Annotated in this window: 41 protein-coding genes, 2 tRNA genes and 3 rRNA genes (2 of these 46 running past the window's edge); 15 read left to right on the plus strand and 31 right to left on the minus strand. The window is 37.3% G+C overall.

Translation table 11 applies throughout. The annotated features are described in order from the left end of the window. From CLU97_RS19345 to CLU97_RS19375, 7 genes are all read right to left on the minus strand, one after another. Positions 1–640 carry the 5' portion of a hypothetical protein gene (locus CLU97_RS19345; protein ID WP_121489379.1) on the minus strand. 65 nt of this gene lie to the left of the window's left edge, so the window shows 640 of its 705 coding nt (coding positions 1–640); the start codon lies at positions 638–640; its stop codon lies off the left edge, out of view. Positions 641–664: 24 nt separating this feature from the next. Beyond that, entirely contained in the window at positions 665–1,168 is a 504-nt protein-coding gene (locus CLU97_RS19350; protein ID WP_121489380.1) for a DUF4252 domain-containing protein, read from the minus strand. 12 nt (positions 1,169–1,180) lie between these two features. Then, positions 1,181–2,467, minus strand: a complete 1,287-nt coding sequence (locus tag CLU97_RS19355; RefSeq protein ID WP_228437807.1) for a DUF4252 domain-containing protein — start codon at positions 2,465–2,467, stop codon at positions 1,181–1,183. Positions 2,468–2,483: 16 nt separating this feature from the next. Further along, positions 2,484–3,173, minus strand: a complete 690-nt coding sequence (locus CLU97_RS19360) for a hypothetical protein (protein ID WP_121489381.1) — start codon at positions 3,171–3,173, stop codon at positions 2,484–2,486. Beyond that, entirely contained in the window at positions 3,148–3,657 is a 510-nt protein-coding gene (locus tag CLU97_RS19365) for an RNA polymerase sigma factor (RefSeq protein WP_121489382.1), read from the minus strand. Before CLU97_RS19365 ends, CLU97_RS19360 begins: the two co-directional genes overlap by 26 nt. Before the next feature lie 99 nt (positions 3,658–3,756). Then, on the minus strand, positions 3,757–4,917 hold the full coding sequence (locus tag CLU97_RS19370) for a GlmU family protein (protein ID WP_183084642.1): 1,161 nt from the start codon (positions 4,915–4,917) through the stop codon (positions 3,757–3,759). A gap of 106 nt (positions 4,918–5,023) precedes the next feature. After that, the gene (locus tag CLU97_RS19375; RefSeq protein ID WP_002976190.1) at positions 5,024–5,275 is read right to left on the minus strand and encodes a type B 50S ribosomal protein L31; all 252 of its coding nucleotides are present in this window, start codon (positions 5,273–5,275) and stop codon (positions 5,024–5,026) included. 184 nt (positions 5,276–5,459) lie between these two features. Between CLU97_RS19375 and CLU97_RS19380 the strand changes: the two genes are divergently transcribed. The 5 genes from CLU97_RS19380 (at position 5,460) to CLU97_RS19400 (ending at position 10,743) form a co-directional block, all read left to right on the plus strand. Further along, the gene (locus CLU97_RS19380) at positions 5,460–6,869 is read left to right on the plus strand and encodes a hypothetical protein (RefSeq protein ID WP_121489384.1); all 1,410 of its coding nucleotides are present in this window, start codon (positions 5,460–5,462) and stop codon (positions 6,867–6,869) included. Further along, positions 6,869–7,195 carry a nucleotide pyrophosphohydrolase gene (locus CLU97_RS19385; RefSeq protein WP_121489385.1) on the plus strand — a complete coding sequence of 109 codons (327 nt, stop codon included), beginning with the start codon at positions 6,869–6,871 and terminating at the stop codon, positions 7,193–7,195. Before CLU97_RS19380 ends, CLU97_RS19385 begins: the two co-directional genes overlap by 1 nt. A 70-nt stretch (positions 7,196–7,265) precedes the next feature. Further along, complete coding sequence (locus CLU97_RS19390) at positions 7,266–8,486, plus strand: 3-phosphoshikimate 1-carboxyvinyltransferase (protein ID WP_121489386.1); 1,221 nt, start codon at positions 7,266–7,268, stop codon at positions 8,484–8,486. Between the two features lie 253 nt (positions 8,487–8,739). Beyond that, the gene (locus CLU97_RS19395) at positions 8,740–9,423 is read left to right on the plus strand and encodes a hypothetical protein (protein ID WP_121489387.1); all 684 of its coding nucleotides are present in this window, start codon (positions 8,740–8,742) and stop codon (positions 9,421–9,423) included. A gap of 336 nt (positions 9,424–9,759) precedes the next feature. Then, positions 9,760–10,743: a phosphatidylinositol-specific phospholipase C gene (locus CLU97_RS19400; protein ID WP_228437809.1), complete on the plus strand. Its 984-nt coding sequence runs from the start codon at positions 9,760–9,762 to the stop codon at positions 10,741–10,743. 141 nt (positions 10,744–10,884) lie between these two features. On the opposite strand, the gene CLU97_RS19405 is transcribed toward CLU97_RS19400, so the two are convergent. From CLU97_RS19405 to CLU97_RS19415, 3 genes are all read right to left on the minus strand, one after another. Continuing rightward, entirely contained in the window at positions 10,885–12,711 is a 1,827-nt protein-coding gene (locus CLU97_RS19405) for an alkaline phosphatase (protein ID WP_121489389.1), read from the minus strand. Between the two features lie 114 nt (positions 12,712–12,825). Next, complete coding sequence (locus CLU97_RS19410; RefSeq protein ID WP_121489390.1) at positions 12,826–14,334, minus strand: RagB/SusD family nutrient uptake outer membrane protein; 1,509 nt, start codon at positions 14,332–14,334, stop codon at positions 12,826–12,828. A 25-nt stretch (positions 14,335–14,359) separates the two neighbouring features. Further along, complete coding sequence (locus CLU97_RS19415) at positions 14,360–17,248, minus strand: SusC/RagA family TonB-linked outer membrane protein (RefSeq protein ID WP_121489391.1); 2,889 nt, start codon at positions 17,246–17,248, stop codon at positions 14,360–14,362. A 399-nt stretch (positions 17,249–17,647) separates the two neighbouring features. Here CLU97_RS19415 and CLU97_RS19420 point away from each other — a divergent pair, with 399 nt between their 5' ends. The 10 genes from CLU97_RS19420 to CLU97_RS19465 all read left to right on the plus strand — a co-directional run bounded on the left by CLU97_RS19420 (position 17,648) and on the right by CLU97_RS19465 (position 33,138). Then, positions 17,648–18,436 carry an SDR family oxidoreductase gene (locus CLU97_RS19420; protein ID WP_121489797.1) on the plus strand — a complete coding sequence of 263 codons (789 nt, stop codon included), beginning with the start codon at positions 17,648–17,650 and terminating at the stop codon, positions 18,434–18,436. Positions 18,437–18,585: 149 nt separating this feature from the next. Next, a complete protein-coding gene (locus CLU97_RS19425; RefSeq protein WP_228437811.1) occupies positions 18,586–20,190 on the plus strand; it encodes a hypothetical protein in 1,605 nt (534 codons plus the stop codon). A gap of 335 nt (positions 20,191–20,525) precedes the next feature. Beyond that, on the plus strand, positions 20,526–23,666 hold the full coding sequence (locus CLU97_RS19430) for a SusC/RagA family TonB-linked outer membrane protein (RefSeq protein WP_121489393.1): 3,141 nt from the start codon (positions 20,526–20,528) through the stop codon (positions 23,664–23,666). A 20-nt stretch (positions 23,667–23,686) separates the two neighbouring features. Next, positions 23,687–25,198, plus strand: a complete 1,512-nt coding sequence (locus CLU97_RS19435) for a SusD/RagB family nutrient-binding outer membrane lipoprotein (RefSeq protein WP_228437812.1) — start codon at positions 23,687–23,689, stop codon at positions 25,196–25,198. 82 nt (positions 25,199–25,280) lie between these two features. Beyond that, positions 25,281–27,629, plus strand: a complete 2,349-nt coding sequence (locus CLU97_RS19440) for a phosphocholine-specific phospholipase C (protein ID WP_121489394.1) — start codon at positions 25,281–25,283, stop codon at positions 27,627–27,629. A gap of 185 nt (positions 27,630–27,814) precedes the next feature. Beyond that, a complete protein-coding gene (locus tag CLU97_RS19445; protein ID WP_121489395.1) occupies positions 27,815–28,393 on the plus strand; it encodes a hypothetical protein in 579 nt (192 codons plus the stop codon). 101 nt (positions 28,394–28,494) lie between these two features. Continuing rightward, the gene (locus CLU97_RS19450) at positions 28,495–29,298 is read left to right on the plus strand and encodes a WxL protein host-binding domain-containing protein (RefSeq protein WP_228437814.1); all 804 of its coding nucleotides are present in this window, start codon (positions 28,495–28,497) and stop codon (positions 29,296–29,298) included. Further along, positions 29,291–32,038 (plus strand): hypothetical protein, encoded by a 2,748-nt coding sequence (locus CLU97_RS19455; protein WP_121489397.1) that lies wholly within the window; start codon positions 29,291–29,293, stop codon positions 32,036–32,038. Before CLU97_RS19450 ends, CLU97_RS19455 begins: the two co-directional genes overlap by 8 nt. Continuing rightward, a complete protein-coding gene (locus CLU97_RS19460) occupies positions 32,035–32,559 on the plus strand; it encodes a hypothetical protein (RefSeq protein ID WP_121489398.1) in 525 nt (174 codons plus the stop codon). Before CLU97_RS19455 ends, CLU97_RS19460 begins: the two co-directional genes overlap by 4 nt. Positions 32,560–32,649: 90 nt before the next feature. Then, the gene (locus CLU97_RS19465) at positions 32,650–33,138 is read left to right on the plus strand and encodes a hypothetical protein (RefSeq protein WP_121489399.1); all 489 of its coding nucleotides are present in this window, start codon (positions 32,650–32,652) and stop codon (positions 33,136–33,138) included. Between the two features lie 372 nt (positions 33,139–33,510). Here CLU97_RS19465 and rrf read toward each other — a convergent pair. The 21 genes from rrf to CLU97_RS19575 form a co-directional block, all read right to left on the minus strand. Continuing rightward, a 5S ribosomal RNA gene (rrf, locus tag CLU97_RS19470) occupies positions 33,511–33,618 on the minus strand. Between the two features lie 172 nt (positions 33,619–33,790). Continuing rightward, positions 33,791–36,547 (minus strand): 23S ribosomal RNA (locus tag CLU97_RS19475). A 153-nt stretch (positions 36,548–36,700) separates the two neighbouring features. Continuing rightward, a tRNA-Ala gene (locus CLU97_RS19480) sits at positions 36,701–36,774 on the minus strand. A gap of 96 nt (positions 36,775–36,870) precedes the next feature. Beyond that, positions 36,871–36,944: transfer RNA gene (locus CLU97_RS19485), tRNA-Ile, on the minus strand. A 287-nt stretch (positions 36,945–37,231) separates the two neighbouring features. Beyond that, positions 37,232–38,748 (minus strand): 16S ribosomal RNA (locus CLU97_RS19490). Together the 16S, 23S and 5S rRNA genes with 2 tRNA genes alongside form the textbook arrangement of a ribosomal RNA operon. Before the next feature lie 583 nt (positions 38,749–39,331). Continuing rightward, positions 39,332–40,012: a hypothetical protein gene (locus tag CLU97_RS19500; protein ID WP_121489401.1), complete on the minus strand. Its 681-nt coding sequence runs from the start codon at positions 40,010–40,012 to the stop codon at positions 39,332–39,334. A 7-nt stretch (positions 40,013–40,019) separates the two neighbouring features. Further along, positions 40,020–40,883, minus strand: a complete 864-nt coding sequence (gene rfbD / locus CLU97_RS19505) for a dTDP-4-dehydrorhamnose reductase (RefSeq protein WP_121489402.1) — start codon at positions 40,881–40,883, stop codon at positions 40,020–40,022. 48 nt (positions 40,884–40,931) lie between these two features. Then, positions 40,932–41,417, minus strand: coding sequence for an acyl-CoA thioesterase (locus CLU97_RS19510; RefSeq protein ID WP_121489403.1), 486 nt, complete (start codon positions 41,415–41,417; stop codon positions 40,932–40,934). Between the two features lie 70 nt (positions 41,418–41,487). Further along, on the minus strand, positions 41,488–41,958 hold the full coding sequence (locus tag CLU97_RS19515; RefSeq protein WP_121489404.1) for an OmpH family outer membrane protein: 471 nt from the start codon (positions 41,956–41,958) through the stop codon (positions 41,488–41,490). Between the two features lie 98 nt (positions 41,959–42,056). Continuing rightward, on the minus strand, positions 42,057–42,611 hold the full coding sequence (locus tag CLU97_RS19520) for an OmpH family outer membrane protein (protein WP_121489799.1): 555 nt from the start codon (positions 42,609–42,611) through the stop codon (positions 42,057–42,059). A gap of 8 nt (positions 42,612–42,619) precedes the next feature. Next, on the minus strand, positions 42,620–45,154 hold the full coding sequence (gene bamA / locus CLU97_RS19525) for an outer membrane protein assembly factor BamA (RefSeq protein WP_121489405.1): 2,535 nt from the start codon (positions 45,152–45,154) through the stop codon (positions 42,620–42,622). Between the two features lie 28 nt (positions 45,155–45,182). Then, positions 45,183–45,932, minus strand: a complete 750-nt coding sequence (locus CLU97_RS19530) for an isoprenyl transferase (protein WP_121489406.1) — start codon at positions 45,930–45,932, stop codon at positions 45,183–45,185. A gap of 1 nt (position 45,933) precedes the next feature. Further along, a complete protein-coding gene (locus CLU97_RS19535; RefSeq protein ID WP_121489407.1) occupies positions 45,934–46,824 on the minus strand; it encodes a DUF6089 family protein in 891 nt (296 codons plus the stop codon). 213 nt (positions 46,825–47,037) lie between these two features. Then, a complete protein-coding gene (locus CLU97_RS19540) occupies positions 47,038–49,539 on the minus strand; it encodes an exopolysaccharide transport family protein (RefSeq protein ID WP_121489408.1) in 2,502 nt (833 codons plus the stop codon). A 2-nt stretch (positions 49,540–49,541) separates the two neighbouring features. Beyond that, positions 49,542–50,405, minus strand: a complete 864-nt coding sequence (locus CLU97_RS19545) for a polysaccharide biosynthesis/export family protein (protein WP_121489409.1) — start codon at positions 50,403–50,405, stop codon at positions 49,542–49,544. Between the two features lie 29 nt (positions 50,406–50,434). After that, entirely contained in the window at positions 50,435–51,559 is a 1,125-nt protein-coding gene (locus tag CLU97_RS19550; protein ID WP_121489410.1) for a glycosyltransferase family 4 protein, read from the minus strand. A gap of 115 nt (positions 51,560–51,674) precedes the next feature. Next, the gene (locus CLU97_RS19555; protein ID WP_121489411.1) at positions 51,675–52,676 is read right to left on the minus strand and encodes a glycosyltransferase family 2 protein; all 1,002 of its coding nucleotides are present in this window, start codon (positions 52,674–52,676) and stop codon (positions 51,675–51,677) included. 3 nt (positions 52,677–52,679) lie between these two features. Further along, on the minus strand, positions 52,680–53,750 hold the full coding sequence (locus tag CLU97_RS19560; RefSeq protein WP_121489412.1) for a formimidoylglutamase: 1,071 nt from the start codon (positions 53,748–53,750) through the stop codon (positions 52,680–52,682). A gap of 198 nt (positions 53,751–53,948) precedes the next feature. After that, positions 53,949–54,323: a hypothetical protein gene (locus CLU97_RS19565; protein ID WP_121489413.1), complete on the minus strand. Its 375-nt coding sequence runs from the start codon at positions 54,321–54,323 to the stop codon at positions 53,949–53,951. 323 nt (positions 54,324–54,646) lie between these two features. Next, positions 54,647–57,220: a type I DNA topoisomerase gene (gene topA / locus CLU97_RS19570; RefSeq protein ID WP_121489414.1), complete on the minus strand. Its 2,574-nt coding sequence runs from the start codon at positions 57,218–57,220 to the stop codon at positions 54,647–54,649. Between the two features lie 55 nt (positions 57,221–57,275). Further along, positions 57,276–57,671, minus strand: partial view of a hypothetical protein gene (locus CLU97_RS19575; RefSeq protein ID WP_121489415.1) — the 3' end only. 753 nt of this gene lie beyond the right edge of the window; the window shows 396 of its 1,149 coding nt (coding positions 754–1,149); its start codon lies beyond the right edge, outside the window; it ends in the stop codon at positions 57,276–57,278.

The raw sequence follows: 57,671 nt of genomic DNA on the forward strand, positions 1-57,671 counted from the left end.
ATAATTTTAATCTTACTTTCCCTTTGGCATCACGGATAAAGATCCCAACATCCCCAGTGGCAGTCTTACCAGCAAAGAAACGCTCATTGGTAAGCTTTCCTTGTTCTCTAAGTTGTGCATACGCCTTTTTACTGGCAGCCGGATCATTTAATTTTTTCAGAGAGTCTTCAAACTTAATAATATCTTCCAGCGGAAAATCATCTGGGCGGTCCCAAAGTTTTAGACCATACACTCTGTTTTTATCTTTTCCGGATCCTTCAAAATACTGAAGCTGCATAATCTGGTCTGTATTTCTCTGATCTACAGAATATACCATTCCGGATTCTTTTTCATTGCCATCGTATACAAGACCTCCGCATTCGTCACCCATAGAATTGAAAAAAATAAGTCCTGCTTCTCTCTCCCTTGGTTTCAACTCTTTATGATTCACCAAACCAGGGTGCTGACGTTCTTTGTTGCTGATGACCATCTTTAGTGTTCCGTCTTTCTCAATGATATTAATACGTTCTACATCTATTTCTTTAAAACGTTCGTTGGAAGACTGATTTTTGAATGCAAGGAAGAAAAACATCGCACACAGTACAGTAAGTACAACGGCATAGATTTTAAGGATACGGACTTCTCTTATCAATTTTTCCATGCTCTAAATATTTAAGGTTGTAAATTATTTATCAGAAACAGAATTGATCATTTTTGAGATATCATTCGCCGTAAAATTTCCTTTCACATCTACAAATACCATTTCATTTTTGCTTGAACCCACCGTGATCAGCATGTTTTTAATGGTCTCTCCATCCTGTTTTACGCGGATATTGATATCGTCCCCTTCATGTTTTATGCTTGCCCATTCTTCATAATGGTTATTATTCAAAAACTGGGCGTAATCATTTAGCATTTCTTGGCTTCCGTTGGTTACAGTAAGTACTTTTATTTTGGAAGCCTTCTTAACCAGATCTATGGTCTCTTCATTGTCTCCATCTTCTCTCAGGGCTTTCTTAATATAAGATTTAGCCAAAACCATAGGTACATTAATACTGGCAAACTGTGCTCCTTTGAAATCATATTTAGAATTCTGGAAAAAGTCTATATTCGGTTTTTCAGAAACAATACACGACTGCATCAGCCCGATTGTCAGAATAATGAGAAAAATGTTTTTAAGAGTCTTCATAGGTTAGTTTTTTTATTTGATTTGCCTGAAACTTCCTCCAGAAACTTTATCTACTTTAGCATCCAATTCAGGATTTCCTCTCAATTTTACAGCTGCCCCTGATGAAACGCTTACTTTCAGCTTATCTGTTACCAGCAGAGAAAGACTTGCCCCTGAAGTAGATTCCACTACTGCTGTACCGATCTTAAGATCATCGGCTTTACAAGATGCTCCACTACTGATATCAATTACTGCTGAAGCAGCCTCTCCGGATAAACTGATACTTGCACCACTGGAAGTATCCAATGTCAGTTTAGGTGTTTTAATATCAACATCAAGCACCGATCCGGAACTTACAGCTATTGCTGTTGACTGATTCATACTGAATTTTCCTTTAATAATAGATCCGGACTCTGCTTCAATTGCCAGACTGTTTTCTGTAACAGGATTCACTGCCGTAAAGATACTGCCTGATGATGTTTTTATAGCATTAATATTAGGGGCAGAAACATTCACATTCAGATTTTTAAATCTTAAATTTCTAACGCCTTTGTTGTCTACATATATTTTTAATACTCCGTTTTCCACTTTTGTGATCACGTATTGAAGTTTGTCTGCATCTGCAATTACTTTTACGCTTCTGGTATTTTCCTGTTTGAAGGTAACATTTACTCCTACGCTGGCATCGATTTTTGAAAATTCGCCTACATTCCTATTATCTCCATTCAGATAAGAAGAAGTGTTATCTGATGTAAGGCTGCTTCTCATAGTGCTTGTCATTGTAGAAGTACTTGTTTCTCCGGAATTAATGATCTTATTCACATCTGAAAGTTTCATTTTTCCGTTAAGGATGAAAATAATATTCTCTTCTTTGGAATCTACGTTGAAAACCAGATTTTCCAGATAGTTGTCTCTTTCATCTTCAGCCAGGAATTTCATGGAAGTTCCGTCACTGCTCATAGACATCAGCTCATTGAAATTAAGAGAATTTAAAGCTTTGTTAATTCTCTCCGTTTTTTCTTCATTCATTTTTATATTCGCAAGATTCTCATCTTTTAAACGATCTGGGAATGTAATTTTAGGAATAATCAGAATTTTAAGCCCTTCTACCTCATTCAGAATAGGTTTTATTTTTCCGATATAGGCATCATCAACATCAATGGTATTCAATAGTTTGAACATTGGTTTTTTGATATTGATAGAGGTTACTCTTCCATTTTTTTCAAAATCCTGAAAAAGCTTGTCTAGTTTCTCAGTCTGTGCAGACGAAGTTGCAAAGCTGCTTAGCATTATGGCTATTATAAAAAATATTTTTTTCATGGGATTGTTCTGATTTTTAATATTCGCTGTCAAGATTTTCATTTTTTTGAGAAGATGCTACTGTTTTTTTAAACTCACTTCCTAGTTTCATAAAGGAGTATCTTGTAACATCTAAGGCTTCTTTTTCACTGCTGATTCTTTTTCCGTTTACAATTACATAAGAGTCATTGTACGCTGTAGCAGAATCATTTAAATTTTTACTTGGGAAGGAAGAATTATCCACATATCTAGGTTTTCGTTCTTTTTTAAGCCTTCCTCTTTTGGGCAGGATTTCATCCATTACATCTTTTTCTGCCACCTGGTTATCCTGAAAAACAGAATCTTTCTTTACTCCGGAAATAGAATCTGTATGATTCACGGCAACCTGTTCCTGATGATCACTGTTTTCTTCAATGAATCCGGACTTCTGTTTTAAGATCTCATCTTTTACCAGTTTTTCTCTGTCCTGTACATCTACTGCACCGGAATTATTATAATTGAGAAATACCCCGAAACCGAAAATCAGCATTACACTGGCGGCCATCCAGAACCATTTAGGAAAAGAGGGCTTTTTCTTTTCTCCCAATGGAATAATTGGAGCAGTATTCTGTTCAGGCTCCGCACCTTCTGTGGTCTGAAGAAAGTCTTCAAAGCTCCAGTCCATTTTTTCTTCCTTGATATCCCGGAAGATTTCGTTGTATTTATCTTGTAATTGATCTTTTTTCATAGCTCATCAGTTGTGAGATTTGTTCTTTTACTTTTTGTCTCGCACGCATAAGGTTTACCCTTACTGCATTTTCCTCCATTTCCAGCATTTCAGAAATTTCGGACACTTCGTATTCTTCTACATCTTTCAAGTGGATGACCATCTTTTGTTTTTCCGGGAGCTGATTGATAAATCCTACAATATATTCCTTAAGGTTATCAACTTCCATACTGTAAAGCTCCGAGCGATGAAGCTGCATATCCGCAAAGCCAATCTTTACATCGTGATGCTTCAACCTGTTCAGGCATTCGTTCCGGACAGACTTGAGCGCATAGGATTTAAAATTCCCGAACTGCCCCAGCTCATCCCTTTTCTGCCAAAACTTCATCATGAGATCCTGTACTACATCTTCTGCTTCATCACTGCTCATGACAAACCGCTTCGCAAAACGATACATCTCGTCTTTGAGAATAAACACCGTATTCTTGAAAGTTTCTTGGGTCATGAGTTTTGTTTCTTATAGGTAAGACAATTGCCGTTACATATCTATTACATCAAAAATAAAAAAACTTCAAAAAAATTGAAGTTTTTTATTATAATTGTATTAATACGTATCAAAAATATGTTTCATAATCGCTTTATCTTCTTCTGTTAAAGCAACTTTTCTTCTTGCCATGGCTCTTTCTGCTACTTCATATGCTTTATCAAGCTTAAATCTTTCATCGTCTTTCAATCCGCCCCAAGAGAAATTTTCTACAAGGTTTGGTGGAAAGCCTGGCTTAAATATGTTAGATGCTACTCCAATTACCGTCCCTGTATTCAACTGAGTATTGATGGCTGTTTTGGAATGATCTCCCATAATCAGACCCGCAAATTGTAAGCCTGTATCTTCAAATGCTTTTGTTCTGTAATTCCAAAGTTTTACGTGGCTGTAATTATTTTTCAGATTGGAAGAATTGGTATCAGCACCAAAGTTGCACCACTCTCCTATTACCGAGTTCCCTACAAAACCTTCGTGCCCTTTACTCGTATATCCGAAAATGATAATGTTATTCACTTCCCCCCCTACTTTACAGTGAGGCCCTATAGTGGTAGCTCCATAAATTTTAGCCCCAAGATTAAATTTGGAATCTTCTCCTAATGTGATAGGTCCACGCAGGTGGCAGCCCTCCATTACTTCAGCATTTCTTCCAATATAAATTTTTCCGGTTTTGGTATTCAGCGTAGAAAATTCAATTTCGGCACCTTCTTCAATGAACAGATCTTTCTTATCTCCTAAAAAACCGTTTGTAGATGACAATTCTTGTGAGACTCTTCCTTTGGTAAGCAGTTCAAAATCGAAATCAATGGCATGGTGATTATAAGAAAACAGATCTTTCGGTCTTTTGAAGAAAACAAGTTCTTCTTTAATATCCGTCATTTTTTCAATCTGATTCAGAGAAAAACCTTTCATATTAATTTTAGCCGCAATCAATTCGTCTTCATAAACCAATGCCTCGCCTTGCTTAAGATCTTTAATCTGCTGAATTACGGTTTCTGTAGGAAGGAAATTCGGAACTAAAAAGAGACTTTCTTTTTCCTCCGGACTTTTAAATTTATCCTGAAGATACATTTCTGTGAAGTATGAAACCTCAGTATTATCAAGAATTTTCTGCCATCTTTCGGAGAATGTAAGAATTCCGCATCGCATCGCAGCAACTGGGCGGGTAAAAGTAAGCGGAAGAAAGTCTTCCCAATATTGTGCATCTGAAAATACCAATTGCATCATTCAGTTTTTGGTTTAAAGTTTAAAATTCAAGGTTAACAAATTTACAATAAAAAAAGTCTTCCAAAAAATTGGAAGACTTCTATATTTTATAAGTATACAAAAATTACTTAGCGAATTTTTTGTATTTGTTCATGAACTTATCAACTCTACCTGCAGTGTCAACTAGTTTTACTTTACCAGTGTAGAAAGGGTGAGAAGTTGAAGAGATTTCCATTTTGATTAGAGGGTACTCTTGTCCTTCGTACTCGATAGTGTCTTTTGTTTCTGCAGTAGACTTGCAAAGAAACACCTCGTCGTTACTCATATCTTTGAAAACAACAAGTCTATAATTTTCTGGGTGGATTCCGTTTTTCATAATACTATTTTTAAAAAAATTAAGTTTGCTTTCGAAATAGTAATGGATATTTCTCTGCTAAATTTTAGGTTGCAAAAATACAACATTTTTTCTAAATTCCAAATACTGTATTCAATATTTTTTTAGAGATAAGAAATTCAAAGTATTTTCGTTAAATTTGGAACTTACTTAAACTTTAATTTCAATGAAATTCAAATTATTACTGGCTTTTTCCTTCTGGATGTTACTTGCAGCTGTATCATGTAATAAGGATGACATAACGTTTGACAGCCCTACACAACAACTAAGGTTCTCAAGTGACACGGTTTTCTGTGACACAGTATATCATCAGGTACGTTCAGAAACCTATGTTGTAAAGGTATATAATAATGAAGATAAAGATATCCTGATCCCAAGAGTAAACCTTGAAAATGGTGCGGCATCGTTATATAGAATCAATGTGGATGGAAAACCGGGCTATGATTTTCAAAACGTCCCTTTAAGAAAGAAAGACAGTCTTTATATATTTGTTGAAATTGCCCCTGAAGCTACCGGACCTGAAGCTATTGCCGAAGATAAGGTACTTTTCACCGGTCCTGCCGGACAGCAGCATGTGACATTATTTTCTGTGGTACAGGATGCTGAATTCTTTATCCAGACCCCCGGCAATCCGAATATCATTACCAGTTCTACCACATGGAATAACAATAAAGCCAAGATCATCTACGGAAATCTTACTATCAACCCTAGTGTAACACTGGATATCAATGCCGGAACTAAGGTTTACTTCCATAAAAACAGCGGAATGAAAGTTTCTTCCGGAGCGGTTTTAAATATTAACGGAACCCAGACTGATCAGGTTATTCTGCGTGGTGACAGAAATGATCCTCGTTATGATACAATTCCTAAAAACTGGAATTCTATCAGAATGGAAGCCAATTCCACCCTTAATATGAATCATGCAAGACTTTTTGGAGGAACGAGAGGTCTTGATATGAGACAAACCAACGCTACGATTACCAACTCATTCATCCATACTTTCTTTGAATATGGAATATATGCGGTAGGATCTACCGTGAATGCCAATAACCTGGTGATGAACAATTGTGGCTTATCATGTATCGGAATCGTATTGGGTGGCAAACATAGTTATACCCACGCCACTATTGCGAACTATTCTAAAACAATGAGTTCTTACGACAGAACAGGAATTTTTGCAGCCAATGAATGGAAGAATGATGCCGGGCAAACACAGCAGGGAGCTTTGCAGCAGCTTGATATCAAAAACAGTATTGTATATTCTGACAGGGATGATGCCGTTCATTTCGAACAAACCCCGGGGCAGCAGTTTGAATTCTTACTTCAAAATTCATTAATCAAATATACCAGCGCAACGGGTGCAGGCTTCACTTTTGATAATAATCCACGTGTAGTGCAAACCACTAAGAATACCGATCCTCAGTTTGTCAATTATTTCATGGCTAAAATGAATTTAAGAGTAAAACCTGGTTCACCAGCCCTTGGAAAAGGAAATACAACGGTAGCAGCAACGGTTCCTTTTGATATTGTGGGAGTTTCCAGAACTACAAATCCAACGTTAGGAGCTTATCAATAATGGAGATTACACAATTACAGCAGCAGGTAGATGAATGGATCAAAACCATTGGAGTGAGATACTTTAATGAACTTACTAACATGGCAATGCTGACAGAAGAAGTAGGCGAAGTAGCAAGAATTATTGCCAGAAGATATGGTGAACAAAGCGAAAAGGAAAGCGACAAGACTAAAGATCTTGGCGAAGAACTGGCAGATGTGCTTTTTGTAACGTTGTGCCTGGCCAATCAAACTGGGGTGAATCTGCAGGATGCCTTCGACAGAAAAATGAAAATAAAAACTGACCGCGATAAAGTCCGGCATCAGAATAACGAAAAATTGAAATAATGATACATGATGAGTTATGAATTACAAATGAATTTTTAACTCATCATTTTTAAAGATAATGTAGATCATAATGAAGCTAGAAAAATCAAAATTAATAGGTGATACAATAGTACAGATCAGCGGTTCGAAAAGTATTTCGAATCGTTTATTGATTCTGGAAAGTTTGTTTAGCAATATAAAAATCGGAAATCTCTCCAATTCTCAGGATACTCAGCTGCTGAAAAAAGCATTATCCGAGAATACAGACGTGGTAGACATTCATCATGCAGGAACGGCAATGCGTTTTCTTACATCTTATTATTCTATTCAGGAAGGAAAAACAACTATTCTTACGGGTTCCGGACGAATGAAAGAAAGACCTATCAAAAATCTGGTAACGGCTTTGAGAGATCTTGGAGTAGAAATTGAATATATGGAAAATGAAGGATTTCCTCCTTTAAAAATTACCGGAAGAAAGATCACTCAGACTTCTGTGAATGTTCCGGCCAATATTTCAAGCCAATTCATTACATCTCTTCTTCTTATTGCAGGAAAACTTGAAAACGGATTGGTGATTAACCTTGTAGGTGATGTTACTTCAAGATCTTATATTGAAATGACACTTGATATCCTGACCAGATTTGGCATCCAAAGCAGTTTTGAAGGAAATACAATTAAAGTAGAACCTTTCGTTCCTAATGATTCTGCTGTAGTGCATTATGAAGTGGAAAGCGACTGGAGTTCGGCTTCTTACTTCTACTCTATTTGTGCGCTGGGAAGAAAAACCATTCACCTGAAAAGCTTTTACAAAGAATCAACGCAAGGAGATTCCGCCATTGCTGATATCTACGAGAAGTTCTTCGGAATCAAAACTACATTCTCAGAAGATAAGCATCAACTCACCCTGGAACCTCAGCCAGATTTTTCTTTCCCGGAAAAAATTGTTCTGGATATGAATGACTGTCCGGATATTGCACAAACCCTTTGTGTAACTGCGGCAGCTTTAAAAACCCCTTTTGAGATTTCCGGATTGGGGACCTTAAGAGTAAAGGAAACCGACAGGCTTCTTGCTTTATATAATGAGCTTAAAAAACTGGGTACTGAAACAGAAATTACAGATTTAACCATTCAATCCATCCGTTTCGGAGAGCCACAAGATGATATTTCAGTCAAAACCTATCAGGATCACAGAATGGCGATGAGCTTTGCTCCGTTCTGCCTGATTAAAGAACTGAATATTGAAGATGAAGATGTGGTAGAAAAGTCTTATCCAATGTTTTGGAAAGATCTTGGAAGCATACTGACTCATTAATGTGACACAAAAATGTGGTAATTTGAAAATGATTTTTATTTCAGATTACCACATTTTCATAATGAAGCTGTTTAAACGTATGAAAAAAACTGACTATATACTAAAATCATTAAGAAGGATTTAAGAAATAAAGTATAGTTAAGATGAATCATTCTGATTTTAAGCTTATAGCGAAGCTTACCTTAATACTCTTAAAGCTTTAATACAATCTTAATGTTTCAAAAACAAAAGTTTAAGCAAATTAAATATAATAATGATGAAACCTTTCTTTTCCATTTTGTTTGTTTTATCTGTTTGTGGTTTATCTGCTCAGACTCTGAAAAACTTTGCGGTTCCGAAAGGATATACCCAAATTGCAGAAGCCACAGGTGATCTGGACAAAGATGGAACAGATGAATTGGTACTGATCTTTAATACCAACATAAAAGCATCTGACGACCGAAACCTGGAGGGCACCACAGACTATAAAAGAGTTTTCTATATTCTGAAAAAAGAAAATAATGGGCTAAAGATATGGAAAGAAAATTCCGACATTCTTTTTTCAAGCGGAACCGGCTTCTATCCTTCTGACAATACGCTTGAAGTCACCATAAAAAATAACAGCTTTCGTATCAACCAATCATTTTTTACCAATTCCAGGCATACTCAGCAATACAAACATACTTTCAGGTTTCAAAACGGAGATTTCTATCTGATAGGATCACTTGATCATTTTGAAGACACCTGTGATTTCAGTTTCACCAATGAAATTAATTTTTCTACGGGAAAAGTAATTGTAGACAAGAACTATTCTTCCTGTGATGATAATGCGAAAATACCTCAGGATTTTCACAAGGAGTTTACTCACAAACTTCAGAACCTCATCAAAATGGATAATTTCAAAATCGGGGAACACAAGTTTAAGCTTCCCGGGTTGAAGGAGGATTTTATTTTTTAGGATGGAAATCTTATTACTCAATTTTTCAAACGCAAAGGTTTAATGATTCCTATTTGTTATTTCAGAAGGCAAAGAATTCCGACTTTGTCGTTGATGAAGCTTTGTGGAAATATTTTCGCTTAGAAAGAATCAATGTAATTGATTCCATTCTTTGCTTCCTTCATATCTCCGAAACTAAAAATAAACTTTGCGTCAAGAAAATCAGACTTCTATCTTCAAGTTCCCTGGCTTTATACCAACTTAATCATCTCTTAAAGTTAAATTAACTCCTTATACTTTGATATATTCTTACTTTTAAGCTACCTTAAAAAATAAAAAACTATGTTCAAACAAAGCATGAAACGTATAACAGCCATTACTCTTGGAGTGTTTACTGCATCTATCTTTTTCTCCTGTTCCAATGACAGTCTTATTGAAAGGGATTCTAATGAAAACAATTTAGCTTCTTTTGCAAAATCGAGCAACAGAGCTTCATTAGCTCCTATTGAGATGAACAGCTGGATGTCTGGTCTTCAGGACAATATTTCGATTTCAAAAATCTCCATTCCCGGAACTCATGATTCCGGAGCACGTGTAGATGCTCCTGTAGTATCAGGCACGGCTAAAACTCAAGACCTCAGCATTGCAGAACAACTGAATGCAGGAGTTCGTTTTCTGGATATCCGTTGCAGACATATTGACAATGCTTTCGCTATTCATCACGGAGCGATTTACCAGAATCTGAATTTTGATGATGTATTGAATGCGTGTTATGCATTCCTTAACAGTCATCCATCTGAAACAATCATTATGTCTGTAAAAGAGGAATATGATGCTTCGAATACAACCAGAAGTTTTGAACAGACATTTGATTCTTATGTACAGAAAAACCCTTCAAAATGGGATCTTGGTGCAAACATTCCTACATTAGGTGCTGTAAGAGGAAAGATCAAATTGTTAAGAAGATTCTCTTCAGGAACAACTAAAGGGATCAATGCTTCACCATGGGCGGATAATACCACTTTTGATATCAACAATTCCGGGGTACAGTTAAAAGTACAGGATTATTATAAAGTAACCAACAATGATGATAAGTGGAATGGGATTTCCAGCCTTCTTAATGAAGCTAAAAATGATACGAATGGGAAACTTTTCGTGAATTTCACCAGCGGTTATAAACCTGGAATCTTCGGAATTCCTAGTATTCCTACCGTATCCAATGCTATTAATCCAAAGCTTAAAACATTCTTCCAGACGAATACTAAAGGATCTTTCGGGGTAATGCCGATTGACTTTGTGAATGCTGAATTGTCTGAATTAATCGTTAAAACAAATTTCTAAATTATTATTTGTTAGATATACTCAAAGGCTGTCTCTCTTTTTTGGGGCAGTCTTTTTATTTTTAAATAAATTAATAACAAAAAAGACTGTCTCAAATATGAAACAGTCTCTCTTTGTAAAAGTAAAAGTATCAATTAAAAGTTATTTCTGAATTCCGTAAGCAGCCAATATTTTATTAAAGATCTCAGTGTTTTCAAACAATCCCGTGAATTCTTTTGAATTTGGTCCGTAAGCAAAAACACTTGATGGAATAGAGGTATGATCATTCGTACTGAAATTTCCAAATACCCAGCCCTCTTTCAGACTCCCGTCTAAAAGGGTTAATCCTCCTGTTTCATGATCTCCCACAACAATTACTAAGGTTTCTTTATTTTCATCAGCAAATTTCATGGCCTTTCCTACTACATGATCAAAATCCAGTAATTCTGTAACAAGCTGTTCTATATTATTGCTATGGCCTCCGCCATCTGTCTGGGAAGCTTCAATCATCATGAAGAATCCTTTTTTATTGTTTTTTAGATCATTTAAAGTAAGATCAAAGGCATCTGCCAGCCAGTTTCCTCTTCCATTGGTTATTCTTTGTGAAGCCAGAGGATCAATAACCAGGGTACGGTTATTTATTTTAGTTACTGATTTTAAATCCTTATAGAGATCTATTTTAGCATCTTTAAATTTCTGAATATTCTCCTGAGATAGTCCGCTTGTAGGACCACCTATCAGGATTTTTGTTTTTGAAGCTGCAAAATCTTTCAGAATAGGTTCAGAACTGTTTCTGTTATCCGAATGTGCATAGAAATCTGCAGGCGTAGCATCTGTAACATCTCCTGTGGAAATCAATCCGGAAGTCATTCCTTTTTCAGCAATAATATCAGGGATTTGTGCTAATGCTTTTCCCATATTATCAACTCCCACAAAAGTATTTTTGGTTTTCACACCAGTCGCAAATGCTGTAGAGCCCGGTGCAGAATCTGTGATGTAAGCATTGGAAGAATTGGTTTTGGAAAGTCCTGTGGATTTCATGTTGAAAACATTCAGCTTACCTTTATTTGCGGTAAAGGCAGCATAATATTGTGGTAAAGAAGTTCCGTCCGGAATAAGAAGAATCACATTCTTTACTTTTTTCTCCACACCATCTGATTGGTAAGTTGGCGAGTAAGTGGTGTATTCTTTTGTATTTTTATAAAAGTTTTTGGGAATCGTATTCATGAATTTTTTGAGGTCTGGAATATGATCGGTATTGATATAATCCACTCCCAAATCCATCAGATTTACCCATGCATTAGGAAAATCCGGAGCTCCGTAAAAACGAACGGGTTTCTGCTGAGCATGTGCTTTGTCTACTGCTGTTTTGATTTTTTGCGTTTCTTCATCCCTTGGAATTCCTTTTCCATTCCATTTTACCAATCCCGGAAGATCTGCACTGAACATTCCTATTCTTTTCAGCTGATCTGCAGAATAGTTTTTGTCAAGATCTCCGTCGAAATAAAAATAGCCTGGATAGTTTTTAAAATCTTCAGGCTGAGGTCTTCCTCCGGTAATAACAATTTTAATTCCCGAATTTCCTGTGATCTCCGGATATTTCTTTAATGTACTGACCAAAGCTGCCAATGATGTTTTATAATCCTGTTTAATATCAATCAGCAGTTGAAGCTTTTTATTGGCATCGGGATAAATATTTCCTTTGTTAAGTTTAATCTGTTTCGAGATATTGTCTAGATAAAGATTTTCCAGTGTTCTGTCTTCCGAAAGTTCCTTTTCGGTATGAGCAACCCAAAGTTTGCCCTTTACCAGAAACACATCTGCCTCAATAGAACCAAATTGAGCATAATAAGCCTGCCAGAAAGGAATTTCCTGCATATAGTCATTATGTGAATGGGCGTTCCCGACATTGTAGTTTAAATAATTTTGTGCCTGATTTTCGGAAAAAACAGCCAAAGCCAGTACAGCTAATATTTTTGATAATTTCATTCTTAAATTGTTTTATAAGTCAACTGGAAAGACCAGTTTACATCCCCGTGAAAAAACTATATCATCACAGAAACTTCTGCAATGATATAGTGGCTTATATAAAAGATTAAAATGTTACCAGCCTTCATTTTGTTTAATGATCCCGTGACTGTTTACGATTTCAGCCTGTGGAACTGCCCAAACATTATGTATAGCCGGATTAAAGTTTCTTGCCGCCCACACAACCTGCCCGTTGATCCCATGCAGAGGCTTCGAATAAGCTGCCTGCGCATCTCCCCAGCGTACAAGGTCTCTGTGTCTGTCTGCCCATTCACCTGCCAGTTCGCAACGTCTTTCATGTTTCAGATCTGCCATTGTACATCCATTTTTCGCACTTAAGCCTGCACGTACTCTGATCATATTGATTTCCTGATCGGCAGATTTCCCCTGCATCAGCAAAGCTTCTGCTTTAATCAGAATTACCTCAGCATAACGCATAATAGGAACGGCAAGATCTGTACATGGATAATCTCCGTTGGCACTTACGTGACCACTATTCAGCTGATATTTGAAGGCATCCATATATTTATTGAACTGATATCCGGTAAGAGAATTGGTAGAAGCATATGTTCTTACCTTTCCGTTAAAAGTAAATTGATCTCCGGTTTTAAGGATGGTAGTACTTCTTCTAAGATCTCCGGTTTCGTACTCATCATACAATTCTTTAGTAGGCTGGAAATATCCCCATCCGTTATATTCTCCCCAACCTTTATTTTCAAGCATTACGCCAGGAAGAATACTTCCCCAAGCTGTAAACTTAGGCGTTCCCGGGATAGACCAGATGTATTCTGAACTGTAGTTATTATCTGCTTTGAAAACATCCGCAAAATTACCAAGCAAAGCCCTGTTTCCTTTGGTCATTACTTCATTAGCCCAGAATTCCGCATTCTGCCAGTCTTTCATAAACAGATATACTTTTGCTAACAATGCCCATGCGGCTGCTTTATGAGGTCTTCCGTAATCTTTTGCGGGAAGTTCTGCCTGTGTAGGTAATAATTCTGCTGCTCTTTTCAGGTCGTTCACAATGTAAGTGTAATTTTCCATTACGTTGGCTGCTCTTGGGATTGGATTGGGGTCCGGATCTTTTGAACGGTCAATAATAGGTACTCCGGCTTTTTCATTTCCGTAAGAATAAGCCAGTTCAAAATACATTCTGCTGCTCATGAACAAAGCTTCTCCCAGGTATTTATTTTTAATCGCCTGTGAAGTCTGAATATTATCAACATTACGGATCACACGGTTGGCAACTCCGATAACATTGTATCTTTTATTCCATTGAGTTTCAAGATCACCTGCCGCAATATAATTACTGCTGAAGTTTTTAGCATTATCCGCTTCACTTTTCGCTCTTCCGGTTACCATATCATCACTGGCATTGATAAACCAAAATAAACCTCTTCCATAAAACTCTCCATCGAATAAAGGTTTATACATTGCATTTGCTCCGGTAATCAGGTCATTTTCGGTTTTCCAGAAACTGGCTTCTGTAGGCGTTCCTTCCGGCTGAACATCCAGCTCTCCTGTACATGACAGAAGCATAACAGATAGTCCAGATACTAAAAATATTTTATTGAAAAATTTCATTTTTTTACTTTTTGTTGGTTAAAAATTATAATCCCACCTCCACTCCAAAGATGAATGAGCGTGCCTGAGGATATCTTCCGGTATCTACTCCATAAGAGTTCATTCCTACTTCAGGATCAAATCCCGTATATTTCGTTATCGTAAACAGGTTGTTGGAAGTCACATAGATTCTCACCTTGTTTACATCCAGTTTTCTGTACAGTTCTTTTGGTAGTGAATATCCAATGGTAAGGTTCTTCAGTCTTAAGTAAGATCCGTCTTCCACATAGAAATCTGATACTTTTGAATAATTACCATTCGGATCACCGTGTACCAGTTTTGGAATATCAGTATTAGTGTTTTGAGGAGTCCATGCATTCAGAATATCTCTGTCCATATTATAATTTTGTCCTGTTCCGCCTGGGTTCAATGAAATAAATTTCATTCCGTTGAATATTTTATTTCCGTAAACTCCCTGGAAGAATAAATTCAGATCAAAGTTTTTCCACGTCATGTTGTAAGAGAATCCATAAGAGAACTTAGGATACGGGCTTCCAAGATTGACGAAGTCATTATTATTGAGCACTCCTGTATTCCCTTCTTTTTTCAGGAATTTAATATCTCCCGGCTTAGCATTCGGCTGGATAAGATTTCCGTTGGCATCCTTATAATTGTTGATTTCTTCCTGAGTCTGGAAAATTCCGCCAGTTTTATAACCATAAAAAGAATAGAGAGGATCACCTACTTTCACACGGGTTGGTTTCAATACTCCTCTTACTCCGTTATCATTGATAAAAATCTCATCTACATTAGCAAGCTGCTTCACCGTGTTTTTTAGTTGACTCATTGTAGCACCTACAGAGAATGTAAAGTCATCTGAAATAACCTTGTTGTAATTGATTCCTAATTCATATCCTTTATCCTGAAATAATCCGGCATTTACATATTGATTATTATACGTTGCCGTACTTGGCAAACTTACATTGAAGATTTGATCTTTGGAATTCTTCACAAAGTAATCGAACTGTAAAGAAAGACTGTTGTGAAGGAATGAAGCATCCACCCCGAAGTTAGTCTGCTCAGATTTTCCCCATTTCAAATCAGGATTAGGACGTGTAGTAGCATAATAAGCAATATTCTGAGAAGGATCCTGCCCGAAAATGACATTATTATCTCTGGTCATCAACGGATTCACTGCCTGTGGCGAAATTCCTCCAAGATTTCCTAAAATACCATAACTTCCTCTCAATTTAAGACTGGAAAGCCAAGAAATATCCTGCATGAAATTTTCTTTCGAAACTACCCAAGCACCGGAAACCGCATAGTAATTAGCAAATCTGTTCTGTTTTGCTACGAGTGAAGAACCATCACGTCTTCCCAATAAGCTAACGATATATTTCCCGGCATAATCGTAGTTTACTCTCGCAAGATAAGAAACCAAAGATTGTTTGAATCTGTAGCTGGAAACATCTTTATTAGTATCTGCAGCATTCTGAAGATGTTGGAAAACCTCAGCTTCACTTCTGAAATCGTACGATTTTGCAACAAAACCATCATCAATTGTTTTCTGAAATGTAAAACCTCCAAGGAAATCAAAATTATGCTGTCCTGCTGAAATTTTATATGTTAATAACTGCTCCGCAAGTGCTGTGGAAGAATTATTAGATTGGTATTCCAAATTATTGGTATCGAAAATTTTCCCTACTTCCAAAACTCTGTAGGTAAAGTTTTTTACAGTACCCAATTTAAAAGTCTGTGAAAAATTGGAACGGAATTTTAAATTTTTTGCCAATGTAATTTCAGCATAAGGATTAATTAAAATCTCATGGGTAGGATTTCTTATGCTGATTCTTTGAAGATAAGCCACCGGGTTGATCATATCTCCATATCCTCCTGCCACGTCAATTGGCAATCCTGAAAAGGCACCGTTGGGAGTGTATACCGGAACATTGGGTGGATAATACATGGCAGCTACCAATGCACCTGTATACCCACTTTTGGTATCTGCTGTATTTCCGTCAGAGTAATTATAGTACATATTTTCTCCGATGGTCAGCCAGTCTTTTACTTTATGTTCAGAATTGACTCTGAAATTATATCGTTTTGCTTGAGTATTCAGTAAGATTCCTTCCAGGTTTCTATGGTTCATCCCCACAAAATATCTGGATTTTTCACTTCCTCCACTCAGGTTCACATTATATTCCTGAATGGTTCCTGTTCTGAAGATTTCTTTCATCCAGTCTGTTCTGGTAATTCTTCCGTCCGGATATTGGGCAGGATTAAAAGCTATGGGTAAGCTTCCCAGTTTTCCGGCATTTTCATAGGCTTTGTACATTACATCCTGGAATTCTGCTGCGTTCAGAGATTCTTTCAGTCTCCAAGCTTCATTCAATCCATATTTAACATCTAAATCTACCGTAAGATTTCCTTTTTTACCTTTTTTAGTGGTAATAAGAATAACCCCGCCGGAAGATCTAGCTCCGTAAATAGCCGCGGAAGCATCTTTAAGCACAGAAATATCCTGAATATCGTTGGGATTAATAGAAGGAGTACCGTTGAAAACCACCCCGTCTACTACATAAAGGGGAGTTTCTCCGTTGATTCCTCCCAGACCACGAATATTTACCTTAGGTGCTCCGTTAGGATCTCCACCTTCGTTCACTACAGTTACTCCGGGAGCTTTACCCTGAAGCACTTCTCCTACTCCGGATAAAGATCTGGAAGTAAGTTTATCCAGTGAAGCCTCCGAAACAGCCCCGGAAACTTTACTTTTTTTCTGTGTTCCATATCCAACAACAACAATCTCGTCGATGGATCTTTCTTTTAAGCTGTCTTTTTTCTGAGCGAGGAACATCGGTGAAGCTGATATTGCACCAATAAGTAATACCCTTCCCGTTAAATAAGTGACTGAGACAGGGATTTTAAATACATTCATGATCTCCTTTTTGATTAGGTGCAAAATTAGAACAGCCTGCTCCCACACCTCATTAAGGTTTTCTTATGTTTTTATTAAGAAATTTTAGCTTTTTTCAGATACCGCTTACCACACAACACAATTAAGCACCTGTTTTTCAGAAACATAAGCAATTAAAAGTAATCATTCCCTTGATATTGCATACAGAATTGAGATTAAGTTTATTTTAAGTTTACCATCAATCCGGGGCAATAGATCAAGAAATCATTAAAAATTATTTCAGGAATAATAAATAACTGAGTTCATTTTTCTTTTTTTACATTTGCTGAAAATAGATTTTACTTTTGAATACAGACCTTAAAAAAACATTCGGATTTGTATCAGAAGAAAAATAAAAACATTAAAAATCATACGAATTCAATGACCATCATTATAACAGGAACCTCATCAGGAATCGGGTTTGCATTGGCCGAATATTTTGGTAAGAAAGGACATCAAGTATATGGATTAAGCAGAAAGCACACAGAAAGCCAGTACTTCAAATCTATCCCTACAGATGTTACCGATAACACTGCTGTCCAGAATGCCATCACTGAAGTTTTAAAAACAGAAACTAAAATTGATGTTCTGATCAATAATGCCGGAATGGGAATGGTAGGCGCCGTGGAAGATTCTACCAAAGAAGATATTCTGAAACTTTTCAGCCTGAATCTTGCCGGACCTGTGCAAATGATGAGCGCCGTTCTTCCAAACATGCGTGAGCACAAATTTGGAAAGATCATCAATGTTTCAAGTATTGGAAGTGAAATGGGGCTGCCTTTCCGTGGATTTTATTCCGCTTCAAAATCGGCACTGGATAAAGTAACGGAAGCGATGAGGTATGAAGTGTACCCGTGGAATATTGATGTATGCTCGCTGCATTTGGGAGATATTAAAACCAATATTGCAGACAACAGAGTGATAGCAAAGGTTTCCCAGCCTTATAAAAATGTTTTTGACAAAGTATACGCGCTGATGAATTCTCATGTGAATGACGGAACTGAGCCTTTGGAAGTTGCAGATTACATTGAAAAACTTTTAGCAAAAAATAAATGGAAAGCTCATTATTATTTTGGTAAATTCGGGCAGAAAATCGGAGTTCCCTTGAAATGGATTCTTCCACAGGGAACTTATGAAAATTTGATGAAGAAATATAATAAACTGGACTAGTTTCAGTTCTATTGAAAGCTATTTGATAATAAAATTTTAAAGCATTAAGAAGAATTAAGTTATAAAGAATTATTAAGATAAGCTTCGCTTTAAGTTTTACCTTAATTACGCTTAATTTCATCGCTTGTCTGGTATAGATACATTTGGGATTGAAACTGTTTCTGAAAATATTTTTTGTACTGTTCTGCGTTTTTACCCAAGCGCAGAAGAAACAGTATTGGCTGATTGATACTGAAACCAAAGTCAGAAAAAAAGTAAAAGATTCTACTTCTGCTGTAAAGTTCCTGGATTCTTTAGCTCAAAGTAATTATTTTTTCACCAGGCTGAAAGACGTAAAAGTAAAAGGTGACAGCACGGAAATTTTCTATGACAAAGGAAAAAATTTCAATGAAACTTACGTTAATCTTACGGATTCTCTGGTTCAGAAACTGAAGATTCAGAAAGATTTTTTCACCAAAAATTTAGACTCTACCAAGAAAAGTATCAACAAGACTTATATTGATGAAGGCTATTCTTTCAGCAGAATCAAATCTAAATATAAGGGCCAGAAAAACGGTTATCCGATTGTAGAACTGGATATAAACAAGAATGATAAAAGAACGATCGATGGTTTTGTAGTCAAAGGATATGAAAAAGTTCCGAAAAGATTTATCAAGAACTTAGAAAAAGAGTTTAAAGGTAAAAACTATGATGACAAAAACCTTTTAGCCATCAATAAAACCTTTCAGGGGCATCCTTTCTTAACCCTTGAGCGGCAGCCACAAACATTATTTACGAAAGATTCCACCAATATTTTCCTTTTTTTAGAAAAGAAAAAAACCAACACTTTTGATGGGGTAATCGGCTTTGGGAATGACAAAACTTCCAAGTTTACCTTAAACGGAACCATGAATGTCAATTTCAAGAATATGTTCAATGGTTTTGAGACTGTTAATCTATATTGGCAGAGAAACCCGGATAAGGGTCAGACTTTTGATCTTCGGGTGGATATTCCGTACCTGTTCAAATCTAATGTCGGGATGGATACCAAAGTAAATATCTACCGACAGGATTCTACGTTTGCCAATGTAAAATTCCTGCCTGCCTTTTATTATCATATCAACAACCGAAACAAAATAGGTCTGAGAGCAACTTTGGAAACCTCTACTATTATTGACACACTATATGTTCAGGGGAAAGATTATAACAAACGGGGAATTGGGGTATGGTTTGAAATGGTAGAGCCTACTGACATTGATCTTTTTCTTTATAAGACAAGAATCAATGCAGGATATGATTTCTTAACAACCACTTACTCGAAAGATAATATCAAAGCGAACCAAAACCAGTTTTATTTCTTCGGGGAACACAACTACCATATTTCAGGGAACCATTTCCTGAATATCAAAGGAGAAGGAGCCATGATGGATTCTAAAATAGAGTTTTCTGCCAACGAATTATACCGTTTCGGAGGTTGGAATTCTATGCGGGGATTCAATGAGAACTCCCTCGCTGCCGACTTTTTCTACTACGGAAGTCTGGAATACCGTTATCTGATTGGCAATCAAGCCTTCTTTGATGTCTTTGGACAATACGGACAGCTCAATAATAAATCATTAAATGTAAAACCCAAGCTTTACAGCGTGGGGCTCGGTTTCAATTTCTTCATACCTATCGGTTTGATGAGCTTCCAGCTGTCTAATGGTAACGAATTTGGAAATCCTTTTAAGTTTAATGATATTAAGATCCACTGGGGAATTCTGAGCAGGTTTTAAAAAAGAAAGGAAGAGGGAAGCTGGATGCTGGAAGTTATCGAAGTCACAGTTTTACTATCCTGTTGTTTTTATAGAAAAGTTTTTCTTCAAAAATTTATTACTGAGGGCTTCAAGAAGTTGGTAACACCACAATAACTTCCATCTTCCCTCTTCCAGCATCCCTCCTACCTTATATTAATATCCATATAATAAAGCAAAATCCCTTATACAAAGGGCATTTTATACTTTACTTTTCTATTAATTCTTCCTGTTAAAAAATATTAAAATCGTATTTTTATTTTAATACTTCATTAAAATACAGGTAACAGTGCTCTGCTAAATTTGCCTTCAAAAAAATGAAGAAGACTCTAGCCACTTTTGCCGTTTTTTTACTTCCCCTTTATTTTTCTGCTCAGGAAATCAATATTACAGGAAATGTAAAATCTGAAAACGGTTCTAGTGTTTCCGGTGTGAACATCACCGACAAAAACACAGGAAAGACTGCTACTACAGATGAAAATGGTAATTTCACCATTTCTGCAAACCCCAAAGACATTCTTGAGTTTTTTGCTCCTGATTTTTCTGTTTATACCGTTGAGGTTTCTTCCAAAAAACAGTATTCCGTTGTCTTAAAAAAGCCAAATGAGAAACAGATTGAAGGTATTGTGATTACGGCATTAGGTATTGCCAAAAAGAAAGAAAAAATTGGATATTCTACTCAGGAAGTGGGAACGAAACAATTTGAAACCATCACCACGCCAAGTATTGGAAATTTATTCTCCGGACAGGTAGCAGGTCTGAACGTTTCTAACCCAACGGGAATGCAGCAGGCACCACAGTTTACATTGAGAGGAAACTCCAATCTGGTTTTTGTAATTGACGGTGTGATTGTTGAAAGAGAGGTTTTCCAGAATTTAGATCCTAACAACATTGAAAACATCAATGTATTGAAAGGAGCTACCGCTTCGGCTTTATATGGTTCAAGAGGCCGTTACGGAGCTGTTTTGATTACCACTAAAAATGCTAAGAAGAAAGGATTTTCTGTAGAATTTTCTCAGAACACCATGATCACCGGAGGGTTCACCAATCTTCCAAAAACCCAGACTGAATATGGAAACGGCTCTCATGGAAAATATGAATTCTGGGATGGAGCCGATGGCGGGGTGAATGATGGAGATATGATCTGGGGGCCAAAATTTGTTCCCGGTTTACAGATTGCCCAATGGAACAGTCCTATCAGAGATAAAGTGACCGGACAGGTAGTTCCGTGGTACGGAGCTGTGACAGGAACTCAATATGATGATAAATCAAGATATGAAAGGGTTCCGATCGATTGGAAATACCATGATAACTTAAGTACATTCTTAAAGCCGGCGGTTATCAACAATAATAATTTTGCGATCAGCTACAGAGATAATAAAGATATATACAGGTTCTCCGGAAACTTCATGAATTATGATGACAGAGTTCCCAACTCTTATCTTCAGAAATATGGAATCAACTTCTCTTCTGAAAACCATCTTGGAGATAAATTAATCTTTGATACAAAATTCAATTTCAACCAGGCTTTTACCCCTAATATCCCGAACTACGATTACAACCCAAGCGGGCACATGTATACTATTCTGATCTGGATGGGAGGCGATGTAGACGGAAAAGCCCTGAAAAACCATATGTGGATTCCGGGAAGAGAAGGAAGAGCACAAGCCAACTGGAACTATGCATGGTACAACAACCCTTGGTTCGGAGCTGAATATTATAAAAATCAGAACAGAACCAATATCATCAATGCACAGACAGGCTTAGAGTATAAAGCTACCCAGGATCTTTCGGTAAAAGGGAAAATATCTCTTGTGGAAAACCACAGCAAAACGGAAGTATTGAGTCCTTATTCTTACTTCAATTATAGTGCGCCAAGAAGTGGAGGTTATATTTTAAAAGACAATAAAACCTGGAATCTTAACTACGATGTCCTTGCCACTTACAAGAAAAAAATATCCGAAAATTTTGATTTTACTATCAATGCAGGAGGTTCAGCTTTCTATTATAAAAACAATAATAACGAAAGATCTACGGACGGATTAAAAATTCCTGAAGTCTACTCCTTTGAAAACTCTATCGGAGCACTGAAAAATTATTCCTATCTGAAGGAAAAGCTGATTTACAGTGCTTACTCAACGATTGACATTGGTTTGTACAATGCTTTCTTCATCAATATTTCAGGACGTAACGACTGGTCTTCTACGCTGCCTAAGGCCAACAGGTCTTACTTCTATCCTTCTGCATCCATCAGTGCCGTTATTTCAAATCTGGTAAAACTGCCGGAGTCTGTCAATATGCTGAAGCTGTCTGCTTCATGGGCAAAAGTAGCGTATGACTTCCAGCCTTACTCTATCAGAAATTATTATCTGAATAACCAGGGAATTACTTTCAACGGAAATCCTACGTATTATTATCCAACCACTCTGAATGTGGAAAATTCTTTGAAACCGGAACAGACAAAATCTTATGAATTAGGGTTAAGCGCCGGTTTCCTGAATAACAGAATTACCTTAGACGCTACTTATTTCAGAACATTAGATTATAATAATATTCTTCAGTTCCCTGCTGCTGAATCCTCTGGTTTCACTTCACAATATGTAAACGGAAATGAATATACTACGAAAGGTTTTGAAGTTTCTCTTGGCTTAGTTCCGGTAAAAACTGCTGATTTCAGCTGGAAAACCTTGATCAACTGGAGTACTTACGAACAAAAGCTGACTTCCATTTATGACAATATGCCGAATTACAAAAACATTAAGTTGGGCGAAAGAATGGACAGTTATTATGATTATACATGGCAAAAATCTCCGGATGGAAAAGTCATTCTGGATGCCAACACAGGAATGCCGACAAGAGCTAATGCACCAAGTAATCTGGGACATTTCAATCCGGATTGGACTTTCGGTTTCAACAACACTTTCAAATACAAGAAATTTACATTAAATATCGGAATTGACGGAAGCATCGGAGGGGTCATGAGATCGCAGGTAGTCGAAAAAATGTGGTGGGGAGGAAAGCATCCTAATTCTGTAGCTTACAGGGATCTTGAGTATGCCAATCCGGGAACGTACTATTTTGTACCGGATGGGGTTAATTATAATCCGGCAACAGGTCAGTATACCCCACACACCAAAGCCATCAGTTTCCAGGACTGGGCACAGAATTATCCATATCAGGCAAGGGTAACGCAGGATGAGAGTGAAGAGTTTGCTAACGTTTTCGACAGAACTTTCGTGAAGCTTAGATCTGTAGTTCTGGAATACGATTTCTCTTCATTATTAAACCCAAGAGGAATGGTAAAAGGCTTTACAGCCAATATCTCTGCTTATAACCTGGCGATGTGGAAAAAATCAAAGAATCTTTATTCTGATCCTGATTTCCAGGCAAAAACGGAGAATGATATTCAGGATCCTTCCAGCAGATGGTTCGGAATCGGTTTTAATCTTAAGTTTTAACTAAAAAGTACGTCAAGACAATGAAAAATAATATAAACAAAGCAAAAGGAAAAACAGCGAAAGGATTAATGAAGAGTATGTTTGCTGCCGGACTTCTGACATTGGCTTCATGCGAATCCAACCTTGATAAGATCAATGAAAACCCTAATGATCAGGCAAGCATTGATCCTAAATTTCTTCTTACCTATGTGGAAAAATATACGTTTCAGGTAAACGGTGATAATATGTACGCTTCAAGGATGATGATTGGTACTGATGGTGAAAATTCATACCAGTATATGAAATGGAATGATGCCTCTTTTGAAGTCTATACAAAAGGACTTCTGAATACCGGAAAAATGATGCAGGAAGCGGAAAAAACCAACAATAAAAACTATGCTGCCATTGGTAAATTTCTGAGAGCCTATCATTTTTTCAATATCAGTTTAAAAGTAGGAAGTGCTCCTTATTCTGAAGCGGCAAAAGGAGAATCCGGAATTACACAGCCTAAATATGATACCCAGGAAGCCATCATGTCCGGAATTTTATCAGAATTAAAAGAAGCCAATGATCTTATTAATACCAATGATAAAATTGAAGGCGACATTGTATACAACGGAGATGCTATGAAATGGAAAAAACTGATCAATTCTTTCCGTCTGAAGGTTTTAATCACGCTTTCTAAAAAGACAACCGTAGGAAATTATAATATTGCTACAGAATTTGCTGCTATTGCAGGAAGCCAGTCTCTTATGACTTCTATTGCAGACAATGGTGAGCTTAAATTTGCTGATGCTGCGGACAGCAGATATACCATGTTTAACAACAGCGGATATGGTTCCAGCTTGTATATGGCAGATTATTTCATTAATCTATTCAAAGACAGACATGATCCACGTTTGTTCACTTTTGCAGCACAAACTACAGGAGCGAAAGAAGCAGGAAAAGCCATCACAGATTACACGGGATACAACGGAGGAAACCCTATCTCACCTTATTCTGACAACGCTGCACTGATCACGGCAAAAAATATTTCTAAAGTAAACGACCGTTTCTATAAAGATCCTACCAATGAGCCAGCTTCTGTATTAAGTTATTCAGAACTTGAATTTATTTTGGCTGAAGCTACAGCAAGAGGCTGGATTTCCGGGTCGGCAAAAACGCATTATGACAATGCCGTTAAAGCCAGTTTCAATTTTTATCAAACCTATGTAAAAAATTCGGGACAATATTTCTCAGGGTTTGATGTGAACCAATATCTGACAACGCCTTTGGTAGTTTACAACAATGCAGATCCCCTTCAGACACAGCTTGAAAAAATCATGACTCAAAAGTACATGACGATGTTTCACCAAGCGCAGTGGACCTCTTATTATGATTATCTGAGAACGGGATATCCAAACTATCCTCTAAAAGCAGGAGTAGCAGCGCCTTTCAGGTTCAGATATCCGCAATCGGAATACAGCTATAACAGCAACAATTTAAAAGCTGCTCTGGCTGCTCAGTACGGAGGAAATGACAATATCAACTCCAAACCTTGGTGGTTACAATAGAAATCTGATTATTTTTATATAAAACAAAGAAATCGCAGGAAAATCCTATTAACTTGCGGTTTCTTTCTTATTACGATTGAACATGAACAGAAGAGAATTTTTAGAAAAATCAAGTCTTTTATTAGCTGGATTAGGAACTTCAAGTGTTCTTCATCCTTCCATTTTAAAAGCTCTAGCCATTGATCCGGCTGCCCAGTCTACATTTTATGATGCAGAACATGTCGTAATCCTGATGCAGGAGAATCGTTCATTTGATCATGCATTTGGTGCTCTGAAAGGAGTAAGAGGCTTTCTGGATAAAAGAGCGTTTGTAAAACAGGATGGTCATTCCGTATTCTTTCAAAAGAATGATGAAGGAAAATATGCCTCCCCTGCCCGTCTGGATTTAAGAAATACAAAATCAACGTGGATGAGCTCACTTCCACATTCATGGGCGGATCAACAGAAAGCACTGAACAAAGGTAAATTTGACCAATGGCTGCAGGCTAAAGCATCAGGAAATAAAGATTACAAAAATATTCCGCTGACACTGGGTTATTATAATCGTGAAGACCTTCCGTTCTATTATCAGCTGGCGGATGCATTTACCATATTTGATCAGTATTTCTGTTCTTCACTTACCGGAACTACTCCTAACAGACTTTTCCTTTGGTCCGGAACATTGAGAGAGCAGCAAAACGGAAAAGTAAAAGCCAATGTTGTGAATGAAAATATTGATTATGACAAAGCAAGACAGGCAAAATGGAAAAGCTTTCCGGAAATTTTAGAACAGCAGAATGTTTCGTGGAGAATTTATCAGAATGAAATCAGTCTTCCAAAAGGAATGTCCGGCGAACAGGAGGCATGGCTAAGTAATTTTACCGATAACCCGATTGAGTGGTTTTCAAAATTCAATGTGAAGTTTTCAAAAGGATACTATCAGAATATTCCCAATATCATTTCCTATCTGAAACAGGAAATTGAAAAGAATCCTAATCAGAAAGAAAGACTGGAAGCAATGCTGGCTGAAGTTCAGGAAGATCAGATAAAATACCATCCGGATAATTATTCAAAACTTTCAAAAGAAGAAAAAAACCTTCACGAAAAGGCTTTTACGACCAATGTTAATGATCCTGATTACTGGAAACTGGAAATCGGAAAAGATGAAAACGGAGAAAGACTGGTTGTACCGGAAGGTGACGTTCTGTTCCAGTTCCGAAAAGATGTGGAGGAGAAAAAACTTCCGTTAGTTTCATGGCTGGTAGCGCCTGAACACTTCTCAGACCATCCGGGATCACCTTGGTACGGAGCATGGTATATTTCCGAGGTTTTAAATATTCTTACCAAAGATCCTGAAACCTGGAAGAAAACAATATTTATCATCAATTACGATGAAAATGATGGATATTTCGATCATGTATTGCCTTTCGCTCCACCTGTGAACCCAAACCAGCCCGTAGACATAAACGGAAAAGAAGGTGTAGAATATGTGGATAAATCTCAGGAATACATGAGCAATTCTTCTTTAAAAAGCTATGAAAAAGTGGAAGGAACTGTTGGTTTAGGTTACAGAGTTCCAATGATTATTGCTTCACCGTGGACCAAAGGAGGTTTTGTAAATTCTGAAGTATCGGATCATACTTCTGTGCTGCAGTTTCTGGAGAAATTCATTATGAAGAAATTCAATAAGAATGTACATGTAGATAATATCAGTGACTGGAGGAGAGCGATATGCGGAGATCTTACGTCTGCGTTCAATTCTTCAAGTGTAAAGGCTCCAAAAATGGATTATCTGAATCAGAAAGATTATGCTAAAACCATCAATGCTGCTAAAAATAAACCTGTTCCCAATCTGAAATGGTATTCTGAAAATGAACTCCACGAGAATTTGCTTGAAATTCAGGAAAGAGGTTTGAAACCATCCAATCCGCTTCCTTATCATTTCCATGTCAATTTGGAAGGTGAAAAGATCAAAATGGTGAATTTAAAAGAAAGTGGAATTCCGCTTTTAGTGTATGACAGAACTCAATTTAATAGTAATAATTATCATTTTTCATACGCGCTTTATGCAAAGCAGGAACTATCTCATCCTGTACAATCCGGAGCCTATGATTATGAAATTTTCGGTCCCAACGGCTTTTTTAGGAAATTTAAAGGCCAGAATATCCCGGAGTTGGAGGTAATTTTGGTGAATATGACAGCAAAAAGTCAGATTGAGCTGATCATCAGAAACCATAAAAAGAACGCAATTTCCATACAGTTTGAAGATCTCTATGGAAAAACGAGAAAGACAATTGCTGTACAACAAAAGCCTGAAGAAAAAATCATCATTGATCTTGATAAAAACAAAGGCTGGTATGATTTGAAATTAACGATTAATGATCATCTATGGCATTTTGCAGGAAGAATAGAGACCGGAAAAGTTTCTGTTTCTGATCCGCACTGGGCGTAGAAAACGTTTACGATACTGATAAAATCCTGTACATTTTGTGCAGGATTTTTTGACTTATTACATTATAGTATATTTCAACTATAATGCATTACATAATTGAAATAATCATTAATATAAAAATTATACTATATTATTTTCAAATTATACTGAATTTTATTATATTCACTCAACTAATTATCAGCATCATGAAAAAACTAAATTTAACTATTGCAATGTCTTTATTTGCGGTTGCTCTGTCCGGGAACCTGAGCGCGCAGGATACCAATACAGACAATCATACAGTCACTATTTCTATTCCCGAAGTTGCGTTGGTAGATATCGAGCCAGCTGCTACGAAAAATATTACACTTGGGTTCACGGCTCCTACAGAAGCAGGAAATCCTGTTACTCCAAGTGCTTCTAACACCACTTTGTGGCTCAATTATTCTTCTATTAAATCTGTTGCAGATCCTACACGTAATGTAAGTGTAAAAATGAACGCCATAGTTCCAGGAGTTGATCTTCACGTAACTGCAGCTGCAGCTACAGGCTCCGGAGCGGGTACATTAGGTACATCTGCAGGTCTGTTGACTTTAAGTGCTGCTGACCAGACTATCATTTCAGGTATAGGAAGTGCTTATACAGGAAATGGAGCTAACAACGGGCACAATCTTACCTATGCTCTTGCTGCAGGAAGTGGCCCCGGAGGAGTTGCAGCATATGCAGATTTACAGGCAACAGCCACTGTAGTAGCTACTGTTACTTATACGATATCAGACAATTAGAATTTAAATAAATTTCTAATTCGTATTTCAAAAACAAGAAGAAATTGTTATTCAGTTTCTTCCTGGTTTTGTATTATTAATGATTTAACACCAAACTTTACATGATGACAAAGCGTATTCTTCTTTTGATCACCCTGATTTTGCAGTTCAGCTTTTTACATGCCGGCATTGTGATTCTCAACGGGCTTACGCATTCTTATAAAATAGAAAACGGGAAAGTATACAAGGGAAAAGTTTCCATTGAAAACACGAGCAGCAATCCTCAAAGTGTAAAACTATTCTTACAGGATTTTGCTTACCATGCAGATGGAACCATTAATTATACAGCATTACGCACCAATAAACGCTCTAATGGAGAATGGATAAAGCTCAACACCAATCTGGTTACCCTTAAAGGCAAGGAAAAGACAGAGGTGCTTTATGAAATTACCATTCCTAATCAGGTAGTAGATCCCGGAAGCTATTGGAGTGTCATCATTGTAGAACCGGTAGAGGATATAAAACCCAGCGATAATAAACCGGGAGTGAGCATCACTTCTGTAATACGATATGCCATTCAGGTGATTACAGATTTTGAAGCAGAAAAAGCCAAACCGGACCTTAAGTTTGAAAGTGTAAAGGTAGAAAAGCAGGAAGGTAAACAAACAGCAAAGATAGCCATTGCCAATAACGGTAATCTTTATTGTAAACCCACAACAACCATTGAAATCTATAACCGTAAAACGGGTGAAAAAGTAGGAACTTATTCAAGTTTAACGATGGGGCTGTTGCCAGATACCTCCAAAACATTTTACATAGATATCAGCAAAATACCACCGGACAAATACAGAGCCGCCATAATAGCTACGGATGAAGAGGAGAATGCATTTGCACTCAATGTTGAATTAGAAGTAAAAAATGATTAGAACTTGGACTTTATTTATTATCATATTATTATTCCCGGCATTTATTTTTTCTCAACAGCAATCTACCCGATTGGCCAGTAAAAAAGATAGTTTAATGCCGGGAATGTCTACTTCTATTCCTTTTACATTAGAAAATAATTCGGCAGAAAGCAAAATGTATGACATTTCAGTTGCCACATCCAGTACTTCTATTACCCCTATTTTAGCAAAGGGAGAATTTCAGCTTGCTCCGCATGAGACATCTGCTTATCTGGTACCTCTGCGTATTGCTGCGGAAACCGCTCAGGGCAATTATTCTGTAACATTGAATATTACCGATCGTAGCAACGGAATATCCTTCGCAAAAATATCCAAAATAACCGTTTCAGGAAACAGAAGCCTTTCTGTCACAGTTCTTGATTCGCCAGAATTTGTAAGGGCTGGAGAAACGATCAGGGCTAGCTTTCTTTTAAAAAATAATGGCAATATAACGGAAGACATTTTTCTGGAAAGTAAAAATGCAGTTCTTGATGGTGATTTTTCAGTAGTATTAGAACCCAATGAGTCAAAAATAATCACAATCCACAAAATAACAAATCCTGAACTGAGCCAAAATGAATTTCAGAACCTTAATCTTTCTGTGTACTCAAAAGGTGGCAGTAAAGAAAATCAAAGTGTTTATGTAAGCACCCAGGTTATCTCTGTAAAACCTTCAGAAAATGACATTTACCACAGGCTTCCTGTTGCCGTTTCGCTGTCTTTCATAGGAATGAAGAATATGGGCGTTTACAATGACGGTTTTCAGGGAGAAATTTATGGTAAAGGAACCCTTGATAAAGACAATAAAAACCAGATTGAATTCCGGGCAGTTACACACAATCCCGTAGAATTAAACACATTCACCCAATATGAAGAATATTTTTTAAACTATAAACGTGATGATTTTTTCATTCATCTGGGTGATAAAACCTACTCTTCATCTTACTTAACGGAATTTGCAAGATACGGCCGCGGCGCAGAAATCCGGTATGATTTTAATAAAGTGAGTGTGGGCGGATTCTATAATCATCCAAGATTTTTCCGGGATATAAAGGATGAGTTTAATTTTTATTCCACTTTTAAAATCAGGAAACAGTCAGAAATTTCTGTAGGATATCTTTATAAAACGCCAAGAAAAGGAGAAGTCAGATATAGTGATGTAAGACTGGATTCTGATGCCCATCTTCCATACGCTAAGGGAAAATTCAAAATATCCGGAAACATTAATCTTTCCGGGGAAGTGGCATACAGTACAACTAAACAGACTGATGGGACAGCTTATATGCTGCAGGCTGATACTACTTTTGAAAAATTCAACGGAAGTTTAATGTATGTAAAAGCAAGCCCTGAATTTGCCGGATATTTCACAAATACCAATACCTTCAATGGAAATGTCTATTACAAAATTTCAAAAAAACTAGGTGCTTTTGTCAACTATACTCAGGATGTAAAAAATTTTCAGAGAGACACACTGTTTTTAGCTGCTCCGTACAGGCAGTATTTCCAGTATGGATTGCAGTATAAATACCTGTCCAATGGCTCTGTTATCCTTAATAATGGCTATCAAAAATATCAGGACCGCCTGGAACCCAAACAGTTTGATTATTATGAGCGTTTTTTTAAAGTGAGCATTGATCAAAAGATCGGGATGTTTCAGGTAAACTTAGAAGGGCAGTTTGGTAAGACAGACAATTATCTGATTGGGTTTAGCGGTAATTCAAGCTTCTATTCTGCCAATCTTTCATTTGAAAAGTTCAGAACATCTTTTAATGTATTCGGAAGTTATGCCATCAGCTCAAGATACCAGCTGCTGAATCAGAAACAGCTTTATTACGGAGCAAGAATTTACAGCAGGTTTTCGGATAAAACTTCTTTAAGTATTTTTTATCAGAACAATTATATGCCTGAAGAATATTTTAAAGACAGAAATTTGTTTGAACTTCTCTTTCATCAACAGCTATTTCCCGGAAATGAACTGGATCTTTCCGGAAGATATTCATTACAAAGAGGAGAAATTGGAGATAAAGATTTTATATTTTCTATGCGGTATACCTGGCGTCCCAACGTTCCGGTACAGAAAACAGCAGAATATATTTCTTTATCCGGAAACGTTAGTAATCTTGGGATAAAAAAGACTGAAGGAATAAGATTAATGCTGGGCAGCTATCTTTCAATCACCGATAAAGAGGGTAATTATGTATTCAAAAATGTGATCCCGGGAAATTATTTCCTGGAAATAGACCGTTCAACAACAGATATTAATGATATTTCTACTTTAACTTTTCCCGCAGCGCTTTCTCTTAGCAATAAAGAAAATATTTTTAATTTCGGATTAACCACTGCGGCTAATGTCAAAGGACATATCCAATTTCTCGAAACAGAAAATAAAAATCAACCGGGAATTCCTGAACCTTTAGTTCAAAAAAAGAAAAAGGAAAGTATTATTATAGAAGCGACAAGCAAGGATCAAACCTATCGAAAAATCTGTTTTATAGGAGAGGATTTTGATTTCACTTACCTCAGGCCGGGAGACTGGACTGTAAAAGTTTATCGTAATGGTCTTGATAAACGCTACAAGGTTTCCAACGATAAATTTCAGTTTACGCTACAGCCTTCGGAAACGAAAAAAATAAGCATCAGTGTTGTTAAGCAGCAGATAGAAATAAAATACCAGCAGGAATCCTTAAAAGTGGGATATAATGAAATAAAAAAGAAAAAATGATTTTGATCCGTTCCATATTGTTATTAGCATTTCTTGTTCTGTCTGGATTATTTTACTCCCAGACCAATGTAACGATGACACTACCTGTTGTAACTTTAATGGATATTGAGCCTACAGGAAGCTTTGCACTCAATTTTACCGCTCCTACTGAAGCTGGGAATGCTATTGGTAACCCTACACCTAATACCTCTAAACGGATCAATTATACTTCTGCTATTGCTCCCGGCGGTCTTACCAGAAGAATTACAGCGTCTGTGAATAAAGTCATCGCAGGAGTTAATATAAGAGTACAAGCAGCAGCAGCTACCGGAGCTGGAGGAGGAACATTGGGAGCTTCCGCTGGGATCATTACCCTATCTACTACTGCCACAACTATTATCAGTGGAATTGGAGGTGCCTATACAGGAAATGGCTCAAGTAACGGTCATCTGCTTACTGTTTCATTAACGACGAATACTTATGCTAATTTAGTTGCACAAGCTAATACAGCTGTCGTCATTACCTACACCATCACAGAATAAAATTGAAAAATGAAAACCAACATCCGCTTTTTCAAAGAAATCTATTTTAAGATATATCTATCTCTTATCCTTATAATTGTCACTAGTTATATGAAAGGGCAAACCATAACTGTAGGAGGAAGTAACTGGGCTGTGGCTGTACCTACTATCACCGAAGCCGGAACAAACTATGCCGGAACTTATGAAAGTGCTACCAATTTATATACACTATCCGGAACATTACCGGGATCTTTTCTAAATCTTCTTTCAAGTGGTGCCGCCAGAATAAGCGTACATCACACCCCAACCACATGGAATAGTAATCTGCATCTCTATACTAAAAGAAGTGGCGGAACAACCTCTATCAGTGGTCTCTGCCTCGGCTGTACTGCAACCATCAATGGAGGGACTACCTACGTGGAAATACCACAAGCCGTGGCCACTGCATTTTTTACCATCAACTTTTCCGGAATTTTAGGACTGGGGAACAGTGTAACGTTCTCAGGTATTAATGGACAAGTTCAGATAAGTGGTGTTTCTGTAATCATTCCCGCAACAAATTACGCTACCCAAATTGTTTTCACAATAGGACCGAATTGAATCTGGAATTCCAGTTTCGAGGTATATTGATTTTTGTTTAGACTCCCTAGAGAGTGGATAAAAAAGTGTAATAATGGCAAAGTAAAGGCTGTAAAAACTATTACCAGAGATAAAGTATTGAGGAAAGGGTAAATTAGGAAGCCGGGAGCTGGAAGGAAAGCAAGAGAGAAAAATAAAAGTTGGGGATTTTTTTGTTGGTGTTTAATAACAACGATTACTCATTGCCTATTATTCATTACCTATAAGCTAATCCTCTCTAACTGCTGCCTGTTTACCTGGTGTTGGGATAGTAACAGTTGCAATATCACCTCATATGTATAAAACAAAAAAACCTTTATCGCAATGATAAAGGTTTTTTAAAAATAAAATAAAAACTGGCGGCGGCCTACTCTCCCGCGTTAGCAGTACCATCGGCGCTGGTGGGCTTAACTTCTGTGTTCGGAATGGGAACAGGTGAGCCCCACCGCTAAAACCACCCTAAAGAAGGTATATAAGGTTCAGTTGGAAGATCCTAGGGAAGAGGTAATAGCTGTTTCAACTGCTACCTGATACCTTGTATCTGTCATCTGATACCTGTTTTAATCGATAAAAACTTTCACAAAGACAAAACCTTCAATGCACATAAAGCACCTGGTTTATATTAGTAACCATAGACTATAAATCTACGGGTAATTAGTACTACTTGGCTATGACATTACTGTCTTTACACCTATAGCCTATCAACGTCGTCATCTACAACGACCCTTAAAAGATGTCTCATCTTGAGGCGAGTTTCGCACTTATATGCTTTCAGTGCTTATCTCTTCCAAACGTAGCTACTCAGCGGTGCACCTGGCGGTACAACTGATACACCAGAGGTTTGTTCAATTCGGTCCTCTCGTACTAGAATCAAGCCCTCTCAAACATCTAACGCCCGCAATAGATAGAGACCGAACTGTCTCACGACGTTCTGAACCCAGCTCGCGTGCCACTTTAATGGGCGAACAGCCCAACCCTTGGGACCTTCTCCAGCCCCAGGATGTGACGAGCCGACATCGAGGTGCCGAACCTCCCCGTCGATGTGAGCTCTTGGGGGAGACTAGCCTGTTATCCCCGGAGTACCTTTTATCCTATGAGCGATGGCCCTTCCATACGGAACCACCGGATCACTATGTCCTGCTTTCGCACCTGATCGACTTGTTGGTCTCACAGTCAAGCACCCTTATGCCATTACACTCTACGCACGGTTACCAAGCGTGCTGAGGGTACCTTTGAAAGCCTCCGTTACTCTTTTGGAGGCGACCACCCCAGTCAAACTACCCACCACGCAATGTCCTTCTTAAAGAAGTTAGGCTCCAAGTAAGTAAAGGGTGGTATTTCAACGTTGGCTCCACAAACACTAGCGTGCCTGCTTCAAAGCCTCCCACCTATCCTACACATTACTTACTCAAAGTCAATACGAAGTTATAGTAAAGGTTCACAGGGTCTTTTCGTCCCATTGCGGGTAATCGGCATCTTCACCGATACTACAATTTCACCGAGCTCGTGGCTGAGACAGTGCCCAGATCGTTACACCATTCGTGCAGGTCGGAACTTACCCGACAAGGAATTTCGCTACCTTAGGACCGTTATAGTTACGGCCGCCGTTTACTGGGGCTTCAGTTAATGCCTTCGGTTTAACCCTAAGCACCTTCCTTAACCTTCCAGCACCGGGCAGGTGTCAGACCCTATACAGCATCTTTCGATTTAGCAGAGTCCTGTGTTTTTGATAAACAGTCGCCTGGGCCTCTTCACTGCGGCCACCATTGCTGATGGCGTCTCTTCTTCCGAAGTTACGAGACTATTTTGCCTAGTTCCTTAGCCACGACTCACTCGAGCACCTTAGGATTCTCTCCTCGACCACCTGTGTCGGTTTTGGTACGGGTTGCTTCACTTCGGCTTTTCTTGGATCAGATTACACTGCAGCAGCTTCGCCCGAAGGCTAGGCCTTGACTATTCCGTCAGTCTCCAGCAGCTACATCCAACCGTCCCCTTTATTCGTGAGCAAGTATGGGAATATTAACCCATTGTCCATCCACTACCCCTTTCGGGTTCGCGTTAGGTCCCGACTAACCCTCAGCTGATTAGCATGGCTGAGGAAGCCTTGGTCTTTCGGTGAGCAGGTTTCTCGCCTGCTTTATCGTTACTTATGCCTACATTTTCTTTTCTATCCGCTCCACAATACCTCACAGTACTGCTTCGGCGCAAATAGAATGCTCTCCTACCAGATATATCTAAAATATAAATCCATAGCTTCGGTAATATGTTTATGCCCGATTATTATCCATGCCGGACCGCTCGACTAGTGAGCTGTTACGCACTCTTTAAATGAATGGCTGCTTCCAAGCCAACATCCTAGCTGTCAATGCAGTCCAACCGCGTTGCTTCAACTTAACATATATTTTGGGACCTTAGCTGTTGGTCTGGGTTCTTTCCCTCTCGGACATGGACCTTAGCACCCATGCCCTCACTGCCGACGAACATTTATTAGCATTCGGAGTTTGTCAGGAATTGGTAGGTGGTGAAACCCCCGCATCCAATCAGTAGCTCTACCTCTAATAAACTTAACATCGACGCTGCACCTAAATGCATTTCGGAGAGTACGAGCTATCTCCCAGTTTGATTGGCCTTTCACCCCTACCCACAGGTCATCCGAAGACTTTTCAACGTCAACCGGTTCGGTCCTCCACTCTGTGTTACCAGAGCTTCAACCTGCCCATGGGTAGATCACAAGGTTTCGCGTCTAATCCTACTAACTATGCGCCCTATTCAGACTCGCTTTCGCTCCGGCTCCGGTACTTAATACCTTAACCTCGCTAGTAAAATTAACTCGTAGGCTCATTATGCAAAAGGCACGCCGTCACAGCTTAATGCTGCTCCGACCGCTTGTAGGCGTACGGTTTCAGGTTCTATTTCACCCTTCTATTCGAAGTGCTTTTCACCTTTCCTTCACAGTACTTGTTCACTATCGGTCTTTCAGGAGTATTTAGCCTTGGAGGATGGTCCCCCCATATTCAGACAGGATTTCACGTGTCCCGCCCTACTCATTTATCACTCAAATATGCCTTTCATATACGGGGCTATCACCCTCTATGGCTGTTCTTTCCAGAACATTCTATTAAACATATATTAGCTTTTGGGCTAATCCGCTTTCGCTCGCCACTACTTACGGAATCTCTTCGATTTCTTTTCCTCCGGGTACTTAGATGTTTCAGTTCTCCGGGTTTGCTCCTCCTAAGAGGTAATACATCTTCAATGTATTGGGTTGCCCCATTCGGACATCTGCGGATCAATTCGTGTGTGCCAATCCCCGCAGCTTTTCGCAGCTTACCACGTCCTTCTTCGCCTCTGAAAGCCTAGGCATCCGCCATACGCCCTTAACGATTTCTTTCCTATTGGTTACTCAAGCGCTTTATGCGCTCGGTTTTCTCTTTGTGATGTCTTTACCGTTAATGTCAATGATCTTTAATTCTTCTTTTCCGACTGATGAACAGATGTTGTTTTTGGCTCCATCCGTAACTTTTAAATCAATCTTCCAAAACTGTGGAGAATAAGGGAGTCGAACCCTTGACCTCCTGCGTGCAAGGCAGGCGCTCTAGCCAGCTGAGCTAATTCCCCGCTAGTAGACTAAGAGATTCAAGATGCTAGATTCAAGACTTTTTACTTGGTAGTCTTGGCTCTTGGCTCTTTTATCTTCCCGTCTTTTTCAATTAGTAGTCTCGGGCAGGCTCGAACTGCCGACCTCTACATTATCAGTGTAGCGCTCTAACCAGCTGAGCTACGAGACTGTCTGTTTAGACTTATAGATCCTAGATGCTAGATACAAAACTTTCATTCGTCTTGGTTCTTGGCTCTGGGCTCTTGTATCTCTTCCCTATACTAATTTCTAGTGGGTTTTATTTTTTTATATATCTATAAGTAATGGGTAATGAGTAATTTTTTAAGATCCAATTACTTGGCTCTTTTCACTTTTACCTTTTTACTTATAAACCAACCAAACAAAAAACTAAAGCTATACTTTAAGTAAGTATATGTACTTGCGTACTGATTTTGTTTAACGTCATGAGACGCTCTAAAATGAGATGTTCCAGCCGCACCTTCCGGTACGGCTACCTTGTTACGACTTAGCCCTAGTTACCTGTTTTACCCTAGGCAGCTCCTGTTACGGTCACCGACTTCAGGTACCCCAGACTTCCATGGCTTGACGGGCGGTGTGTACAAGGCCCGGGAACGTATTCACCGCGCCATGGCTGATGCGCGATTACTAGCGATTCCAGCTTCATAGAGTCGAGTTGCAGACTCCAATCCGAACTGAGACCGGCTTTCGAGATTTGCATCACATCGCTGTGTAGCTGCCCTCTGTACCGGCCATTGTATTACGTGTGTGGCCCAAGGCGTAAGGGCCGTGATGATTTGACGTCATCCCCACCTTCCTCTCTACTTGCGTAGGCAGTCTCACTAGAGTCCCCAACTTAATGATGGCAACTAGTGACAGGGGTTGCGCTCGTTGCAGGACTTAACCTAACACCTCACGGCACGAGCTGACGACAACCATGCAGCACCTTGAAAAATGTCCGAAGAAAAGTCTATTTCTAAACCTGTCATTTCCCATTTAAGCCTTGGTAAGGTTCCTCGCGTATCATCGAATTAAACCACATAATCCACCGCTTGTGCGGGCCCCCGTCAATTCCTTTGAGTTTCATTCTTGCGAACGTACTCCCCAGGTGGCTAACTTATCACTTTCGCTTAGTCTCTGAATCCGAAAATCCAAAAACGAGTTAGCATCGTTTACGGCGTGGACTACCAGGGTATCTAATCCTGTTCGCTCCCCACGCTTTCGTCCATCAGCGTCAGTTGTTGCTTAGTAACCTGCCTTCGCAATTGGTGTTCTAAGTAATATCTATGCATTTCACCGCTACACTACTTATTCCAGCTACTTCAACAACACTCAAGACCTGCAGTATCAATGGCAGTTTCACAGTTAAGCTGTGAGATTTCACCACTGACTTACAGATCCGCCTACGGACCCTTTAAACCCAATAAATCCGGATAACGCTTGCACCCTCCGTATTACCGCGGCTGCTGGCACGGAGTTAGCCGGTGCTTATTCGTATAGTACCTTCAGCTACCCTCACGAGGGTAGGTTTATCCCTATACAAAAGAAGTTTACAACCCATAGGGCCGTCGTCCTTCACGCGGGATGGCTGGATCAGGCTCGCACCCATTGTCCAATATTCCTCACTGCTGCCTCCCGTAGGAGTCTGGTCCGTGTCTCAGTACCAGTGTGGGGGATCACCCTCTCAGGCCCCCTAAAGATCGCAGACTTGGTGAGCCGTTACCTCACCAACTATCTAATCTTGCGCGTGCCCATCTCTATCCACCGGAGTTTTCAATTTAAAATGATGCCATTCTAAATATTATGGGGTATTAATCTTCCTTTCGAAAGGCTATCCCCCTGATAAAGGCAGGTTGCACACGTGTTCCGCACCCGTACGCCGCTCTCAAGTTTCCGAAGAAACTCTACCGCTCGGCTTGCATGTGTTAGGCCTCCCGCTAGCGTTCATCCTGAGCCAGGATCAAACTCTCCATTGTATGTTTGTCTGACTCACTCAAAGTTTTTAACGCTTTAGTTTTTCCTTACTTGGTTGTTATATTGTATGTCAATGATCTTTTCTTCTTCCGCTTTGTAACGAAGCAATCTCTCTGTCAGTGTCGCTCCGTATTTGCGAGTGCAAAAGTAAAACTTTATTTCGTAATGACCAAATGTTTTGAAAGAAAATTTTAAAGTTTTTTTAGTAACCTTAATCCCTCTCATAACCTCAATCCCTTCACTCCTGCGCTCCCTCTAATTGGGACTGCAAAGATACAAACTCTTTTTTAACTGGCAACTTTTTTTTGAAAAATTTTCAAGTTTTTTTTCGTCTGATTCTTTTGGAAGTAATACTGTTTTTGCTTATCTAAAAGCTCTTCTGCGCTACCGAATCTCTTTCGTTTTTCAGTGGGGCAAAGATAGAAACTTACCACACACCAAGCAACTTTATTTAACATAAATTTCACCTTCCCGTAATATTTAACCCTAAGACGCTGGAACGCAGAGAGAAAAATTTTAAACAAAAATCTCTAAATTCGAATTTATATAAACAAGAATAAGAAATATGCTTATTATAGCTTGTTTCTAGTGTTTGCTTTCTGTATAGATAGCCCTCAAGAATTCTGCATATGACTTTTCAAGGCCAATAATATCTCCAGATTTAAGGTTTAAACCTCCTACTCCTGAGTTATCCGGCTTCACTTTTAAAGATGAAATCTGGAAATAAGCATTATCATCGTTAGGTTTTGGCTGAATTTTCACGGTAGAGCCTAAAAGTTTCTTAGTAGAAATAGTATAAACTTCACCTGGAATGACTTTCAATTTTAAAAATGATCTTGGAGAAATAATATAGTCTTTACGGTTGATGCTTATTTTCTGATCTTTTTCAGAGGATGCAAATATATACATCTCTCCGTGCTGAGCAGGTAATTTTTCTTTAGGTGTATAATATAATGCTATCTTATAATTGGCAGTATTGAAAGGCTGGGGAGATCCGTCCACATTTTCAAAAGGTTTTAATTGAAATGTATTGGCACCAATCTCTTTTGCTTTTTTATGTACTAAAGAAAATATAAGTGCATCATCTTTTGAAAATCCCTGAACTTCTACTTCTCCTAAATAAATGGCATCTGCTATGGCTTCTTCTTTTTTATACAAGAATTTGTCTGTATTATCATTTGTTTTCTCAACTTTTGTAAGATAAACATTCTGTGCACTCCAAAGCTGGATACATAATACGGAAAAGATGATTGCAATATTCTTCATATATATATTATTGTTGTGAAAGTATATCAACGCATTCTTCCAGGCTATTTTCCCAATGTTTAGGTTCTATTTTATAAGCTTCTTCTATTTTATCCAGAGACATTGTACTTCTCACAGGTCTTTTGGCTGGAGTTGGATACTGTTCTGTAGTTAATGGATTTAATTTTACTGATGATTTTGAAAATTCAGCAATTTTTTTAGCAAATTCGAACCAGGTTGTTTCCGGATAATTTGAGAAGTGGAAAATCCCGTAGGTTTTCTGCGGGGCTTCAATGATGTTCATGATAGCTTCTACCAAATCATTTGCATTGGTTGGCTGCCCGAACTGATCGGCAACAATTCCTAATTCTTTTTTCTGCGAGAACAGATTCAGCATTGTTTTCACAAAGTTTTTATTAAACTCAGAATATAGCCATGAGGTTCTCAGGATAATTGTTTTAGGATTAATTTCCAGTGCCAGCTCTTCTCCTTTTCTTTTTGATTCTCCATATACTCCTATCGGGTTGGTAAAATCATCTTCTGAATAAGGAAGGTTTGTAGTTCCGTCAAAAACATAGTCTGTTGAAACATGAATCAGGGTAGCATTGTAATCTGCACAGGCTTGAGCAAGGTGAGCTACACCTTCTGCATTAACTGCAAAAGCTTTCTCTTTTTCAGTTTCTGCCAGATCTACTGCGGTGTATGCTGAAGCATTGATGCAGTAATCAGGTTTATTATCATAAAAGAAATCGTTCACCAGATCTTCATTGGTAATATCTAAGGTAGATGAGTCTGTAAACAGGAACTCATATTGATTTTCAAAGTCAGGAGCTATTTTTCTGATGCAGTTTCCCAATTGTCCGTTGCTTCCTATTACTGCTATTTTTTTCATTTCTATCTTATTATTTTTTTAAACTTGGAATATTATAAAGATTGCTGTTTAAGAGTTCCTGGCATTTTGACTTCTTAAAAACTTTACTCTTGACTGGAAATCCTTCTGGATCAAATCTACATAAAACTTATCGAAAATTTCTTTGACATCTTCAGGATGCACTTCTGATTTTCTTGTTTTAACGTTGAAATAAATAACGGTTACCCAAAGTACGGCATGAATTGTTTTTTCGTCTAGGCTTTTCATCAGGATTTCAACTTTTGCTGTTCTGTCCTGAACTTCGATGGTTTTGCTGCTGATTACGACCTGAGTGTTATATCTTACTTCTTTCAGGTAAGCTATTTCATTTTGAATGGCAATCCATGTACAGCCGGTTTTCTTGGTATATTCTTCATAGGTAAATCCATAGAATGTTTCTACATGATCTTCTCTGGCATTGAACATATAATCAAGATATTTTACATTATTCAAATGTCCGATTGGATCGCAGTCACTAAACCTAACTTTTACCGTAGTTGATACTTCTTTTTCCATTCTGCAAAAATAAAAAAACCACCTCTAATAGAGATGGTTAGTTTTATAAATCTTTCTTAATTTGCTGAAATTATTGAACTCCTAGTTCTTTTTTCACAGCTGCAGTAGCATCTGGTCCTGCTTTATAAAGGAATGCAGTTGAGTTAGCATCCATAATATAGTCATATCCGTTAGCTTTAGCTACTTTTTCTACTGCGTCGTTCAGTTTTTTCTCAACTGGTCCGAAAGCTACGTCTTGCTTAGCCTGTAGATCTTTTTGAGCTTTGTCCTGCATTTGCTGGATTTCTTCAGCTAATTTTTTCATTTCCGCTTCTCTTGCTGCGTTTTCGTCAGCTGTTTTTTTCGGAGCTTCTGTTTGGTATTGCTGATATTTAGTTTGAGCTGCGTCTGCTTTTTTCTTAATCTCAGCTTGTTTAGTATCTAAGAATGTTTTTAGATCAGCATCTGCTTTCTTTTTCTCCGGCATAGCGTTAAGAACTCCCATTACATCTAAAGTAGCAATTTTTTGAGCTTTTGCCATACCTACAGATACAACCATCATTACTGCTGCAAATAATACACTTAATTTTTCATAACTGGTAAATAAATAATTTAATTTGTTTTTAGATTTTAAAATATAGCAAAAGTTAATTTTATAATTTATTTTTTGCCTTTGCTAGTTGTTTTTTCTTTCTTGTCTGTTCCTTTTAACAGAATAGACAATACTTTTTCGGTGTAATCATATTTTGATTGAAGAAAAATAACACTAATGTTATTGCTTTTATCAAGAACTATGCCCAATCCATTTTTTTCGGACATTGTTTTGATGGCTCCCCAGATCTGATCCTGAAAAGGTAAAACTAGATTTGTTCTCAGTTTGGTAATTTCACCGTTAGCTCCAAAACGTAAGCTAGTGGTTGTTTTAATATTTTTATCAAGGTCTACAACTTCTTTTTCTCTTAATTTAAGCTGATCTCCTATCAATAATACTTTTTCACTTTCGAAAGCCGCTTTTTTTCTTTCATATTCAGACTGAAGGTTCTGCAGTTCAGATTCCCAGGTATCAATCTGAGAATTCAGTCTTGCTTCTGCTTCTTTATACTGAGGTAATTTATTTAAAATTTCATTAGTATCCACAACTCCTATTTTCTGGGCATTGCTGAATCCAAAAAGCAAAAGTAATGCGAATGTGAAAGTTATTTTAAAGTGCTTCATATTTGTAATTATAATGTTTGGTTCATCAAGAAGTGGTTTTTCCATCCAGACTTATCTCCTGATAGCGTCTTATCAAGACCTAGTGCAAAGTCAAATCCGATCAATCCAAATGCTCCCATGTATACTCTTACTCCTATACCTACAGATCTTTTCAACTGGAATGGGCTGTAAGAACTCCATGAGTTCCATACGTTACCTCCTTCAGCAAAAGTCAATGCGTAGATTTTTGCAGTCTGGCTCATTGAGATCGGGTATCTTAATTCTAAAGTAAATCTGTTATAGATTGTACCTCCTCCTGTCTGAGTAATATCATCCGGCTGCCCTCCTTCCGTACTTGCATTTTCATACCCTCTTAAAGGAATTAGTTCTCTACCGTCATATCTACCTCCGAAAAGACCTGTACCTCCCATGTAGAATCTTTCAAATGGCGGAGCTCCTAACTGGCCGTTATATCCATCCATGAATCCCATTTCTGCAGAAGATCTTAAGACAAGTTTTCCAATGATTTCATTATAAACATCTGCTTTAAACTTGATCTTATAGAATTCCATCCACTTATACTTGTCAATAGCTGACATTGTAGAGTAATCTTTCTTTTTAAACAAAGAGTATGGAGGAGTCAGTTTTGCCGAAAGTTCAATATTGGACCCTTGTGTTGGGAAAATTGGGTCAATACCTGCTGAGTTTCTGCTCAATCCTAAATTTACGCTGAAGTTATTAGCTGTACCATAGCTCTCTGTAGTATTTCCAAACTGGAAAGGATAGTTATTGAAGTCATACTTCTGGAACTGTAATCCAGTGTAAAGTGAGAAATAATCATCCGGCCAGTTTAACAGTCTGTTTAACCCTACTGAAGCGGAGAAGATATTAAGCTTCTGAGCTGCTCCGTATTGGTCTGTATATCTTACTCTGGAGTTATTTAAACTTACAGAAAGGGCAGTTGGTTTGGTACCAAATAACCAAGGCTCTGTAAATGATACTCCGTAGTTCTGGAAGTACTGTCCTGCCTGCACCTGAATAGAGAAGGTCTGCCCGTCTCCCTGAGGTACCGGTTTGAAGTCTTTAAACTTAAGGAAATTCTTTAATGAGAAGTTATTAAACGTTAATCCTAATGTACCGATGAAGCTATTACCACCGTAACCTGCCTGCAACTGTACCTGAGAAGATCCTTTTTCTACAAGCTTCCAGTTAACATCTACGGTATTGTCTACCTGATTAGGCTGGATATCCTGACCGATCTGCTGAGGGTCAAAGAATGACATCCCTGCTAAATCGAAGTAAGTTCTTTTAATTTCCGTTTTCTTGAAAAGTTCTCCCGGTTTTGTTCTCAATGCTCTAAGAATAACGTGGTCATGGGTTGTAGTATTCCCCTGCCATGTTACTTTGTTCCATGTAGCCTGCTCTCCTTCATTAATTCTCACTTCAAGGTTTACTGCATCTCCGGATACTGATTTTTCAACCGGTGTAACATTGGAGAAAAGGTAACCATTGTTCATGTAAACAGATTTGATATCTGAGTCATCTTCTTTACCTCCGTCTTCTCCAACTTTTTTGTTGAATCCTACTGCATCGTAAATATCTCCTTTCTTATATCCTAATAATCTCTGTAAATATTCTGTAGAGTATACGGTATTCCCCGTGAACGTAACGTCCCCGATGTAATATTTCTTACCCTCGTTAAGCTTTACATTGATTTCGTAGTTATTTCTTTTATTTCTCCACACAGAATCTGAAACAATTTTCGCGTCTCTATATCCCAGGGAGTTATAATAACTGATAAGGCTTTGCTTATCTTCCTGATATTTATCTTCAATGAATTTTGAGGATTTCAAAATACCACCAATACCGAAACGTTTTTGTTTTGTTTCTTTGAAAGCTTTATTTCTAAGCTTGCTGTCGGTTACATTTTGGTTTCCTTCAAATTCAATATGATCAATTTTAATTCTTTTACCCTTGTCTACATTAATCGTCCAGTCTACCAAAGCAGGGTCTCCTGCATTTACTTTATCCTGAATTGTAATCTTAGCATCAGCAAAACCTTTTTTAATGTAATCTTTAGGGACATTAGTTTTAAGGCTTGAAACAAGGTTCTGTGTAATTTTAGTTCCCGGTTTAAGGTTGTTATCCTTTGCCAGCTTTTCGCTTTTAGATTTACCAATTCCTTTTCCGGCAAATTTTACTTCTCCAAGTTCCTTCAGATCCTGTAGGTAAAACTTCAGAACGATTGTCTGTCCTTCAATGCTTTGAACGTAAACTTCCACTTCAGAAAAAGATTGGGTATCCCAAAGTTTTTTTACAGCATTGCTGATTTTCTGTCCCGGAATGTCTACACTTTCTCCTTTTGTAAGACCTGTAAACCTTAAAATCTGAGCTGGTGTATATTTTTTTACCCCATCTACAACGATGTCTTTAAGTGTATAAGTTCCTGCCTCATTTTCTGCATGTACAGCATTATTTACTTTTGTGCTGTCTTGTGGAGTTACTTGTCCATAAAAATGTGCAGAAGCAGCAAACATAATGATGGGTAATAGTCTAAACTTCATTTTATCGAGTCTTTCTTTTCTTAAAATTTTATTGGCCTTTTACTTGCTCTCCGGTTAAACCGTATCTTCTTTCCTTATTTTGATAATCAACAATACATTGGAAGAAAATATCTTTGGTAAAATCCGGCCATAGAACATTTAAAAACTGTAATTCAGCATAAGCAATCTGCCAAAGCAGGAAGTTGCTTATTCTGATTTCACCGCTGGTTCTGATCAGTAAATCTACAGGAGGAAAATCTTTTGTATAAAGATAGTTTTCAAATAAACTTTCGTTAATATTCTCTATTTCTACTTTTCCTTCTTTTACATCAGAACTTATATTTTTAACGGCTTCCAGTATTTCATTTTGTGAGCCATAGCTTATCGCCAATACAAGGTTTCCTTTTGTGTTTTCTTTTGTAAGTTCTACCACACGTTCCAACTGCTCTTTTACTAAAGTGGGCAGTTTTTCAAGGTTCCCTATTACATGCATTCTTAATCCTTTGCTGAAGATCTCTTCTGCTTCCAGCAGTAAGGTTTCTACCAACAGGTTCATAAGGGTATTCACTTCTTCAGTCGGACGGCTCCAATTTTCCGAAGAGAATGTATAAAGGGTTAAATAAGGGATATTAATCTCATTACACGCATTAATAGCATTTCTTACTGCATTAATGGCATTTTTGTGACCGAAAGTTCTTTCTTCGCCACGAGATTTAGCCCATCTTCCATTACCATCCATAATAATGGCTACGTGTTTTGGTAAATTCTCAGAATTTATTTTATCTTTAATCAACGACATATTATTCACAATAACATGGAGGTCTTCCGAACGAATATGTAAGACCTAAACTGAACGTATTCATCCAGTCATTAGATCTTCCATCTCCAATATTTCTCTTTTTAATAAACTCTGCTTCTCTTTCTTTAGAAACCGCATAATAATTTCCTGACTGTAATAATGAACCACCTGTAGCAGGATCCAAAATATCAGCATTAAAAGAAGTTTTTACATCTTTGGAAAGGATCTTGCTGTGATCCAACTGATCCGTCAATGTATATCTGAATGTAGCTTCTGCAAAAATAGCCCATGAGTGGTTGAATTTATACTTCAAACCTACCCCAAAAGGAATGTGCATAGTTACTTTTTTTCCTAATGAATAATCTGTAGTAGTTACAAAATCCAATTCATTGATTGGAGCCTGCGCCACACCATCTGCATCTCTTCTGAAATCATTCATAAGAGTAGCTTTAGGAGCATCAAACATCAAAGCACCAATACCTCCGAAGATGTAAGGGCTCAGCATGCTGATCTGCTCATTATTTACCGGGAAAAAGTTATATTCAAACATTAAACTCGCTTCGTATACGTTATTTTTTCCGTATGAATTTCTATTTCTTCTATAATCTTCTTTTGCCGCTTTGTCACTAAACTGAATCTGGTTATATCCTAAATCCAATCTAACAGTCTGATGCGGGTTAAAATTAAATCTGTATAATATACCACCATAAAATGGGATGCCCCAATCTGACGTTCTGCTTAAATCCAACGGCTTTTGTAAAATATAATTTGTCCTTCCTACATCTCCCACTAGGTTACTCATACCTAGACGAACTCCCAATTCGTTTCTTTGTGCTTTAACACTTACCACTCCAAGGAAGGCAAGGAAGCTAAACAATAATTTTTTATTCATAAAAGAATATGGATTTATGGTTATTTTAAAATTTAATTTTTGCAAATATAAAACATTTTTATATTAATGATAATCTTAATGTTTAGTTAAAAATAAACAAAAAAACATAATTTGTTATAAAGTAAACGGCAAAGTGGCAAAAATATTCTTTTTTTCATAGAATGAAAATACCCTAAATATGAAAAAACCCCCATTAAATGGAGGTTTAATGCTTTATTTTTTATTAAATAATACCTGTACTTTATTTCTGATCCTTATTAATAAAGGTTCTTTATAATTTTTATCTTCATCAAAATATCCATAGCCGTAGCCATAGCCGTAGCCGTAGCCGTAACCATAACCATAGCCTTGTTTTGTATTATAATCGTTATAAACAAGTCCAAGATTATCAATTTCGTTATTATGATACTTTTCCGTAATCATTTTCAGCATGTACTTTTCTGTGTATTCATGACGTACAACATAGATGTTGGCATCAGAATGTTTCATAAGTTCATATGAATCTGCCACAAGACCTACTGGTGGTGAATCTATAATAATGAAATCGTATTTTTCTTTCAGTTCTTCTATAAATTTGATATTTCTCTGGCTCATTAAAAGCTCAGATGGGTTTGGCGGGATAGGTCCTGAAGTAGCAACATCCAGATTCGGGATCTTTGTTTTGTTGAGGATCTGATCAATATTCACTTCTCCTGTCAGATAATTTGAAATACCATATTTATTATCAATCTTAAAATCTCCAAAGATTTTTGGTTTTCTAAGGTCCATCCCCAATAAGATTGTTTTTTTATCACTTAATCCTATTACAGAGGCCAAATTGATGGAAACATACGTTTTCCCTTCTCCTCCGATGGATGATGTGATCAGGATAACTTTTCCTTTTTTAGTTTCATCATTATCCATCAAAAATCTCATATTGGCTCTTACCCCTCTAAAGGCTTCTGATACGGATGATTTTGGCTGTTCTAAAACGGTAAGCATATTTTCATTGTTATTGTTTCCGATAACTCCAAGAAGTGGAATTTTCGTAGCACTCAGTAATTCTTTGATATTTCTTATTTTACTATCAAGCACTTCACCAATCAGGATAAACAAAAACGGCAGCAGCAATAATCCTGAGATAATCAGCATTTTTGTCAACTTCACATTAGGACCAATTGGCCCTTGTCCCAAATTCTTTGCAGGGTCAATAACGGTTATATCAGACTTATTGGTTGCCACATTCATCTGTGTTTCATTTTGTCTTGATAATAAGCTGTTATATGTAGATTCAATCATGTTATACCCTCTTTCTGCATCCAGATATTTTCTTTCTTTTTCAGGGAAACTCGCTAAATCTGAATCTGCATTGGCTATTTCATGATCAATTTTATTGATCTCTTCATAGTATTTTGTATAATAATTCTTCAGGCTGTTAGTGGAACCCAGTTTTGCTTCACTAATAAGTCTGTTGATCTCCTTCATAGGTTCAGAGTTAGCCTTATAGATGGTAGCCATCTCCTGTCTTTTAGCATATAAAGCTTTAAGTTCACTTACTGTAGCAGTAAAGAAACCGTCTTCAAAACCGGCAGCATTTGTGGCAATCATTTTGTCAAAATTCTGCGACTGGATTGTATTTCTGATATTATTCAGTGAGCCTAGCTTGCTTAAGATGTCAGCTTTTTTACTTTCAAGATCTTTTATTTTACTTAAAGATCTTTCATCACTGTCTTTAATATTATAAAGCTTTTCGGATGTTTTTAAGTAGTTCAAAACAGCTGCGCTGGAATCAAGCTTCTTACGAATATTATCCAGATTCCCCTGTAAATAGGTTTCCGTATTTTTATTAACGATATTTTTATCTTCAAGTCTTTTTTTCTGTAATTCATTTACAGACTTGTTCAGGAAGTTTACCGTACTGTTAAGGTTATAACCACTTTTGCTAATGATCATAATGGTACCAATCTCTTTATCAAATTCCACCCCTATGGTAGAAACAATTTCGTTGACAGTTTGGTTGACAGAATTTAAATTAACAATAATATTATCCAGTGAGATTTTAGCTTCACCAGGATTTTGCACCAATTTAAATCTCAGGTTTGGAGAGGTATACCACTCATTAACCTTAATAATTTTATTAGCCGGTCTTGCATAGGTATTGATACTCTGAAAACCTTCCGTTTCATAGCTATACAAGCTATTAGACTGCCCTTCTTCCGGCAATACTACTTCATAAGTTCCGTTTCCTTTTGGTAATAATGTGATTGGATAATTGATCTGCTGAAGATGTTTTTTATCAATCTCAAGAGAAACAGGGGAATCATCTTTATCCAGATAGGTAGATTTGATTGCCCCTTTTGTAGAGTAATTGACAAAAAGATTGAGCTCTTTCACCAAAAATTCATTATGCGATCTTGAAAGAAGCATTTTCTTCAGATATATTCCATCCTGATTTCCTCCTTGTCCCCAGATAAAGTTGATAGATTGGGTAGGAGTAAAATAGCTAGAAGTATTATTGGATATACTTAAAGATAAATTTGAAGAATATATGTTCTGCGCATAGTATTTACGGTACACCCAGGAAATAGCGTACCCAATAAATAACATCAGAACAAACCAATACCAGTTTCTAAGGATTCTTCTTAAAAAATGCTCTATATCAAACAATGCAAAAGAGCCGAACTTCTCTTTCTGTGCATCATTTTTTTCTGTTTGCGTGTCTTTTCCGGGGATCATGATTAAAGATTTTTTAGAAGTAAATAAATAGACAACGCGGTAGTAATTACCGAAACTCCTGTAGTAAGAGTCTGAATAGGATCTTTTCCGAATCCGTTTAAGCTTTTCGCTCTTGTATTCAGGTAGATCTCATCTCCATTCTGTACGTAATAAAAAGGAGAATTCATAAGATCTTCACGGGTAAGATCTATTTTGGCAATTTTTACTCCTTCAGGAAGTTTTCTGTGAATAACAACTTCTTTTTTGTCAATAGTTCTGTTCAGTCCCCCATTAATAGCCAGAGCTTCAGTAATGGTAAGTGTATTTTTGTGGGCAACTTTTTCTCCCGAAAGCCCTGTAGTTTCTACATCTCCAAGAATATAATAGGTAATACCGTCTGTATTTAAGCGTACTTCAGATTTTCCTTCCTGAAAATTTTCATTTACTTTTTCCTGTAATTCTTTCGTAATTTCATCAAGTGTTCTTCCTTCTGCTTTTATATATCCTATTCCGAAAACATTAATGTCACCATTGGAATCAACTTTCAGGCCGTTAAAATAAAAATTCATATTTCCTCCTCTAGCTCCGGAAGTACCTCCTCCTCCTCCCGATGCCGCAGTGCTGGTTACGCTACCAGTGCCCGCTCCACCTGAAGTATTGTAGGAAGAGTAAAATTGTGCTGCATCTCCTTTGGGAGTTGTCACAATATTTAGATTGAGGATATCATTCTTAGTAATCCTATAAACCGGGATGTTATATGGAACAAGTCCTTCTTCATTAATAACCAGACTCTCGCTAGGCTGCAAATATCTTACATCCTTTGTGGTGATACACGAGGTAAATAAAAAAGGGAATATTAAAAATAAATATTTAAAATTCTTCATCATATATAATATATTGTTTACAAAAGTAATATTTAATTGTTAATTTTTTTGTTTTTTAATCGATATAATACATCAGGCAGGTAAGCACCTAAAAAGCCTAATGAAAGAATCACCAATAATAGTAAATTTACATCAATATGTCTCAAATAATAAGCAACTCCTACAATCATCAGATAATACATGATAATATAAAAGGTAGATCTTCTGTGGGTAAGATTCAGTTTCAGCAACTTATGGTGAATATGATTTTTATCTGCATCGAATGGTGATTTTTTGTTATACAACCTGATAAAAATTACATTTAGCGTATCTACAATCGGCAGAATCAGGATGGCAACAGCTATCACGGGCGCAGACTGAAGATGGTATCTTGGTACGTCTATCAGATTCTTATCAATAAAAATATCCATAAAACAGATGGAAGTGAAAGCCAGCAAAAAGCCAAGCAGCATAGATCCGGTATCTCCCATAAATATTTTAAGGGTACGGTAATTCGAAAGGTTATAATACAAAAATGCCAGTACGGTTCCGATGATAATAACAGATAATATAACCAATGGATAATTATATTCTCCCAAACGGTAGTAGCTTATCCCAAAACAAGCACTGCAGATAATAGAATATCCGCCTGCGAGCCCATCTATCCCATCAATCAGATTAAAGGCATTGATCAGAATAATAAAGGTAATGATACTGAACAGGACACTTACAATATAGTTCAATTCATATATTCCAAATATTCCGAATAAGCTCCGGATTCTAATGTCTGAACCAATTACAACAAGCAGTGATACGATAATCTGAGCAACCAATTTCTTATAAGCCCTCATTACAACAATATCATCCATTACTCCTACATAAAGCAGAATAATGAGCGAAGCAAATAAAAATTTGTAGAGATCAAACAGTTCATATGCAAAAATAGAAGCACAGATTCCGATTGAATAAAAAATGGCAATTCCGCCAAGATTAGGAATTTCTCTAAGATGGGAGCTTCTTATTCCAGGCTCATCCATCAAATTCTTTCTTCTTGAGATCTTGACAATGGTAGGAATGGAGAAAAAAGTGATTAAAAAGGAGAATACAAAACCCAGTCCTACTTTTATATAGAAAATAGGTATTCCCGATCCGCTTAAGAACAATTCAAAATTTTTCATTCTTTTTCTTATTCAGCACTCGTATCTCCCAATAAAAAAAATAACGCAGAACTTATAAAGAACTTCATCATCATTTTCTATTGCTCGAAACAATAGTACTTTACATTTGTGTTTACTAAATCAATTTTCTTATCAGCTTTTTCTGGCCTGCAAAAAATAACAGATAAAAGATTTTTTTCTTCAACGGCAAAGATAAAATATAATTCTTACCAAAACGACTATATAGTAATATATCTTGAATTTTTATTTGCCTTTCTTTCATGAAAAGGTTTAATTGATCTGACATATTATAGAATTTTTTTTCTTCTTTTACAAATGCCAAATAGGCTAAAAATGAATAAACCCCTTCAAAAATCTGGAAGTTTTTCAGTTCCGTTTTTTTATTGGAATATTGGGATTCACTGAATACTTTTTCTACATCAGCCACAGCTTTCAGCATGTCTAATCCCTTTTCTGTATGGGTTTTTGTGATAGAATCCGAACGCTCTAGATACTGATAATGAAAATTCTGAGTCTGAGCTATTGTCTCACATTCCAGCAAGAGTTGTGGTATGAGCTGAATATCTTCAAAATGAATTCCTTTCTTAAATCTTCTCTGATGAAAAAGTTCTTTTTTGAACAGCTTATTGCATGCAAAATAACTGATGTCCGAAAAAATAGAAAAATGTCTACCAAGCTCTATTTTCTCAGACATATTGGGAAGCTGTGTCAATTTTTGAACAATTCTTCCGTTCTCATCTACTTTCTGAATATTACAGATGACCATTTTTGCCTGATGCTTTTCCGCTAAATGAAACATTTCTTCAAACATGGTTTCCGTAACGTAGTCATCACTGTCTACAAAGCCGATATAATCTCCGGCAGCTTTATCTATTCCAAAGTTACGGGCATCGCTTAAACCTCCGTTTTCTTTGGCAAAAGCTTTTATCTTTTCAGGGTATTTCTGGGCAAATTCTTTAATTATTTTTTCAGAATCATCTTTGCTTCCATCATTCACTACAATAATCTCAATATCTGGCAGGCTTTGCTTCACCAATGAATCAAGGCACTTCGTCAGATAATTTTCGACATTATAAACGGGAACAATAATGGATACTTTTGAGGGAACATTTGTCATACATTAAATTTTCGTCAGTCTTGCATTCAGCCAGCCCTTTTTGGCCTCATCAAAATCCTTTCTGGAGCAGGGAATGCAGTTTTCTATATTTTCATCATCACCAAAATACCACAAATTACTGAAAGTATCACGCTTGAATGCATATTCTCTGTCATCTATCAGAACATAGAACAGTTCGTAATGCCTTTCTTTGGGGTGAGAATGCTGAATATTAATACCTTCTATCAGATACCACAGCATTTGAGCTAAAAGCTGGTGGTTCAACTGGTTCTCCGAATAAATATTATAATTAAAAATACCTACAGACTTCAGATTTTCGCTTAATCCAATTTCTTTCATGTAAGCACAGATTTCTCTTCTGTTTAAACCATTTACCTGCGGATTCATAGAAAAAGGCTCACTGAAACTTTCCACGGCATCACAATTTACGGTAACCAAATCTGCTTTTCGGAAGAAAGGTTCTGTTTTTTCGGTAGAGTTCATCATTTCAGCAAGACGGATGATATCAAACTCTACTTCTTTAATCAGTCTTACGGAATCCATTTCATTCAAATGTTTCTGATACCCTAAGTGATGATAATTTTTGATGGAGAAATTTTTAGCTCCGAAAATTTTGCTTAAAAAAGTATATTCATTGATTGTTTCACCCTGCTGAAGGGAGATAATATTGCTGATCTGGGTATAATTGATATTTTTCTGATGGAAATTCAAAGCAGAAAATAATGAGAAAGCAAAATCATTGGAGCCTCCAATAATCACCGGAATAGCTCTTTTGTAATGACATGCCGACAAAACTTCCTGTAAAATATAATGGGTATCCTGAACGGATTTCCCAGAGACCAAATCCCCAAGATCCACAACAGGAATTTCGAAATCCATTTGCGAAAGCTTATAAAATTCGTTTCTTACCGCAGTAAAATCCTGTACTTCCGCATCTCCGCCCGCACCTCTGTAATCTGATACAAATAAAAGAACAATACTGTCTTCTTTGATATCTTTTGTAACCCGACTTCCTATCTGCCAGCTTTCTGTCTTGAAATTTCTTGGTGAAATGATAAAGTCTTCGAAATCCATATTTTAATTTGAAATGTAATAATTGATTAATTGCTTGATATAACAAACATACAAAAAACATGGGAACTGAGTAGAATGTATAACCTTATCAAAGTTTAAAACTTTGATAAGGTTATACAAATTCTGCATTTTAGAATAAAAAATCCGTCTCACAAAGTATGTGAGACGGATTTCTATTCTAAGTTGTATACTTACTAATTAGCACTTTCCGAATGACTGACTGATCACTGTTATTCCGGCTATAACAATGGTAACTCTAACTCCTGTTGGAATTCCCCATGTTGTACATATTGCCAAACAAGCCTGCCCAGCTGTTCCATTAGGAATACTTAACGGAATGCTGAAACAGTATTTCCCGAAACCTAGGGGTAAATTGATGCAAACTTTGTTGTTTTCAACAGTAATTGATATACATTCTGCTGTTACAAGAAGATAACCTGCGCTTGCGCTCGCAAGGCTTAAATCTGAATCTTTTCCCGATGAACGAAGGTTCGCCTGACTGTCTTCGTGTGATCTTTTTGCTGCTTCTAATGCATTTGAGATAGCTTCTTCGCTAAAATTAAATTCTGCCATGATTTGATAGTTTTAGTTTTCTTACTCGTTTGGCTTTTCAGAATCCGCCTCGTTTTTAAAGTGGTTTCTGAGCTCCACCTTTTGTAATATTACGATGTAAAGCTATAGAATTAAAACACTGTATATCACAGTCTTAGTACTTAATTTTTTATTTGCGTATTTATACTTAGAGCTATTTAGCCATCACTATTCGCAAGGTTAACTCTCTATGCTGGGAAATTTATTTAACTTTTATCATATCCCGTTTTATATTTTTTTAAATAGCTATCAATGAAAAAAGCACAGACTAAAATCTGTGCTTTTCATATCAATTTAAATACTGTTTATTTTTTAGCTGCCGGTTTCTTAGCCGCAGGTTTTTTCGCCGTTGTAGTTTTCTTTGCAGCTGCTGCTTTTTTGGCGGCTGGTTTTTTCTTTTCAGCAAAGGCTTTAGGATCCTGATCTGTAATCCATTTTTTAACCTCATCTAAGGAAAGTTCTTTCAATTCTTCGGCTTCATATTTTGTATCATCTGCTTTCTTAGGAATTTTGAACATCGCTTTTCCGAATTTGATGAAAGGTCCCCATCTCCCGTTTTCAATGGAAATTTTTTCTTTTTCCCACTGCTGGATATATCGGTTGGCTTCTTTTTCAAGTTTAGCATCAATCAATTCATTGATGTCGCTTTGTGAAAGATTTTCAAAATCGTATTTCTTAGGAACATTTACAAAAATAGCTTTGTATTTGATAAACGGACCAAATCTTCCTGTTCCTTTGGTTACCGGCTCTCCTTTATAAGTGGCAATAGGTGCATCAGCAACTTTCTTTTCATTGATGATTTCTTCTGCACGCTTCTGATCTACAGAAAGCGGGTCTTCACCTTTCGGAATACTGATATAAGTTTCTCCCCATTTTACATAAGGACCAAATCTACCCACACCTACAGCAACTGGCTGCCCATCAACTTCATTTAGATCAAAAGGTAATTTGAATAGTTCCAGAGCTTCTTCAAAAGTAATGGTTGCAATATTCTGCCCAGACATTAATGAAGCAAAAATTGGTTTTTCTTCGTCATCCGTTTCTCCAATCTGGATCATTGCTCCAAATCTTCCGATTCTTGCATGAATATTTTTACCCGTCTTTGGATCTACTCCTAATAACCTGTCTCCGGTAGCACGGTCTGCATTTTCTTCTACATCTTCAATTCTTGGGTGGAATTTTGAGTAGAAATTCGTCATCATTTCTTTCCATTTCTGGTCGCCACTGGCAATTTCGTCAAAACTTTCTTCTACTCTTGCCGTAAAACCGTAATCCAGAATTTCTCTGAAGTTATCTGTTAAGAAATCGTTTACGACTTCTCCAATATCTGTAGGAACGAATTTATTTTTATCTCCTCCGAATTTTTCTTCCAGAACTACTTTTTTGATCTTATCTTTTGCTAAAGACATTTTAATCACTTCGCGGGTATGCGGTTCAATTTCTCTCTTATCTACATACTCTCTGTTCTGAATAGTCTGAATAGTAGGTGCATAAGTAGATGGTCTACCTATTCCCAATTCTTCCAGTTTTCTCACCAATCCTGCTTCCGTATATCTTGCACTTGGCCTGGTGAACTTCTCGGTAGCAGTGATGGTTTTATAATTTAATATTTCACCTACATTTACTTTCGGCAACAATTTATCATTGTTTTCTTCATCATCATCTTCAGTTTTTACAATACCGTAAGCTTTCAGGAAACCGTCGAATATAATGACTTCTCCCTGCGCTTCAAAATGATGGGGTAATGATGCATTTCCGATTTCAATTACGGTCTTTTCAATTTTGGCATTGGCCATCTGAGAAGCCAATGTTCTTCTGTAGATTAGCTGATATAATCTGTTTAATTGTGCATCAGCTACATTTTTTACTCCAAAATCTGTAGGACGGATGGCCTCGTGGGCCTCCTGTGCTGAAGCAGATTTCGTAGTATAATTTCTTGGAGAAGAATATTCTGCCCCGTATTCTGATATAATTTGTCTTTTTGCTCCTTCAATGGCTTCCTGAGAAAGGTTTACGGAATCCGTTCTCATATAGGTAATATACCCTTCTTCGTACAGCCTTTGTGCCAGACGCATGGTATTGGTCACATTGTAGCCAAGTCTTGAGGAAGCTTCCTGCTGTAGTGTGGAAGTTGTAAATGGAGCTGAAGCAGAGCGTGTACCTGGCTTGGTTTCAACATTCAGTACTTTAAATTCTGCAGTTTTTGCCTGTTCAAGGAATTTTTCTGCATCTTCTTCTTTTTCGAAGTCTTTTTTCAGCTTGGCAGCAATTTCCTGCTCTGTTTTATTTAAAAAAATCCCGTCCAGTTTAAAACTTGCCTTTGGCGTAAACTCACGAATCTCTTTTTCTCTTTCTACAATTAATCTTACTGCTACAGATTGTACTCTACCTGCAGACAGTCCCGGCTTTACTTTTTTCCATAAAACGGGTGACATTTCAAAACCTACAATTCTGTCTAGCACTCTTCTTGCCTGTTGGGCATTTACCAGATTCTGATCAATATCTCTTGGATTGTCAATTGCTTTTAGAATGGCGTTCTTGGTAATCTCGTGGAAAACAATTCTTTTTCTGTTTTCAGGCTTCAGTTTCAGCTCATCTGCTAAGTGCCATGCAATAGCCTCACCTTCGCGGTCCTCATCAGATGCAAGCCATACCATATCGGCTTTCTTTACGGCAGCCTTTAATTCTGTTACCAACTTCTTTTTGTCTGCTGAAACTTCGTAATCAGGACTGAAAGTAGCAAGATCTATCCCCATTCCTTTTTTAGGAAGATCCCGGATATGCCCGAAACTGGATTTCACTTCAAAATCCTTTCCTAAATATTTCTGAATAGTTTTTGCCTTTGCCGGGGACTCTACGATTACTAAATTTTTCGACATTCTAACTATAAATTTTTGCAAAAGTAAACCTTTTTTATTTATATACTTTTTATAATCAAATTTTATTTAGCAATTCTAAGGGAGCAACAAAGGCTCTATAAAGTATTCCTTCGAACGTAAAACCATATCCGGACATCTCTACTCTGTATAGTAATGAAAGGACTATAATACCTAATGTTATATAAAATTTCTTGTTTATAAAAGTAGGCTCAAAGGTATATACTGACTCTCCGTTCCTTAGTAAAATGGTAAAAAGTACAATCATAAGCATCATATGAATATACATCCATCTTCCCCAGTCTATTGCCAGATAAAAAAGTGGAAATGAAAACAAAAATGCACCTATTAACAATATAGATAAAAGCTTTCTCCCATTTAGATATTTTAAATAATACCCAATGTGAAAAATACTGATGGCTAAACTTATGAAATAAAGCTTGTACTCATTAAT

This window comes from Chryseobacterium sp. 7 (assembly GCF_003663845.1).
In the GTDB taxonomy this organism is placed as follows: Bacteria; Bacteroidota; Bacteroidia; order Flavobacteriales; family Weeksellaceae; genus Chryseobacterium.

Coding starts and splice junctions, on each gene's coding strand:
- CLU97_RS19565 (WP_121489413.1), bottom strand. CDS start 54,323: ATGGCAGAATTTAATTTTAGCGAAGAAGCTATCTCAAATGCATTAGAA.
- CLU97_RS19370 (WP_183084642.1), bottom strand. CDS start 4,917: ATGCAATTGGTATTTTCAGATGCACAATATTGGGAAGACTTTCTTCCG.
- CLU97_RS19535 (WP_121489407.1), bottom strand. CDS start 46,824: ATGAATAAAAAATTATTGTTTAGCTTCCTTGCCTTCCTTGGAGTGGTA.
- CLU97_RS19390 (WP_121489386.1), top strand. CDS start 7,266: ATGAAGCTAGAAAAATCAAAATTAATAGGTGATACAATAGTACAGATC.
- CLU97_RS19365 (WP_121489382.1), bottom strand. CDS start 3,657: ATGACCCAAGAAACTTTCAAGAATACGGTGTTTATTCTCAAAGACGAG.
- CLU97_RS19510 (WP_121489403.1), bottom strand. CDS start 41,417: ATGGAAAAAGAAGTATCAACTACGGTAAAAGTTAGGTTTAGTGACTGC.
- CLU97_RS19400 (WP_228437809.1), top strand. CDS start 9,760: ATGAAACGTATAACAGCCATTACTCTTGGAGTGTTTACTGCATCTATC.
- CLU97_RS19555 (WP_121489411.1), bottom strand. CDS start 52,676: ATGACAAATGTTCCCTCAAAAGTATCCATTATTGTTCCCGTTTATAAT.
- CLU97_RS19500 (WP_121489401.1), bottom strand. CDS start 40,012: ATGAAGAATATTGCAATCATCTTTTCCGTATTATGTATCCAGCTTTGG.
- CLU97_RS19355 (WP_228437807.1), bottom strand. CDS start 2,467: ATGAAAAAAATATTTTTTATAATAGCCATAATGCTAAGCAGCTTTGCA.
- CLU97_RS19435 (WP_228437812.1), top strand. CDS start 23,687: ATGAAAAATAATATAAACAAAGCAAAAGGAAAAACAGCGAAAGGATTA.
- CLU97_RS19385 (WP_121489385.1), top strand. CDS start 6,869: ATGGAGATTACACAATTACAGCAGCAGGTAGATGAATGGATCAAAACC.
- topA (WP_121489414.1), bottom strand. CDS start 57,220: ATGTCGAAAAATTTAGTAATCGTAGAGTCCCCGGCAAAGGCAAAAACT.
- CLU97_RS19545 (WP_121489409.1), bottom strand. CDS start 50,405: ATGATGAAGAATTTTAAATATTTATTTTTAATATTCCCTTTTTTATTT.
- CLU97_RS19430 (WP_121489393.1), top strand. CDS start 20,526: ATGAAGAAGACTCTAGCCACTTTTGCCGTTTTTTTACTTCCCCTTTAT.
- CLU97_RS19445 (WP_121489395.1), top strand. CDS start 27,815: ATGAAAAAACTAAATTTAACTATTGCAATGTCTTTATTTGCGGTTGCT.
- CLU97_RS19395 (WP_121489387.1), top strand. CDS start 8,740: ATGATGAAACCTTTCTTTTCCATTTTGTTTGTTTTATCTGTTTGTGGT.
- CLU97_RS19375 (WP_002976190.1), bottom strand. CDS start 5,275: ATGAAAAACGGAATCCACCCAGAAAATTATAGACTTGTTGTTTTCAAA.
- CLU97_RS19560 (WP_121489412.1), bottom strand. CDS start 53,750: ATGGATTTCGAAGACTTTATCATTTCACCAAGAAATTTCAAGACAGAA.
- CLU97_RS19520 (WP_121489799.1), bottom strand. CDS start 42,611: ATGAAGCACTTTAAAATAACTTTCACATTCGCATTACTTTTGCTTTTT.
- CLU97_RS19410 (WP_121489390.1), bottom strand. CDS start 14,334: ATGAAATTTTTCAATAAAATATTTTTAGTATCTGGACTATCTGTTATG.
- CLU97_RS19420 (WP_121489797.1), top strand. CDS start 17,648: ATGACCATCATTATAACAGGAACCTCATCAGGAATCGGGTTTGCATTG.
- CLU97_RS19455 (WP_121489397.1), top strand. CDS start 29,291: ATGATTAGAACTTGGACTTTATTTATTATCATATTATTATTCCCGGCA.
- CLU97_RS19380 (WP_121489384.1), top strand. CDS start 5,460: ATGAAATTCAAATTATTACTGGCTTTTTCCTTCTGGATGTTACTTGCA.
- CLU97_RS19465 (WP_121489399.1), top strand. CDS start 32,650: ATGAAAGGGCAAACCATAACTGTAGGAGGAAGTAACTGGGCTGTGGCT.
- rfbD (WP_121489402.1), bottom strand. CDS start 40,883: ATGAAAAAAATAGCAGTAATAGGAAGCAACGGACAATTGGGAAACTGC.
- CLU97_RS19350 (WP_121489380.1), bottom strand. CDS start 1,168: ATGAAGACTCTTAAAAACATTTTTCTCATTATTCTGACAATCGGGCTG.
- CLU97_RS19360 (WP_121489381.1), bottom strand. CDS start 3,173: ATGAAAAAAGATCAATTACAAGATAAATACAACGAAATCTTCCGGGAT.
- CLU97_RS19440 (WP_121489394.1), top strand. CDS start 25,281: ATGAACAGAAGAGAATTTTTAGAAAAATCAAGTCTTTTATTAGCTGGA.
- CLU97_RS19540 (WP_121489408.1), bottom strand. CDS start 49,539: ATGATCCCCGGAAAAGACACGCAAACAGAAAAAAATGATGCACAGAAA.
- CLU97_RS19460 (WP_121489398.1), top strand. CDS start 32,035: ATGATTTTGATCCGTTCCATATTGTTATTAGCATTTCTTGTTCTGTCT.
- CLU97_RS19515 (WP_121489404.1), bottom strand. CDS start 41,958: ATGATGGTTGTATCTGTAGGTATGGCAAAAGCTCAAAAAATTGCTACT.
- CLU97_RS19405 (WP_121489389.1), bottom strand. CDS start 12,711: ATGAAATTATCAAAAATATTAGCTGTACTGGCTTTGGCTGTTTTTTCC.
- CLU97_RS19415 (WP_121489391.1), bottom strand. CDS start 17,248: ATGAATGTATTTAAAATCCCTGTCTCAGTCACTTATTTAACGGGAAGG.
- bamA (WP_121489405.1), bottom strand. CDS start 45,154: ATGAAGTTTAGACTATTACCCATCATTATGTTTGCTGCTTCTGCACAT.
- CLU97_RS19450 (WP_228437814.1), top strand. CDS start 28,495: ATGATGACAAAGCGTATTCTTCTTTTGATCACCCTGATTTTGCAGTTC.
- CLU97_RS19550 (WP_121489410.1), bottom strand. CDS start 51,559: ATGAAAAATTTTGAATTGTTCTTAAGCGGATCGGGAATACCTATTTTC.
- CLU97_RS19530 (WP_121489406.1), bottom strand. CDS start 45,932: ATGTCGTTGATTAAAGATAAAATAAATTCTGAGAATTTACCAAAACAC.